At 63.6% G+C, this 56,262-nt stretch carries 59 protein-coding genes; 33 read left to right on the top strand and 26 right to left on the bottom strand.

The window, feature by feature from the left end:
- Positions 1 to 134 precede the first annotated feature (134 nt).
- On the top strand, positions 135 to 1,307 hold the full coding sequence (locus tag RFA01S_RS22470; RefSeq protein ID WP_027494118.1) for an ATP-binding protein: 1,173 nt from the start codon (positions 135 to 137) through the stop codon (positions 1,305 to 1,307).
- 206 nt (positions 1,308 to 1,513) lie between these two features.
- Here the strand turns inward: RFA01S_RS22470 and RFA01S_RS22465 are convergent, their stop codons facing one another.
- The 3 genes from RFA01S_RS22465 to pgfA form a co-directional block, all read right to left on the bottom strand.
- Positions 1,514 to 3,343 carry a hypothetical protein gene (locus tag RFA01S_RS22465; protein WP_139278506.1) on the bottom strand — a complete coding sequence of 610 codons (1,830 nt, stop codon included), beginning with the start codon at positions 3,341 to 3,343 and terminating at the stop codon, positions 1,514 to 1,516.
- Positions 3,344 to 3,866: 523 nt separating this feature from the next.
- A complete protein-coding gene (locus RFA01S_RS22460; protein ID WP_051364802.1) occupies positions 3,867 to 4,946 on the bottom strand; it encodes an acyl-CoA dehydrogenase family protein in 1,080 nt (359 codons plus the stop codon).
- Positions 4,943 to 5,998 carry a cell envelope lipid trafficking protein PgfA gene (gene pgfA, locus RFA01S_RS22455; protein ID WP_051364804.1) on the bottom strand — a complete coding sequence of 352 codons (1,056 nt, stop codon included), beginning with the start codon at positions 5,996 to 5,998 and terminating at the stop codon, positions 4,943 to 4,945. Before pgfA ends, RFA01S_RS22460 begins: the two co-directional genes overlap by 4 nt.
- A 327-nt stretch (positions 5,999 to 6,325) precedes the next feature.
- Here pgfA and RFA01S_RS28255 point away from each other — a divergent pair, with 327 nt between their 5' ends.
- Positions 6,326 to 6,670: a methyltransferase family protein gene (locus RFA01S_RS28255; RefSeq protein ID WP_231893830.1), complete on the top strand. Its 345-nt coding sequence runs from the start codon at positions 6,326 to 6,328 to the stop codon at positions 6,668 to 6,670.
- Here RFA01S_RS28255 and RFA01S_RS22445 read toward each other — a convergent pair.
- The 5 genes from RFA01S_RS22445 to RFA01S_RS22425 form a co-directional block, all read right to left on the bottom strand.
- On the bottom strand, positions 6,660 to 7,508 hold the full coding sequence (locus tag RFA01S_RS22445) for a hypothetical protein (RefSeq protein WP_139278505.1): 849 nt from the start codon (positions 7,506 to 7,508) through the stop codon (positions 6,660 to 6,662). The two genes, RFA01S_RS28255 and RFA01S_RS22445, sit on opposite strands and share 11 nt — an antisense overlap.
- A gap of 92 nt (positions 7,509 to 7,600) precedes the next feature.
- Positions 7,601 to 8,212: a hypothetical protein gene (locus RFA01S_RS22440; protein ID WP_027494121.1), complete on the bottom strand. Its 612-nt coding sequence runs from the start codon at positions 8,210 to 8,212 to the stop codon at positions 7,601 to 7,603.
- Positions 8,212 to 8,559 (bottom strand): hypothetical protein, encoded by a 348-nt coding sequence (locus RFA01S_RS22435; protein WP_139278504.1) that lies wholly within the window; start codon positions 8,557 to 8,559, stop codon positions 8,212 to 8,214. The genes RFA01S_RS22440 and RFA01S_RS22435 overlap by 1 nt, the downstream gene beginning before the upstream one ends.
- A 203-nt stretch (positions 8,560 to 8,762) precedes the next feature.
- Positions 8,763 to 9,440, bottom strand: coding sequence for a helix-turn-helix domain-containing protein (locus RFA01S_RS22430; RefSeq protein WP_032407514.1), 678 nt, complete (start codon positions 9,438 to 9,440; stop codon positions 8,763 to 8,765).
- A 259-nt stretch (positions 9,441 to 9,699) separates the two neighbouring features.
- Positions 9,700 to 10,176, bottom strand: coding sequence for a helix-turn-helix domain-containing protein (locus RFA01S_RS22425; protein WP_027494123.1), 477 nt, complete (start codon positions 10,174 to 10,176; stop codon positions 9,700 to 9,702).
- A 1,156-nt stretch (positions 10,177 to 11,332) separates the two neighbouring features.
- Here RFA01S_RS22425 and RFA01S_RS22415 point away from each other — a divergent pair.
- The 19 genes from RFA01S_RS22415 (at position 11,333) to RFA01S_RS22335 (ending at position 26,899) form a co-directional block, all read left to right on the top strand.
- Positions 11,333 to 12,541, top strand: a complete 1,209-nt coding sequence (locus RFA01S_RS22415) for a hypothetical protein (RefSeq protein ID WP_068050844.1) — start codon at positions 11,333 to 11,335, stop codon at positions 12,539 to 12,541.
- 89 nt (positions 12,542 to 12,630) lie between these two features.
- On the top strand, positions 12,631 to 13,479 hold the full coding sequence (locus tag RFA01S_RS27505) for a DUF8176 domain-containing protein (protein ID WP_051364806.1): 849 nt from the start codon (positions 12,631 to 12,633) through the stop codon (positions 13,477 to 13,479).
- 51 nt (positions 13,480 to 13,530) lie between these two features.
- On the top strand, positions 13,531 to 15,219 hold the full coding sequence (locus RFA01S_RS22405; RefSeq protein ID WP_238325129.1) for a cutinase family protein: 1,689 nt from the start codon (positions 13,531 to 13,533) through the stop codon (positions 15,217 to 15,219).
- 32 nt (positions 15,220 to 15,251) lie between these two features.
- Positions 15,252 to 15,890 carry a DUF6668 family protein gene (locus RFA01S_RS22400; RefSeq protein ID WP_027494127.1) on the top strand — a complete coding sequence of 213 codons (639 nt, stop codon included), beginning with the start codon at positions 15,252 to 15,254 and terminating at the stop codon, positions 15,888 to 15,890.
- Positions 15,891 to 15,926: 36 nt separating this feature from the next.
- Complete coding sequence (locus tag RFA01S_RS22395; protein ID WP_051364808.1) at positions 15,927 to 16,226, top strand: hypothetical protein; 300 nt, start codon at positions 15,927 to 15,929, stop codon at positions 16,224 to 16,226.
- Positions 16,223 to 16,429: a hypothetical protein gene (locus RFA01S_RS22390; protein ID WP_027494129.1), complete on the top strand. Its 207-nt coding sequence runs from the start codon at positions 16,223 to 16,225 to the stop codon at positions 16,427 to 16,429. Before RFA01S_RS22395 ends, RFA01S_RS22390 begins: the two co-directional genes overlap by 4 nt.
- The gene (locus tag RFA01S_RS22385; RefSeq protein ID WP_027494130.1) at positions 16,426 to 16,695 is read left to right on the top strand and encodes a hypothetical protein; all 270 of its coding nucleotides are present in this window, start codon (positions 16,426 to 16,428) and stop codon (positions 16,693 to 16,695) included. The genes RFA01S_RS22390 and RFA01S_RS22385 overlap by 4 nt, the downstream gene beginning before the upstream one ends.
- Positions 16,696 to 16,749: 54 nt before the next feature.
- A complete protein-coding gene (locus RFA01S_RS22380; protein WP_027494131.1) occupies positions 16,750 to 17,388 on the top strand; it encodes a DUF8175 domain-containg protein in 639 nt (212 codons plus the stop codon).
- Positions 17,385 to 18,221, top strand: coding sequence for a DUF8175 domain-containg protein (locus RFA01S_RS22375; protein WP_027494132.1), 837 nt, complete (start codon positions 17,385 to 17,387; stop codon positions 18,219 to 18,221). Before RFA01S_RS22380 ends, RFA01S_RS22375 begins: the two co-directional genes overlap by 4 nt.
- The gene (locus tag RFA01S_RS22370; RefSeq protein WP_068426422.1) at positions 18,218 to 19,780 is read left to right on the top strand and encodes a hypothetical protein; all 1,563 of its coding nucleotides are present in this window, start codon (positions 18,218 to 18,220) and stop codon (positions 19,778 to 19,780) included. Before RFA01S_RS22375 ends, RFA01S_RS22370 begins: the two co-directional genes overlap by 4 nt.
- Positions 19,777 to 21,282, top strand: a complete 1,506-nt coding sequence (locus tag RFA01S_RS22365) for an SCO6880 family protein (RefSeq protein WP_032407510.1) — start codon at positions 19,777 to 19,779, stop codon at positions 21,280 to 21,282. Before RFA01S_RS22370 ends, RFA01S_RS22365 begins: the two co-directional genes overlap by 4 nt.
- A 54-nt stretch (positions 21,283 to 21,336) precedes the next feature.
- Positions 21,337 to 23,181 carry a putative type IV secretion/conjugal transfer ATPase gene (locus RFA01S_RS22360; protein WP_051364810.1) on the top strand — a complete coding sequence of 615 codons (1,845 nt, stop codon included), beginning with the start codon at positions 21,337 to 21,339 and terminating at the stop codon, positions 23,179 to 23,181.
- Complete coding sequence (locus RFA01S_RS22355; protein WP_027494135.1) at positions 23,181 to 23,546, top strand: hypothetical protein; 366 nt, start codon at positions 23,181 to 23,183, stop codon at positions 23,544 to 23,546. The genes RFA01S_RS22360 and RFA01S_RS22355 overlap by 1 nt, the downstream gene beginning before the upstream one ends.
- Positions 23,543 to 25,174, top strand: a complete 1,632-nt coding sequence (locus RFA01S_RS22350) for a M23 family metallopeptidase (protein WP_027494136.1) — start codon at positions 23,543 to 23,545, stop codon at positions 25,172 to 25,174. Before RFA01S_RS22355 ends, RFA01S_RS22350 begins: the two co-directional genes overlap by 4 nt.
- A gap of 38 nt (positions 25,175 to 25,212) precedes the next feature.
- Positions 25,213 to 25,494, top strand: coding sequence for a hypothetical protein (locus tag RFA01S_RS22345; protein ID WP_027494137.1), 282 nt, complete (start codon positions 25,213 to 25,215; stop codon positions 25,492 to 25,494).
- The gene (locus RFA01S_RS28250) at positions 25,484 to 25,612 is read left to right on the top strand and encodes a hypothetical protein (RefSeq protein WP_255283980.1); all 129 of its coding nucleotides are present in this window, start codon (positions 25,484 to 25,486) and stop codon (positions 25,610 to 25,612) included. Before RFA01S_RS22345 ends, RFA01S_RS28250 begins: the two co-directional genes overlap by 11 nt.
- A 75-nt stretch (positions 25,613 to 25,687) precedes the next feature.
- A complete protein-coding gene (locus tag RFA01S_RS27890; protein WP_155290488.1) occupies positions 25,688 to 25,828 on the top strand; it encodes a hypothetical protein in 141 nt (46 codons plus the stop codon).
- Positions 25,825 to 26,373 (top strand): hypothetical protein, encoded by a 549-nt coding sequence (locus tag RFA01S_RS22340; RefSeq protein ID WP_052060746.1) that lies wholly within the window; start codon positions 25,825 to 25,827, stop codon positions 26,371 to 26,373. The genes RFA01S_RS27890 and RFA01S_RS22340 overlap by 4 nt, the downstream gene beginning before the upstream one ends.
- Positions 26,374 to 26,422: 49 nt before the next feature.
- Positions 26,423 to 26,899, top strand: a complete 477-nt coding sequence (locus RFA01S_RS22335) for a hypothetical protein (RefSeq protein WP_139278503.1) — start codon at positions 26,423 to 26,425, stop codon at positions 26,897 to 26,899.
- 78 nt (positions 26,900 to 26,977) lie between these two features.
- Here the strand turns inward: RFA01S_RS22335 and RFA01S_RS22330 are convergent, their stop codons facing one another.
- From RFA01S_RS22330 to ligD, 3 genes are all read right to left on the bottom strand, one after another.
- Entirely contained in the window at positions 26,978 to 27,349 is a 372-nt protein-coding gene (locus RFA01S_RS22330; protein WP_032407509.1) for a hypothetical protein, read from the bottom strand.
- 41 nt (positions 27,350 to 27,390) lie between these two features.
- Positions 27,391 to 27,759, bottom strand: a complete 369-nt coding sequence (locus tag RFA01S_RS22325; RefSeq protein WP_027494139.1) for a histone-like nucleoid-structuring protein Lsr2 — start codon at positions 27,757 to 27,759, stop codon at positions 27,391 to 27,393.
- 90 nt (positions 27,760 to 27,849) lie between these two features.
- The gene (gene ligD, locus RFA01S_RS22320; RefSeq protein ID WP_027494140.1) at positions 27,850 to 28,758 is read right to left on the bottom strand and encodes a non-homologous end-joining DNA ligase; all 909 of its coding nucleotides are present in this window, start codon (positions 28,756 to 28,758) and stop codon (positions 27,850 to 27,852) included.
- Positions 28,759 to 28,876: 118 nt separating this feature from the next.
- Between ligD and RFA01S_RS22315 the strand changes: the two genes are divergently transcribed.
- The 5 genes from RFA01S_RS22315 (at position 28,877) to RFA01S_RS22295 (ending at position 33,907) form a co-directional block, all read left to right on the top strand.
- Positions 28,877 to 30,034 (top strand): tyrosine-type recombinase/integrase, encoded by a 1,158-nt coding sequence (locus RFA01S_RS22315; RefSeq protein WP_202595033.1) that lies wholly within the window; start codon positions 28,877 to 28,879, stop codon positions 30,032 to 30,034.
- Positions 30,035 to 30,037: 3 nt separating this feature from the next.
- Positions 30,038 to 30,370: a helix-turn-helix domain-containing protein gene (locus tag RFA01S_RS22310; RefSeq protein ID WP_027494142.1), complete on the top strand. Its 333-nt coding sequence runs from the start codon at positions 30,038 to 30,040 to the stop codon at positions 30,368 to 30,370.
- Positions 30,370 to 31,302: a site-specific integrase gene (locus RFA01S_RS22305; protein WP_139278502.1), complete on the top strand. Its 933-nt coding sequence runs from the start codon at positions 30,370 to 30,372 to the stop codon at positions 31,300 to 31,302. Before RFA01S_RS22310 ends, RFA01S_RS22305 begins: the two co-directional genes overlap by 1 nt.
- 156 nt (positions 31,303 to 31,458) lie before the next feature.
- Positions 31,459 to 31,689, top strand: coding sequence for a heavy-metal-associated domain-containing protein (locus tag RFA01S_RS22300; protein ID WP_027494143.1), 231 nt, complete (start codon positions 31,459 to 31,461; stop codon positions 31,687 to 31,689).
- A gap of 34 nt (positions 31,690 to 31,723) precedes the next feature.
- Positions 31,724 to 33,907 carry a heavy metal translocating P-type ATPase gene (locus RFA01S_RS22295; RefSeq protein WP_032407508.1) on the top strand — a complete coding sequence of 728 codons (2,184 nt, stop codon included), beginning with the start codon at positions 31,724 to 31,726 and terminating at the stop codon, positions 33,905 to 33,907.
- 104 nt (positions 33,908 to 34,011) lie between these two features.
- On the opposite strand, the gene RFA01S_RS22290 is transcribed toward RFA01S_RS22295, so the two are convergent.
- The 12 genes from RFA01S_RS22290 to RFA01S_RS22230 all read right to left on the bottom strand — a co-directional run bounded on the left by RFA01S_RS22290 (position 34,012) and on the right by RFA01S_RS22230 (position 49,235).
- The gene (locus RFA01S_RS22290) at positions 34,012 to 34,638 is read right to left on the bottom strand and encodes a DUF305 domain-containing protein (protein WP_027494145.1); all 627 of its coding nucleotides are present in this window, start codon (positions 34,636 to 34,638) and stop codon (positions 34,012 to 34,014) included.
- 85 nt (positions 34,639 to 34,723) lie between these two features.
- The gene (locus RFA01S_RS22285) at positions 34,724 to 35,146 is read right to left on the bottom strand and encodes a DUF6153 family protein (protein ID WP_027494146.1); all 423 of its coding nucleotides are present in this window, start codon (positions 35,144 to 35,146) and stop codon (positions 34,724 to 34,726) included.
- 73 nt (positions 35,147 to 35,219) lie between these two features.
- Complete coding sequence (locus tag RFA01S_RS22280; RefSeq protein ID WP_027494147.1) at positions 35,220 to 36,581, bottom strand: MBL fold metallo-hydrolase; 1,362 nt, start codon at positions 36,579 to 36,581, stop codon at positions 35,220 to 35,222.
- Positions 36,582 to 36,638: 57 nt separating this feature from the next.
- Positions 36,639 to 36,908, bottom strand: coding sequence for a metal-sensitive transcriptional regulator (locus RFA01S_RS22275; RefSeq protein ID WP_027494148.1), 270 nt, complete (start codon positions 36,906 to 36,908; stop codon positions 36,639 to 36,641).
- Positions 36,909 to 36,987: 79 nt separating this feature from the next.
- A complete protein-coding gene (locus RFA01S_RS22270; protein WP_027494149.1) occupies positions 36,988 to 37,761 on the bottom strand; it encodes a sulfite exporter TauE/SafE family protein in 774 nt (257 codons plus the stop codon).
- Entirely contained in the window at positions 37,761 to 38,180 is a 420-nt protein-coding gene (locus RFA01S_RS22265; RefSeq protein ID WP_027494150.1) for a DUF302 domain-containing protein, read from the bottom strand. Before RFA01S_RS22265 ends, RFA01S_RS22270 begins: the two co-directional genes overlap by 1 nt.
- 42 nt (positions 38,181 to 38,222) lie before the next feature.
- Entirely contained in the window at positions 38,223 to 38,474 is a 252-nt protein-coding gene (locus tag RFA01S_RS22260) for a YgaP-like transmembrane domain (RefSeq protein WP_027494151.1), read from the bottom strand.
- A gap of 28 nt (positions 38,475 to 38,502) precedes the next feature.
- Complete coding sequence (locus RFA01S_RS22255) at positions 38,503 to 40,569, bottom strand: MMPL family transporter (RefSeq protein ID WP_027494152.1); 2,067 nt, start codon at positions 40,567 to 40,569, stop codon at positions 38,503 to 38,505.
- Positions 40,570 to 40,753: 184 nt separating this feature from the next.
- A complete protein-coding gene (locus tag RFA01S_RS28675) occupies positions 40,754 to 40,927 on the bottom strand; it encodes a DUF8730 family Cys-rich protein (RefSeq protein ID WP_094610405.1) in 174 nt (57 codons plus the stop codon).
- Positions 40,928 to 41,588: 661 nt separating this feature from the next.
- Positions 41,589 to 42,422, bottom strand: a complete 834-nt coding sequence (locus RFA01S_RS22245; RefSeq protein ID WP_072692196.1) for a hypothetical protein — start codon at positions 42,420 to 42,422, stop codon at positions 41,589 to 41,591.
- A gap of 802 nt (positions 42,423 to 43,224) precedes the next feature.
- Positions 43,225 to 45,969 carry a class I SAM-dependent DNA methyltransferase gene (locus RFA01S_RS22235; protein WP_032407504.1) on the bottom strand — a complete coding sequence of 915 codons (2,745 nt, stop codon included), beginning with the start codon at positions 45,967 to 45,969 and terminating at the stop codon, positions 43,225 to 43,227.
- Entirely contained in the window at positions 45,966 to 49,235 is a 3,270-nt protein-coding gene (locus RFA01S_RS22230; RefSeq protein WP_032407665.1) for a helicase-related protein, read from the bottom strand. Before RFA01S_RS22230 ends, RFA01S_RS22235 begins: the two co-directional genes overlap by 4 nt.
- Positions 49,236 to 49,756: 521 nt before the next feature.
- Here RFA01S_RS22230 and RFA01S_RS22225 point away from each other — a divergent pair.
- Positions 49,757 to 50,257 (top strand): toll/interleukin-1 receptor domain-containing protein, encoded by a 501-nt coding sequence (locus tag RFA01S_RS22225; RefSeq protein ID WP_032407503.1) that lies wholly within the window; start codon positions 49,757 to 49,759, stop codon positions 50,255 to 50,257.
- Between the two features lie 196 nt (positions 50,258 to 50,453).
- Here the strand turns inward: RFA01S_RS22225 and RFA01S_RS22220 are convergent, their stop codons facing one another.
- Positions 50,454 to 51,074, bottom strand: coding sequence for an HNH endonuclease (locus tag RFA01S_RS22220; RefSeq protein ID WP_052060771.1), 621 nt, complete (start codon positions 51,072 to 51,074; stop codon positions 50,454 to 50,456).
- A complete protein-coding gene (locus RFA01S_RS22215; protein WP_032407502.1) occupies positions 51,071 to 51,781 on the bottom strand; it encodes a DUF8548 family protein in 711 nt (236 codons plus the stop codon). The genes RFA01S_RS22220 and RFA01S_RS22215 overlap by 4 nt, the downstream gene beginning before the upstream one ends.
- A gap of 190 nt (positions 51,782 to 51,971) precedes the next feature.
- On the opposite strand from RFA01S_RS22215, the gene RFA01S_RS22210 reads away from it, so the two are divergent.
- Both RFA01S_RS22210 and RFA01S_RS22205 read left to right on the top strand, forming a co-directional pair.
- Positions 51,972 to 53,144, top strand: a complete 1,173-nt coding sequence (locus RFA01S_RS22210) for an ATP-binding protein (RefSeq protein WP_032407501.1) — start codon at positions 51,972 to 51,974, stop codon at positions 53,142 to 53,144.
- A gap of 47 nt (positions 53,145 to 53,191) precedes the next feature.
- Entirely contained in the window at positions 53,192 to 53,767 is a 576-nt protein-coding gene (locus tag RFA01S_RS22205; protein ID WP_032407500.1) for a hypothetical protein, read from the top strand.
- Between the two features lie 44 nt (positions 53,768 to 53,811).
- Here RFA01S_RS22205 and RFA01S_RS22200 read toward each other — a convergent pair whose 3' ends face one another.
- Complete coding sequence (locus tag RFA01S_RS22200; RefSeq protein ID WP_139278501.1) at positions 53,812 to 54,546, bottom strand: hypothetical protein; 735 nt, start codon at positions 54,544 to 54,546, stop codon at positions 53,812 to 53,814.
- A gap of 328 nt (positions 54,547 to 54,874) precedes the next feature.
- Here RFA01S_RS22200 and RFA01S_RS22195 point away from each other — a divergent pair, with 328 nt between their 5' ends.
- From RFA01S_RS22195 to RFA01S_RS22180, 4 genes are all read left to right on the top strand, one after another.
- Entirely contained in the window at positions 54,875 to 55,072 is a 198-nt protein-coding gene (locus tag RFA01S_RS22195) for a hypothetical protein (protein WP_232433754.1), read from the top strand.
- A gap of 79 nt (positions 55,073 to 55,151) precedes the next feature.
- Positions 55,152 to 55,334, top strand: coding sequence for a hypothetical protein (locus RFA01S_RS22190; protein WP_032407497.1), 183 nt, complete (start codon positions 55,152 to 55,154; stop codon positions 55,332 to 55,334).
- A gap of 355 nt (positions 55,335 to 55,689) precedes the next feature.
- Positions 55,690 to 56,007, top strand: a complete 318-nt coding sequence (locus RFA01S_RS28570; protein ID WP_081371400.1) for a restriction endonuclease — start codon at positions 55,690 to 55,692, stop codon at positions 56,005 to 56,007.
- A gap of 32 nt (positions 56,008 to 56,039) precedes the next feature.
- Positions 56,040 to 56,262, top strand: a 223-nt coding sequence (locus RFA01S_RS22180; RefSeq protein WP_072692209.1) for a transposase, incomplete at its 3' end; no start/stop codon positions are given.

The raw sequence follows: 56,262 nt of genomic DNA, 5'->3' as shown, positions 1-56,262 counted from the left end.
CTTGCCTTTGCGCCCGGCCCTGCTTGTCGACGTGGCGCGCCCGGATCTGCACCGAGTTACCGATCTATCGGTATGTATCTGACTGTATATGAATAGGACTGATACAACTACATACAATCCGATAGTCTATGTGCATGGAGTACGGACTGAACCCCTTCACACCCGGGTCTGGCACCCGACCCCCCGAGCTCGTCGGACGCACCACCGAGCTCGAACGGTTCGACTTGTTGGTCGCCCGCGCGAAACAGCGGCGCTACGACCGTGGGTTGATGCTGCAGGGCCTCCGGGGGGTAGGGAAGACCACGCTCCTGGCGACCATGGCGGATCAAGCTCGCCGCCACGATTGGGTGGTGGTCGAGGTCGAAGCTCAGACCAGTGTGGAAGGTGCCGAGGCCCTGCGGAGGCGTATCGCCAAAGATATTTCTCGCGCTGTACGCCGTCGTCAGTTCGCCGGCCCGGTGGCGGACAAGATCCGGCAGTTGACCGAAGAGTTCTCGATGTCCGCCACCGCGTTCGGTGTCGGAGTCGAGCTCGCTCGCTCCGCCGGTGCCGAGAAACCAAGCCTGGGGGTCGAATTCGAGGACCTCGTCGAAGATCTTACCGAGGAACTCCGCAAGGACGGCACCGCGCTGGGGCTGTTCATCGACGAGATGCAGGAACTCGAGCCGGCGCTCTTGCAGGTGATCCTGGCTACCCAGCACCGTGCGGCTCAGCGTGAGTGGCCGTTCTTCGTGTGCGGTGCCGGCCTGCCGAACCTTGCGCAAGCCTTGGCCGACGCACGGTCCTACGCCGAGCGCCAGTTCGACTACAGGACCATCGGTCCGCTCGCCGACGATCAGGCCCGCGATGCGATCGTCACACCCATCGCCCGGCTGAACCAGGACATCGACGCCGAGGCAGCAGATTACGTCGTCGCGGCGAGCGATGGATACCCGTACTTCCTTCAGGTGTTCGGTCACGAGCTCTGGCAGGCAGCCCAGCAGTCCCCGTTCACCCTCGCCGATGCCGAGGACGCCGTGGACACCGGCCACGCCTCGCTCGATTCCGGCTTCTACAGCTCACGGTGGCTACGGGCCACCGACGCCGAGAAACGCTATCTGGTGGCGATCGCACGCAGCGGAACCGATACTCCGCGGACGGCAGCCCTCGCCGAGGCCCTCGGGTCGAATCCGCAATCGATGGCACCGCACCGTGACTCCTGTATACGCAAAGGACTCATCTGGTCGCCGGCCCGCGGCCTGGTTGCGTTCACCGTCCCCGGGATGGCGGACTTCATCCGCCGCCAACCCAACGCACCGATTATCTGACCTCGACACCCAAGGACGTCGACTGGGCTGACATCGAGCACGTCGATCGCTCACGCCGCCCTGCATCCACACAGCGCCAGTGCACCAAGAGTCCAGTTCGGTCCGGCGTTGCAGCCTCCAGCCGCGCTGGAGGAGGGCCAGAGCGAGTAAAGCGAACAAGGCCGGTGCTCGGTGTCACCCTGAACTCGTGGCCGATACACGGTGCGTTAGAACGGGTCCGGTGGGCCGGTGTTCATCACGGCCAGGATGTAGTCGTGGTCGGGTGAATCGGCCGGGTGATCGTCGGCGACCGCGAACACCGACCGATCGGGCTCCGGCGGGGTGCGTGCTTCCTCCCGGGCTGCGAGCCATTCTCGCCAGACGATGCGTTCGGCGCGGTGGCGCACGATGCGGGCACGAACGGCCGAGGTGAGGCCGTGACGATGGCCGATGTCGTCGAGTTCGACGGGCCCGATACCGATGTGGGTGTTCTCGATTGTGAGGAGCCCGGCGACGCGTAGATCCAGCAGAGCCTCGTACCCGCTGGTGCGTCCCATCCCGATGGCAGTGAACAACTCATCCGCCGTCAGAGGCTCGGCTGCGGCAACTACTGCGTCGTAGAGGACGCGGTGACGCCACCCGATGACACTCCACGCCGGGTGTACCGACTCCACTTCGGCTGGCCCTGCCACGGTGTCGACTACCGCCGCACGTCCCGCATGTGTGGGCACTAGTGCGTACCGATCGGGGTTCTGGCCGACTCCGCGTTCGATCAGCAACAGCGGTGAGCCTTCCATGTCCCGCAGCCGCTCCAGAACGGACCACACCGTCGATTCGGGGAGCATGCCGGCGGCGATGGACAGTGACCGCCCACCGACACCGACAGTGGGGACGCCTTCCACTAACTGCCCTGACATTGCGGCAGCCCACGCCAGTGCCTGAACGACTGCATGGGTGGTCCAGCGATCCCGGCGATGAAGAAACTCGGAGGCGACCCAGGTTTGGGCGTGGGTAAGCCATAAACGAAGTACCGGATCGTAGGTACCCCCTGTGTGCTTTTGCTTGTGCCCGGTATCCCGGACTGGCTCGGGGAGTGTCGATGCGGCCCAGTCGAGGGCGCGGGCAGTGTCGCGGCGGATGGCGCGTTCGGGCTCGGCGTAGCGGGCGTATGCGGCACGCACACCCGCCCATGCCGGCTCAGAGACGCGGGTGAGGATTTCGGTGGCGCTGGCTCCGGCGAGGACTGCGTGGGTGATGACGGATTGGCGTGCTTCCGAGCGTGAGGGCCAGCGGCGGGTGTCGATGCGGCCGGTGCTGGCGAAGTCGAGGACGCAGCGAGGCGGCGGGGCGGAACGGCAGAAACGTGGGTGCAACCGGGCGTCATCGCTGCTGCCGAGGACGCGTTCAGTGGACGTCTCGGCGCGGATGTGGGTGTCGATCGGGCTGGTGACCGTGCGGCCCGTTCCTCCGAGCAGGGCTTCGAGGCGTTGGAGTGTGCCGGCATCGGACCCGACGGTCAGGATGTCGGCCGCTGTAGCCGGGTCGAGGTCGACGAGGGTGCGGTAGCCACCTTCTTTGCACTGCGAGCCCGGCACGGTGATGCACCCGGATTTGTGGTTGGTCATCGGTGTGATGTCCAACGTCGGAAGTCGCGCTGCAAGAAGACGTAGCAGTGGCCGTACTTCGTCGGCGGTGACTGTTTTTCCCGGTGCCAGCGGTATCAGCACGTGTCGGCCGCCGCTGGCCGATTGGTCGACGACTGCGCGGCCACCGCATTCGGTCAACCAGGCCAGCAGACGCCTCACGTCGGCGACAACGCAGGCGTGACCGTGGTGTTTGGTGTCGAAGTCGAGGGCAACGATGCCGGCGCGCGCGCGTGAGAACAGCGGCACAGCCGCTGGCAGTACCGGCCGTTTGACGGTCAACGGTCCCGCGGACACGTATTTACGGGTCGTCGGGTCGTAGAGACGCATCGATCGACGCGCAGCAATGGCCGGTGCGAAACGACGCCACAGCCGGTCCGCAGTCGCATCCGGATGGACGACACGAGCATTCAATCTTGTACCTACTTCAGGGCACGATGTACCCTGAGACATGTCCTCCAAGACAGTCCCTTCGGGGAAAGCACCACAGAACGAGTTGCGAGCTAGTCACTCGCTTCTCTGACTTCGAGAACCCTCGGCCCGCCCGCCGGGGGTTTTTCGTTATCTGTGCTGCGCTAATTCAGTTGGTCGTATGTGCCGAATGTCAGTTCGGGACAGAACGATCATGCAGTCAGCGGCAACACTCCTTGGTTTCGCGGTCGGTTGAGTTCAAGCGCGAGGTCCTCGCGGTCATTCACGATCGCGATGAGATCGGCCAGGTACTGACCCAGAGATGTCACACCTGCTGAACTCTGTTGTTCTTCGAGCGTTTTTATGAGCTCTAGCGGGATTCGGACAGTCAACGGCTTCCGGTCACCCTTACTGGGCATCGGCATAGCGTGGCCTCCTTCATCTGCATCATCGGTCCCAACCAGTGCCTATCCTGATGCAGAATCATGTTCGACGGGCTCAGACACGCCGAGAGCGTCGAAGGAAATTACATTGATGTGAGTAACCCGTTCGATTGGAACCCTTCTGAGCTTGTTTGGGCAATCGACTGCTGCTGCTCAATGCTGGCCAGTAGATGAGCGCGTATCTCGGCAGTGGCAGTGCAAACCAGCGCGAAATTCGCCTCGCGTGCGGTGCGTTCAGCCAGCCCCCCGCGCCTCACAGCCTTGCTGCCCGCTACAGCTGTGAAGTATGCCGATACGTCGACGGCGAAGCGGCAGACCTGCGCTCGTACCTCGTGAATATCGATCCTCGTGTCGGTTACGGCCTCATTCAACGACTTTCGGAGGTTGATAAACCCGTCTGTGAGTGCTTGGTTGTTCTGACCAAGCTCATCCAAGGCAGTCAGGCATCGACTCGACAACCCGAGTGCCAGCGAGCCGTTGATACGAACGATTGCACGATCAATCGTCGACATTGGCCCTTGCTTGCTCAGGCTCTTTCGTTGCACGTGCATGACATTGCTGTCGGCTACGGCAAGGCCGTCGAATTTAAGCGAGACAGTGCGAGATGCGTTGGCTGCAGCCAAGTGAAGCGGCTCATGGGACAGGCCCCTACCGCCTGCTGCCGAAACGAGGAACGTGACCGTCGAGTCGTTTAACTGGTCGTACGCCGTTACTCCAACGACGTCGATCATGCCCCACCCAGTCACGAATGGCGCACAGCCTTCGATCCGATAGCCATCCGCAGTCCGGTGGGCCCGGACGAGGGGTCGCTGCGGTGAGGCGTAGCCACTGCCTGACACGCCAGCGCGAATCGTGCCCATCCGTAAGCCTGAGAGATGTTCTGCTTTGAGTGACTCGTTCCCCGACGTAGCGAGTCTGAGGAGAGTGCCGTGATGCTGGGCCCATACGAACGCTGTTGCTAAACAACCGCTTACCAGGATCTCCCCTACGGCGGACATGGTCTGGAGCGGATTGTCGCTTCCTAAAGCTACGCCGTAGAGCCCTTGGCTGACCAGTAAGTCGAAGTGCGACTCAGGAATCTCAGCGGTCTCGTCGACCACTGCCGCAGCAGGTTCCAAGACCTCTTTGCGAAGCTCCTGTGCCTTGGCTATCCAATCGATCACGACAGTGTCCTCTCGGTCGCTTGCTGCTGCATGTCATCCCCTCTGTCGCCAGGAGCCGGTCCGTCAGAATTCAGCGAACTCGGCCCTGGGGGCCTCGGACGGCAACACACCCCAACGCCGAGTGCGAATGCAGAGAGACCGGCGAGCCCGAGAAGAACGGGACCGTATGTCTCAGCCCAGTCGATGAGACGCTTGGACTCGACTGCCCGCTGCACCTGCTCGTCGACCGTGGCAGCGTCGAGCTCTGGCGACATTTCCACGATGGTGACCGCCGACGGGTCGTTAGCGGTACGTCCGTAGTACTGGTGAACCGCTTGTTTCCCGAAGACGATTGCACCCGTCGTGGGCTCAACGAGCAGCTCACGGCGTGCCTTGTAGAACCGGTGCATCAGAATCTCTTCGTCCCCGTCGATACCCCAGTACGACGCAGGGAGGCTGAGCTTGCCGCCGGTGTCGAAGGGCGCGATGTCCTGAACGAAACGGTAGACGTCCAGGCCGTTGATGTTGGTCTCGCCGTCGAACTGGACGTCCTGGCTGCGGCGCGTGGTCGTATCGAAGTACGGATAGGACCTCTTTTCGACGTCGAACGGAAACTTGAGCGAGAGCCCGTCGTGCGTGACTTCGTCGGCGGGTTGATCGTCGTACTTCTGGATCGACCCGATCGGATCGTCCATCGGCATCGCAGTTCTGCGGTCGGCGGTGAATCTGTCGACGGTTGCGTTGACCGTTCCTCGTTCACCAGGTCTGTCGTCTCGTTGCAACAAAACAGCGGATTGCATGGTGATCTTGTTGCTGTCGGACGGTTCTTCGACAGTAACCTGCTGTAAGACACGAATGGGAACGTCGCGATCGACTTTCGAGACGCCCTGAACGAGCGCTTCGGTGTCGAGCAAGGTCGCGGTGCCCGTTGCGACCGTTGCGGAGTCGACGTCGAGAGGCGTTTTCACCAGCTGTGGAGCCATGTACAGGGACATTGTTGCGGAGGATGCGGCGAGGAACGCACCGACCCCGACCAGTGCCAGGCCTTTGATCGGTAGTGTCGCCGTCGTCATGCGTTGGTCCTTAAAGTTGGTCGGTACCCTGCTCGTCTCGGAGCGGCTACTGAGTCTGAGAAGCTGTGTCGCATGATCGTCAAGAGGCTGCCCTTGTTCGTGACCAGTCGACCGGCCGCTGTGGTTTTGGCTACCGCTTTCGCGGGATTTGCGTTGTCGGAGTACAGGATGGGCAAGCGGAGGCCGCGAGCGGGCTCTGTGAATCGGGACAACGGGTCCGGTAGAGCAGTTGGCCGTGGCCTTGCACTGGCGTACGGCGGAGGCCTCGTGCTGAGCGTGGCCTCGCCGGCAACCGTCATTAATCGGCACCGGAGAACGATTTTCGTCGTGGGCTTGACCACCGCTGCACTCGGGCAGGCCCTCCGGCTGGCTTCGGCGCGGAAGCTCGGGGAGTCCTTCACGTTCAAGGTCCACACGCATCCAGAGCAACTGGTGGTGCAGACGGGCCCGTACCGGTTGATTCGGCACCCCTCGTACACGGGGGCATTGATCTGCGCGCTGGGATTCTCCATCGCGTACGGGAACTGGCTTGCCCCCGTCATGGTGTCGTTTCTGGCGGGGGGATATGTCCACCGGATCCCGTCGGAAGAGTCCGCGATGCTCGAGGGCATAGGAGAGGGGTACGCCGAATACATGACGCGCTCTAAGCGCTTGATCCCGTTCATCTTCTAGTCGCCCCCGCGGAAGTTGCCTTACCGTCTTCACCGTCGACCATCTCGACCATGAGTCGGGTAGACGCGACGGAGTTTCTGCTGGCACGCCAGGCAGCCCGCTTGGAGCTCGGGATCAGAGTGTCCGCAAGGATGGCGTTGCTTCGAGTCGCCAAGGCCTGCCACTCATCCATGTACGCAACGATGCGTCGGTACCGCTGGACGCGAGGAAGCAGTGTCGTCCAGATGTACACCCACGCAACGTATCCGGCGACGAGCAGGGGCGACATGATGAGGAAGAGCGATATCTGAACGGTGTGGTCGGTGTACCAGTTCTCTGTGCCGCGGGTGAACGCAACTAGGTAGACGATTTTGTGAACTGCGTAGAGCAGGATCATCCCGCACGCCACCGCAGCAGCGGTGAGAACGCGCGCTAGTTCTCCGGTCTTCACGATCAGAGCCATGCGAACCAACAGGTAGAACGGCACTACCACGCACAGCGACAGGCTTCCGAGGAAGATGACCCAGTAGACCAGCATCCAGCCTTCGGCTGGAAAGGTCTGACTTAGGTAATATGTAGGTCTCGACGGCGCGGGGGAAAGGAGAAAAGAGACGACCAGACCGACAACCAACGCCGCGGTGACCGCGTAGCGAGAGCGACGCGAGAAACTACGTTGGGTCGAGTGAGCCACCATCCCGACCCATTGGGTTGCGGCGCAAATCGCCATGGCCTGAGCTATCAGAACAGATATGTTCCACAGGCCCGTTACGTCGTGTATGACAGGGTCAAGCTTGTCGTCTGCCAGCGCATGAATTCTGAACATCTGCGCAACGCTGAGAGTGAGCAGTAGCACCGTCATGGGGCGAGTTTGCGGCCTCCGCCTGTACAACGGTAGGCGTTGAAGACCGAACACCAGCAACACTATTGGCAGTATCGCCTCGAAGAACGTGCTCACATCTGCCACCCAAAAATTGTGGCCACCCGGCGCAGGGTCTCCTTGTCTTTCGAGTCGATGTTCTCCGGGTAGAACGGCTTGCGTAGGGAATCGGCGCGGGCAAGCATGAGTGTGCCGAGCCATTCGGCCTCTGCTTCGATGGGCTGAAGGAAATCCGGGACTCGTGTGAAGCACACCTTCGCCCGTTGTTCCTCGGCAAGTGCGCTGATCATTGTCCTCGGAATGGCAGGAGCCATCCTCATGAACGATTCGACCAGAATGTCCTCGGTGACAACAACATCGGCATCATGACCGAGAAGTATGTGTGCGACTTCGTGGAGGATGCATTGTTCACGGAAGAGCGGATCTACGTCCGCACGGACGTAGATGACATCGACCGGGGCAGTTCGTACCCAAAAGCCCGAGACCTCGCCGCTTTCGCTCAGATCGTCAGGTAGATCGAGGATCACAATGACGCGGCCGATCTTGAACCCAACCTCGGCAACGAATCGGTCGATCGACCAGGGTCTCGTGAACTGCAGTTGCAGTGTGTCGAGGAAGGATCTGGCACGTAGCTCGGGGTCGTCGATAGTTCTCGCTGCAGCGGCAGCGTCTCGGACCGAGCTCATTATGTCGATTCGCCAGCTTCGGCCGGTTCGTGCCGATTCTGCTTCTCGAAACGTCCGTGCGTGTCCCGGACCAGCTCGCTCAGACGCTCAGCGATCGCCGGAGTCAGCTGCGGTACCCGAGTTCGTAGAGCAAATACCGTGGCCTGGGAGTTCCGAACATTGTCGAAGTAATCGAGCTGCGCGTTATAGTCCATCTGCTCGGCAGTGGTGCCGACCAGGTAGGTAACCGGCGACTCGAAGAAGGTCGCTACTGCCTCGAGGACGTCTCGTTCGGCGTCGTCGACCGCCTGGCTGCGGAGCACTTTCACTTCTTCCGCAGTGACGTGGCGACCGACGCTTTTGCTCACATGCGCCGCGACCTGCGGGTCCAGATCATCGAGTGTCCCCAGATGTCGGAAGCCCCCGAATAGCCTGCTGATTCGATCGTGTAGCGGTAGCTGGCTGTCCATTGTGGTCTGTTCCTTCCGAACGTTCTCTCCCCGCGGAGTACTACGAGAGGCTTGGTCCCGAGCAAGCACCCTTGCCCATTTCTTGCGCAACTTCAACTGCTTCACTCGCGCTCCGCCCATCGCTCCTGGAACCTGGCGTCCAGCTCGTCGTCGATGTCGTCGTGCCGCCCAGCCAGCCAGCGACGGTAGAGCTGTTCTTCGCGCTCGACCGGGTCGTAGTCGGCGGCGGGTTTATCGAGGAGGGGGCCGAATGCCATCTCCGCCATCGGAGGGAGGGTTCTCCCAGGGCCCCCACTTCTTTCCAAGACCGCGGTGGCATACCGTCCGGCTACGCGGGAAACAAAGGCGTTGAATCCCCCGACGACCTGGTCGAAGTATTCTAGTGGGGGATCCGCGCCACGACAGCTCTCGTGCGCGGCATTGAGCTGCCGGTGCAGCCCGAACAGATTGTTGATTTCGTCCAGGGGAAGCACAATTGCATCCGGCTCGGCGGCGGCACTGCTCGATCTGGAGTTTCTGTTCGACAGGCTCTCCAGGGGGACAGGATCGCCACCGGCGAGAACAGCAGCTGCGCTCCCTTTGCTCCACCGCAGGCCTTGGTCGAGCTTCCTGATCACGGCCGGACTGGGCGCCCGACCGAGAGTGTCGTTTTCGATGTTGCCAAGTGTGGTGTCCGACGGTCCACCAGCATCACGGACCTCGAACCTAGTCAACGCAAGCCTTGCCCGCCGCGCCGCCACCACCTTGCCAAAACGGGCCAGGTCGTCTGTTTCCTGCATTACTGCATCCTATGTCCGGTAAGCAAAAAAATCGCAATTCCCAAGTAAATGTACCGGATGGACATAGAAGCAGCTCAGGACTACGAGGTTGTCGCTACGAACCCGTCTAATTTGCAAAAATTTTGCTTCTAAGTTGCTCTGTTTTCGATCGCCGGTACATACTGCACTCATGCCGACGCCCGCCGCGCCACCCTTACCGTCGCTGCGGTTCACGACGTCGACTCAACGACGTTGCCGATTCAGGAACTGGCGAGCCTCGTCACGCTTGAACGCCAGCCGGCCGGTCTCGCGCACGCTCGTAACTGCGAACGAGCTCATCGATCCCGATCTCGAGCGCCGCAGCAAGGCGGCGAGCATTCTCATCGGTCAACTTCACCTCGCCGCGCTCGATACGGGCAATCATCGACGTACTGATACCCACCTGCTGGCCCAGCTGCGGCTGCGTAAGCCCGAGAAGGACGCGCCAATCTCCAGGGAAGCGCTGATCCCTGGGTACGTCGACAAGCTCACTGATGGGCAGGCCGAGGGTCTTCGCAACAAGGGCCAGGGTGTCGACCTGAGGACTCCGGGTGCCGGATTCCCATTGCTGGACGGTGGCACCTCCGAGCCCGGACTTTCGTGCGAGATCCGCCCGGCTCATGCCTCTACTTTCACGCAGCGACGTCAGCCGTGCCGGGTCGAACCCCCGCAAGACGCGTCGACTCACTGTCGCATTCCGTTCATTGCTAGACACCATGCCGCACCTCCACTAAGGTCTAATCTGTGCATGACCTTAAACGATGCAAATGTCGTGATAGGTCGAACCGTTTTATTGACCTGGAGGACAGGCAGTTACCCTCCACCGTCGCAAACGTGGAGGTGGCGATGCCCCTGATCGAAAGAGGGGCAGAAGCAAAGTAAGAGAAACCCCGGGTGCGCAAGTGATTGGCGTCCGAACGCCCCGGGGTCCCGTATCTGCGAATGACAACTGCGCCTGAACACACGGCACCCGCAGGCCTACCAGCCTAGGTGCACAGCGCAGTCCACACGACTGGAGCACCTATGACATCGCTGCTGAAACCTCAACCGTTACGATTTCGACCCGCCCCCATGCCCCCTCACGGCTACACAGAGTCGACTCCGTGCGCCTCCCTCACCACGGTCGCCGGCATCGGCCTCGTCGCGTGCTCACTCGACGGTGGGCACGACCGCGATCGGCCTCACCAAGAGATCGACGAATCCACGGGCCAGATCCTGACACAGTGGCCATCTCGATCGAGCCAATTCAAACAGCCGAACTTTTCTGACCTCCAGCACGTCGCCTGACGAGCCTAATGCTTGAAATCGGCACCTGCCCAACAAGTGCCGGTTTCAGGACGTGGTGGCCTGGCCCCACCGCCCGGGGCCAGGCCGCCACGTTTCACCACGAGTGACTGGGAGCTCGATCTGCACATCTACGCCAGCTCAAGCTCCTTGCCACGAAGAAAAATCCTGAGATGGAGCCCGGCATGTTTCCTGTTGAGGCTGCCCCTCACTCTCATCTGGTGACCCGGCACGAGGGTCGTACGGTAACGCTTCACTCATCATGTGCCGAACCGCACGAACCTGCCGGTTGTTGACCCAATCACTCGCTACCAGAAAGGAATACGCAGCTTCCTCGGCTTGTCTCGCAAACTTCGCTTCTAGCTCGGCCTGCTGGGCTGACAGCTCGTGGATGCCAGCGTGCAACGGACGCCCGCTGGCATCCACTCCCAAGGCATCACCCGCCGTCCGCGCTGAGGGATCACCCGAAGGCTGACCCTCGTTTTCGGTCGTTCCCCAGCGCGGACAGTGGTGGTTCCACCATCAACCACTCCTGTCACACATCACCCAATACCGCTGCATCACAGCGGCTTACGAAAGGCACACCACTCATGTCTCCTCAGCAAGGAATCGGTGGGCGTCACCGCCGCCGCAGGGACCGGGCTCTCGTTCTCACTGCCGTTCCCGTGGCCGTCGCCCTCGCGTGGGGCACCGCGACCGCACACGCAGCACCACAGGACTTCGTGACCGCACCCGACACCGCACAGTCCGGAACCACCGACACCACCCCCGTCGCGCCGCCGCCCGCGCCGACCCAGGAACGCCAGTTCCTGCCCGGCTACCAGGCCTCACCCCAGGTGCAGCAGACCGAATGGCGTAGCTACAACGACTACCGGTCCGGCAACCAGCAGTCGTCGTACCAGAACACCTACTATGAGCCTGCGCCCGCCCCCGCGCCGCAGGCCGCACCGACCGACGCACCGCCCGCCCTGCAAGCGGCCCCGCCGACCCCGCCGCCGGTTCCGACCGTGCAGCGCAAGGTCATTGCGCCGATCGACGCACCCGAGGGCTATGTCCTCGTCGGCGGCGAACTCGTGCCGTACGACCCGAACCTGCTCGATCCGAACTTGGTAGAGCAGTTCAACAACACCGGAGCCGCTATTCAGGCCGACGGTGGAAACTGGCTCGTGGACAACGGATTCGCCGACGCGTCCCGCGCGGACCGTATCGCTGCGGGCACCATCACCGGCGTCGTCGCCGGTGGCGCGGCCGGCCTCGCCGCATCCGCCGTCCCGGCCGCAGTCATCACCGGTACCGCCGCTGCGATCGGCGGCGGACTCGGCGTCGCTGCCACCACCGGCACCGGAGCCATCGTCTGGGGCGGACCGGTCGGCTGGGTCTTCATCCCCGGCGCAGCAGCACTCGCCGGAGCAGGCGTCGGCGCAGCCCTGTCGGCACCGATCGTTGTCGGTCTGACCGGTGCAGGCGCTGCGATCGGTGGCGTCCTCGGTGCCACCGTCCTCGGCGGTGAGCAGCAGATCATCGAAGAGCCCGCCCCGCTCCCGGCACGCGAGGCCGTCCCGGCACCCCCGGCCCCGCCGGTCACCGCCGCGCCGCTGGCACTGGATGCCCCCAGCGTTCAGAGCGCCGTCGACGCCCCGGTGTGGACCGAACCGGCCTTCGAGCAGGCCACGCAGTTCACCTCGACAGTGCTCGAGCAGCCCGCTGTGGCTGACACCGTCGCCGCGGTGAGCACTGCCGTCGCACCGGTTCTCGACCAGGCGAACGCTGCCCTGGCAGGCCTGAACCTCGCGATCTGATCTCCGGGTGCAGCCCGACCACCGGTGGGCGGGCTGTATCCGAAGGTTCGATCCCGTTCCTGCACTTCGACACTCGGAAAGGCCCTGTTGTGGCACCTCGAGAGACCCCCGACGACAGCTCCGATGATTGGTTCGCCGACCCTGTCGTCGCCGACACAGAGACTGCCGCTGCAGCGTCCGAGCGCAGACTGACCGTCCTGACCGACCAGCACCACACCGACGTCGATCCCGACGACGACTGGTTCGCTGGCGACTCTGCGGAGGACATGGGCTCCGCCCGGCCAGCGGATGGATACAGCTCCTTCGACGAACGGACCTCTCTACTTCGCGCTGGAGGCCCCTACACCGCGCAAACGCCGCCCCCACGGTCGTGGTGGCGACGCCACCGCGCCGCTGTCGCCGTCACGATTGCCCTCACGGTCCTGGTCGGAGGAGGCTTGGGAGCAGCTCTGGTCCTCACCGGTGTCGGTGACGAACCGCAGGCCCCTGCCGCTCTGCTTCCCGCCGACATCGTCACCACCACAACCCTTCCCACATCGGCGGCCCCCGCTGCCGCCGGTGCCGCCGCCGCCGATGTCACCTGGTGCAAGGGCCAAGCCGACGGTGACCCGGTCACCGAAGACAGTGACGACCCTGGCGCGGTGGCGATCTGGCGGTTCGAGAAGGCCTTTTACTTCGACCGCGACGGTGCCGCAGCCCGCGCAGCAGGTGCACCGGACGCGGTGATGGCGTCCGCGCAGAGACTCCAGCAGGGGATCGACCAGCTCGAACCCGACATCGAGTTCTGTGTCCTGGCCGACCCGATCGACGCCGGGATCTACGACGTCACCGTCGTCGAACGCGGACCCGGCATCGACGGCCGCATGAGCCGCCAACGGATCACCACCACCGAGCAGCAGGACGGCACAACGCTCATCTCCGCCATCGTCCCGCGCTGACCCCTTATGACCAGGCACATCCGCTGGACCCCACCGAAGAAGAGAGAAACCGTGCACACATCCATCGACCAGGTTCGCCGCCTCACTCCGCGCCTGCTCGCCGCCACCGCAGCGATGACGGTCGCGGTCTCCGCCAGCGGCGTCGCGGCCGCGCAGCCCTCCGCCACTCCCACCCCGTCAGGATCGACGACCACCAGCCAATCCAGCACCGACGGCAACTGCCCGGTACTGCATCTCGTCGTCGTCCCCGGCACCACCGAGATCGACGAGAACTCCTCACCCGACACCGATTCGGGCTTCTTCTCCCGCCTGACCGTCCCGGCGATGCGTGATGCGAACTCCGGCGACGGACCCGCTCTCGAACGCAGCTACGTCCCGTACCCGGCGAGTTTCGGCGGCAAGCCCGGCGATCGCTCCGCCGTTCCCTACGCCCAGTCCGTCGACATCGGCGTCGAGAACACCACCAAGATGATCTCCGACATCGCCGCACGCTGCCCCGGCACCAAAGTCTTCCTCTCCGGCTACTCCCAGGGCGGCGAGGTCGCCTCCCAGGTCACCCGTGACATCGGGGCAGGAACCGGCCCCGTCGACGCCGACCACTTCGCCGGCGCAGCACTGTTCTCCGACCCCACCCGCTCCGAAGGTGAAGACGTCATCGCCGGCGGCGGCTCCACCCCCGCCCCGGCACCGGGAACGAGCGGTGCAGCAGTGGACACCGTCCAACTCGCCCCGGCCGTCGCCGCAGCCGCCCCCGCAGGCGGCGGTATCGCACCGACACCGAAAATCGCCGGATTCGGCGCAGTCTCCGACCGGGTCGCCTCGTACTGCACCGCAGGCGATCTCGCGTGCGACACCCCCATCGACGCCCCCGCCGCCAAGCTGGTGGCATCCATCGCCGGACAGTCCTCGATGGACACCCGCGACCCCGTCCGGATCCTCACCGACGTCTCCACCGCCGTCGGACGCACCGCCCTGATGACCGGCGCGTCGGTGATCAACGACAACATCGACTTCGACTCCAAGGCAGGCCGATTCGAGGTCAACTCGTCCTCGGAAACAGTGCTGTCGAAGATGGCGAAGTACTCCGACCCGTCCGCAACCTCGACCGACGAGATGATCGACGAAGCGGTCGGTGCGGTCACCAAGATCGCCGGTATGGCCATCGGGGCGGCGATCACCGTCGCCAAGGACGTCATCACCCCCGAAACGATCGGCCAGCTCGCCACCGTCGGCCTGACCAACCCACCCGCAGCCCTCGGCATACTCGCCACCAAAGTGCTGTCCTCAGCGGTCAAGCTCGTACCCCCGGCGACCATCGACTCGGCCGTCGACGTCGCGTTCAAGGAAGTGTCGAACACCATCGACGAGAACGCCGGTCTCGCGCAGCTCGTCACCGACACCTCGTACTGGAACACCGCCACCAAACACGGCTCCTACGACAGCGTTCCGGTCGGATCCAAAGGTGAGACCCCCGTCGAGCTGACCGTGCGGTGGATCGTCGCACTCGCCGCCGACCTGACCGGCGATCAGAGCCTCGCAGACAAGGTCGGGGCAGTGATCAAACAAGGCGCGGCCTTGTTCGCCACCACCGACACCGTCCGCAGTGCCGGCAGCATCCTCGCCGCCCACGCCACCGTCGGAACCACCGGAACCGCAACGACGACCTCAGCGGCCACCACGACGACCCCCTCTGTTTCTGCCGCTGTGCCGACCACCGTCTCACCAACCACCACTCGGTGACCGAGAACGCCGGAGAAGGAGGTGCGCCCGAGATGGCCGCACAACCAGCTGAGCACCATGACTATTACCGAGACGACGACGTGTCGGTCACCCCGGCCGGGCTGCGGATACCGCCGCCCGAACGCCGAGCACCGATTCACGACGACCCGGTTGCAGTCCACGGTCGCCCGCCCGTGATGTGGCTCCTCGCCGCTCACGGGCGCTCCGGCGCAGGCACACTCGCTCAGATCTGGGCCCCGGCGGGCGATGCTCGCCGGGGCTGGCCCGCAGCCGACCGGCACCGCAACGTCGTGGTCGTGTGCCGTACGGACCGGGCCGGCCTTGACGCTGCCCACGACCTTCTCCTGCAAGCTCAGGCCGGCCTCGTCGGCGACTGCACTCTCCTCGGACTGGTCCTTGTTCCCGACGCCCCCGGCCCACTCCCCAAGACCCTGCGCCGATGGGCGGACGTCGTCGCCTCCGCAGCACCAGCTGTGTGGCGAGTCCCGTACGTCGAGGATCTGCGCACCCACAGACAGAACGAACTCGCGATCTGGACCCCCACCGAACCTGACCCACCCCCACCAGGGCGGATGCGAGCCCCCGCCCCCTCTACGACCAGCCCACACCACGAACTCGCCGCGATCGGGCGGGAGATCTTCACCGCCGCCCGCAATGCGTCAGGCCACTGAACCGCACCCTCTCAACCAACACCCAAGGAGAACACCATGATTGCCAGCCTCACCGCATCGACGACCACATTCCTCGCGCAGAACATCGGCGACGTCAGCCCCCAAGCACCGGACGGCCCCACCGGGGACAAGATCTTGACCCTGCTGTCCTGGCTGATGTGGGGATGCATCATCGCTGCCGTCGCCGGAATCATGATCTGCGGCGCGATGCTCGCGTACGAGAAAATCTCCGGTGGCGGCCAAGGCGGCAACGCGACCGGCAAACTCGTCGGCGGACTGTTCGGGTCCATCGTCATCGGTGGTGCCGCAGGCCTGGTCAACATGCTCGTCCTATGACCATCGTGAACTGGACTCTGTGGGGTCTGATCATCGCCTCGATTGTCGGAGTCATGGTCGGCGGCGGTGAGCTTGCGTACGACCAATTCAGGGGCCGCTGGTGTCAGGCCAACCAGCGGGCCACCGGACTGCTGTATGCGTCGATATTGCTCGGATTCGTTGCTGGAGTGGCGAATACAGTGGTCACGGCGGCGATGACATGAACATCGACGTGCTCGCGCAACCACCGACCTCACCGGTCGAGTGGCCCGACGAGGTGTGGCAGCCGGTCATGACGGGCCTGTCGTGGCTGCTCTGGTTCGCCATCGTCACCTGCATCGCAGCACTGTTCGTGTGCGGGGCGGTGTTCGTCAACCAACGCAAATCCACCGGAACACAGATGGTCGAGGACGCCACCCTGGCCCGAATCCTCATCTGTGCCGCCATCATCGGATCCGCATCCGGGATCGCCCAAGCCGTACTCGCCTGAGAACACCGAAATTCCCTGCGCCCGAACTGCATCGACCTGAAAGGCCCTCCTCTGATGACCGTCTCCCGCACACTCCGGATCGCCGCGACAGCGGCGACCGTCCTCGCACTCGCTGCGTGCGGATCCGGCAACGACGACACACCCGCCGCTGCCCCGGATCCGGCACCGGATCTGCGTTCCGCTCCGGCCGAGCTGACCTGGCGCGAGGTCGCAGGGGTATCGGTGCCCACCTCACGGGTCGACGGGCCCCTCGCTGGAACATCGGTGAACCGCAGCGGATATGCACAGACCCCACAAGGTGCTGTCCTGGCCGCGATCAACGGGCAGACCGCACTCGCCGTCGCCGACGACCGCGCGTGGCCGGAAGTAGTCAACACCGTGACCGCACCCGGGCCCGGTCGCGACGAGTTCGCGGCCGCACGCGCCGCCGTCACCGTCTCCGGATCCGTACCCGCCGACGCTGCACCGAAGTTCGTCGGGTTCGAGGTCACCGACTACTCCAATGATCCGCTCTCGGCGGGGGTGTCGGTGGCACAAACCATCGGGACCGGAACCGAGTTGTTTTCCTATCCTGTCGCGCTGCAATGGATCAGCGGCGATTGGCGGATCGTGCTACCCACTTCCGAGGAAAACATCGACGCCGTCGAGATCGACAACCTCGACGGCTACACCACATTGGAGCGCACCCCATGAACCGTCGGCTACGTACCGTCCTGATAACCGTTGCTGCGATCGTCGTCATCGCCATCGTCGGCGCGATCGTGTTCATCATCCCCAACATGAACGACGACACCCCGCTGACCACCGCTGGCCCACCGCCGACGACAGCAGCACCTGCAACCGGTGACACCGACCTCGACACCGGCGCGGAAGGCTTCGGTGTTCCCGACGCGGACCTGTCCGGACGCACTGTGATGGTCCCGAATAACCCTGCGGGTCAACCACTGCCACAGCGAGAACCGACCGGGCCGCGAGTCGAATGCACCAACGACGGCCGACCGGTGACGTCCCCGGAGTCGATGATGATCCAACGCAACTTCGGTGTCTCGACCCTGTACTCCGAGACGGATGGGCCGTCGTACATCGACGGCCTGGTCCTCGCCGGATACACCCGCACCCCGCAAGGCGCGGCACTGGCCGCCGCAAACTTCCTACCCCGCGGACTCGCGGGCGGACCTGTGGCTGTCGAATCCACGGAGAAGCTCACCCTGATACCCGACGAGAAGATCGGTACCCAGGAGAAGAAAGAAGCAGAACTCGCGAAACCGGTCAACACCGAGACTGTGGCATTGCGGGCACCCATGGCGTTCAAGATTCTCTCCTGCACGGACAGTTTCGCCGTCGTCGAGCTCGCCCAGATCCGCGATGTCGATGACGCCGGTAGACGGATGCAGAACCCGACCTACACAGGACTGCGCCTGAATATGGCGTGGGATGGTGGCACCTGGAAGGTCAGCAAACTCGACGGTGCCACTACTGGCGGCCCGTACAGCTCGCTCGATGGTTTCACCCGGTGGGCACTGTGACCCGCACAGCGGCCTTGGCCGCCCGCGCTGTCGTCATTGCACTGCTCTCACTGATCGCGGTCGTCGGGGCCAGCGGACTCGCACACGCCCAAGATCCGACACCGGCACCCGCACCGAATCTGACCGAGCAGATCAACCCCGACGCCGACGGCAACGACTTCCAGCAACAACGCCGCGAGTGCGTCGCCGAAGGCTCGCCGGTCCTCGGTGACGGTTGGCTCAACGATGCGCTCGAGGGAACCGCGGTCGGTGGCTTCATGGACGAGGCACTGTGCCTGGACAACGCGTTCAGTGATCACCCCGGTGACGCGTTCTCTACCGCTGTCGACTCCGCAGTCTCGACATTCTGGGGTGACCCGGTCGGGGACTTCGCCAAATCGGTGATGGAAGGCAACACCCAAGCATTCCGGTCGGTGATGACGTTCTGGATGTCCTCTGGCATACCCGGATTGGCCGCAGAAAACGCCATGTCGGGTCTGCGGAACCTCATCTCCGGGTTCACCGTCGTCGCCTTGTTCGCCTCCATCATCATTGCGATGATCAAGCTCGCGATCGCCCGCAAACAAGCGGTGATGGAAGGAGCCACCGAGACCGCGACCATGCTGGTCCGCACCGTCGTCACTGTGTCACTGCTGCCGATCCTGGTGTTGATGTTCCACCAAGGCGGAGACATCGCCTCGGCATACGCGCTGGAAAAGTTCGTCGGCGGCGATCTGAACGAGAAGATCACCGCCATCACGGCATTCGACGACAAGACCGGTCTCGGCCCGATCCTGGCGCTCGCGTGCGCTGGGTTCGCGTTCCTCGGGTCGGTCGCCCAATTGATCGCACTGTTGATCCGTGAGGCGGTGCTGTGTGTCGTCGTCGCCGTCATCCCGCTCGCTGCTGCAGCGTCGGCCACCGGAACCGGGCGTAGCTCCTACAAGTCGATGATCGCCTTCACTCTCGGCGCGTTGCTGTTCAAGCCGGTCGCGACGCTGCTGTACCTGTTCGCGTTCTGGGCGTCGTCGGCGTCGAGCTCCGACCAAATCGCGACGGTCATCATCGGCTCCGTCCTCCTGGCGATCATCGGGTTCTCCCTGCCGACCCTGATCAAGATCGTCGCTCCCGCAGCGGACACCATCTCCGCCGGTGGCCGCGAAGTCGGTCAGCTCGGCGCAGCAGGCGGGGCGGTGATGGGTGCCGGTGGGATGGCTGCATCCCGTGCCCTCGGCTCGGTCGCGAACTCCGTCGGCGGATCCTCGGGTGGCGGCAAGGGCGGGTCTTCGGGTGCGGCCGGTACCGGCGCACGTTCGTCTCCCGGTTTCCAGGGCCGCTACAACGGTGGATCGAGTCCCTCGCACGCGGGCGCATCGTCCGGGCCGATGGGCGCAGCCCGCAGAGTCGGAACGGCCGCTGCATCGGCCGGCCGCACCGGTACCTCGGCAACCCTGCGCGGCGCAGCAGGGGCACTCAAAGCCGCGGGCACCGTCGGCCGCACCGCCGGATCGGTCTCGACCACTCTCGGCTCTGCCGCTGAAGGCGCAGTCGGCAACTACCACGGACGGATTCAACGATGAGCGCGCAGCTCGAGGCCCCGTACGAGCCGCCGATCTATTCGGCAGGTAACCGGCCGCAGAGCACGTTCGCGTTCGGCCTACCGACGAAGGTCATCGCGTACGGTGCAGGGTTTTTCGCGGTCTCGTTCGCAGTCCTGATCTTCGTCCACGTCGTCGTCGGACTGGCTCTGATGGGTGTCGGCGCGCTCATCCTCACCCCTCTGGTCATCGCCCCGAACGGCCGAACCCTCTACGAGACAGGACAACTGAGAATGCAATGGATGCGGCGTAAGCACATCGACAAGTCCACCGAATACCACGCAGGACCGCACTCGAGGATCCCCGGTGGCCGCTACAAACTCCCCGGCCTGCTCGCCCGCACCAGGGTCTACATGGGAATCGACCGGCACGGCAACGAATTCGGAATGATCCACAACCCCGACGATCACCGCTACACCGTCGTCTTCGACGCCCTCCCCGGCGGTGACGAAGCAATCGTTCAGCGCGACAAGGATCTCTACACCGCCGACTGGGGTGTCTACCTCGCCGATCTCGGCCTGCCCGGCGACATCGTCGGCGCGGTGGTGGTGGTGGAGAACATTCCCGCCACCGGGCTGCGGCTGGCGCGGCGAGCAGAACACGAACTCGTCGACGCCGCACCGCCGTTGGCGGCGACGTTCGTCCAGCAGTCCGCCGTCCGGATGCCGTCCGGTCGCCACCGCACCCTCGCGCGGTTGTCGATCACCTTCCGCGCCACCACCAAAGAGCGGCAGAAGGACCCCGAGGAGATGGCCACCGAGCTGGCCCGTCGTCTGCCGGATCTGTACGAGTCACTCTCCGGTGCCGGGATCGATGCCCAGCCGATGACCGCCGCCGAGATCACCGCGGCCGTGCACCGCTCCTACAACCCGTCGACCGAGAACGACTTCGAGGAACTCGAGATCTCCGGCGAAGAGCACGGTGTCGACTGGGACGACGCCGGACCGGGACGTGCGAAGACCGAGTGGGGTCACTACCGCCACGACGGTGGCGTCTCGGTCGTCTGGGAGATGGCCGCGCCTCCGGAATCGGTGTTCACAGACACCGTCCTCAAACCGTTGCTGCAGCCGCACGACGACCTCCCGCGCAAGCGCCTCACTCTCGTCTACCGCCCCTACACCGCCGGGGACGCCGCGAAGAAGGTCGACAAGCAGCACCGAGACGCGCTGCACGCGATCAATTCTCGCGGCAACAAGATCACCTCCGCCGGGTCGGAGAAGCGCCACGAGATCGCCGAGCAGGCACGCCGGGAAATGGTCTCCGGAGCCGGATACGAACGCTATTCGGCGCTGCTGACGATCACCGTCGGCTCGGTCGACGAGATCGCCAACGCCGCCGCCGTCACCGAATCACTCGCTGCCCGCTCCCGGCTGCGGCTGCGCCGCGCGTTCGCCTTCCAGGATGCCGCGTTCGTCGCCGGTCTCGGTGTGGGTGTGCTGCTGCCCGATCAGATCTCGACCTCGATCCTGGTGCGCCGCAGCTAGACGCTGTTCGCCCACACCGGCCCATACCCCTGCGTGAGAAAGAGACTCCCGACGATGACCATGACCGCCGACCGACCCGACTCGGGATACAGCGATGGCGACCTGCACTTCGAGACCGACACTGCGCAGCCGTCGGCGTTCGTCCGCTGGATCATCGGCGACACCGACTACGCCGCGCTCGCCGCAGCCGTCGCGACCGGTGACGCCGAAGAGCCCTACAAGCTCTCGCGACGCGGCATCGGCCTGACTCGGTGGCGCAACGAGAACCCGGTCAGCAACCAAGCCTTCATTCAAGAGGCCGCCTCGGACCAGTTGTGGCGGGAGTCGTTGTCCTCGACCACACGCGGGCTCAAGGGTGCCGGTGGTGGCCGAATGGCCACCGTCCCGGCCCCGATCGAGTACGAAGCGACCTCGGTGCAGATGTGCGGGCTCAACCCGTGGGCGATCGGCGCGGCCGCGCCCTCGTCGGGGACCATCGTCGGTCAGCACGCCATCACCGGCAACGCCGTCTCGTGCGATCCGTTCGCGTACTTCCGCGACAAGCTCATCGGAAACCCCTCGATGTTCGTCCTGTCCCTGCCAGGCCTGGGGAAGTCGACGCTGATCCGCAAGATCCTCCTCGGGGCGTGCGGATGGGGACAGACCCCCATCGTCGCCGGCGACATCAAAGGCGAATACGTCAAGCTCACCCGCCTGCTCGGCGGGCAGGTGATCACCCTCGGGCACGGCGGCGGGCACCTCAACCCGCTCGCCGCCGGGGCCCTCGGGCAGGCCGTCGTCCGCGCGATCGCCGCCCGCGACGAAGCCACCGACCCAGCCCGGATCGCCGAGCTCGACGAGCTGATCGACGTCGCCACCATCACCATCTCCACCCGTCAGATCAACGCCGTCTGCGCCTTGGTCGAGCTGATCCGCTACGACACCCACTCGGTGAAGGCCTTCGAGAATTCCTTGATCGGGATCGCGCTGCGCGAGCTGTACGCCGACGGCGGATTCTCCTACACCCACCCGCCGCTGCTCAAAGACCTCTACGCCCGCATCGACGCCGGATCACCGGCCATGCTCCAAGCGGCGTACAAGACCGATCGTGACGGCTACCGCGAGGCCATCACCGAACTGATGCAGGCCCTCGGCGCACTGACCTCAGGGCCACTCGGGGACATCTTCGCCGACCACACCACCGAACCGATCGACCTCGACGCACCGATGATCTGCATCGACGTCTCCTCCCTCGACCGCGGCGACACCACCCTCAAAGCGGCCGTGATGCTCTCCTGCTGGGCCGACGCCTACGGCACCGTGGAAGCGGCGCACCTGCTCGCCGACGCAGGCCTGGACCGTCAACGCCTGTTCCTGATGGCCCTCGACGAGCTGTGGCAGGTCATCGGTGCCGGACCGGGCATGGTCGCCCGCGTCAACGAGATCACCCGCCTCAACCGCACCGACGCGACCGGGCTGCTGATGATCACCCACACCGGCCGCGACCTCGAAACCCTGCCCACCGAAGCCGATATCAAAACCGCGAAGGGCTTCATCGACCGCGCCGGCATGGTCGTGTGCGGCGGCCTGCCGATCGGTGAGGTCGAGCGCCTCTCGGGGGAGCTGAAGTTCACCGACGCCGAAGCGGGCATGGTCACCTCCTGGTCACGAGGGGCAGCGCTACGCGGATCCGAACGCCGCACCGTCCGCAACCCGATCGGCCGCGGGAAGTTCCTGATCAAGGTCGCCAAGGACAACACCCCCGGCATCCCCATCCAGACCATCCTCACCGACGTCGAATACGACACCGGAGTCCACGACACCAACGCCCGCTTCGCGGAGTACTTCGCCGGCCAGCACCACGAACTCGACGGTGCAGATGCCTACGGCAACGACTCCGAACTGGTCGGTGCGCGGTGATGCGCGCCGACGATCCCCGCGATCATCGGCGAGCCGAGTTCCCCGCCGAGACCCGGCAATGGGTATTGACCGAGTACGAGAAGTCTCGCCAGAACTACGCCTCGCGCGCCGAATGTGTTGCAGTCCTTGCTCGAGCGATCGGAGCGCACGAGAACACCGTGACACGGTGGGTCAAGGACAAGTTCGGATCCTCCCGGTCCCCGGCGTCCGATGACGTCGCCGCGAAGCTACGGGCGGCCGAAGCCGAGATCGGGCGGCTCCGCAGCGAGAACCGCACTCTCACCGAACGACTCGCCGCCTGCTCGCCGCGCTCGATCACCACCCAATCCTACGGCTCGCACTCGTTCGGGGCGGCTGCGCTGTGAAGAAGGGCGGCGCGATCGCGCTGAGCGTGGTGCTCGCACTGTCGCTGTTCGTGGTCCTGTTCGTCACCACCGGCGTCCGAGAAGAAGTACCCACCAACTGCATTCCCGGGAAAGGTATCTCCGCGGCTGCTGGTGGTGTTCCGGCCGGGTCCTTCTCCAAGCCGATGAAGACCTCCGAAGCACAGCTGACGAGCCCGTTCGGGTCACGGTGGGGAACGATGCACAAGGGCATCGACCTCGCCGGTCCCGTCGGCACACCGATCTACGCCTACGCCGACGGCACCGTCACGCAAGCCGGACCCGCCGACGGGTTCGGGATGTGGATCGTCCTCGAACACAACATCAACGGCCAGATCGTCTCCACCGTCTACGGGCACATGTTCCCCGACGGTGTCCTGGTCAAGCCTGGCGAGCACGTCACCGCCGGTCAGCACATCGCCGACGAAGGCAACAACGGCGACACCACCGGCGCGCACCTGCACTTCGAGTACCACACCGGCCCCTGGTCACCCGACAACGCGATCGACCCGCAGCCGTTCTACGAAGCCGCCGCCGAACCCGGCAGCGGACAGACCGGTCAGAGTCCACTGCCGACGCCGTCGACGACCGCACCGACCTCGCCCGCCCCGAACGGCGGCACCGCGGAAATGGCAGCGCTGCCCGCCAATGTCGGCTCCGAAGAGCACTTCCAGGTCGACACCGTCCGCGTCGCCCGCGCCATCCACGCCAAGTTCCCGCAGATCACCACCATCGGCGGGTGGCGAGCCGACGGCGGCGGATTCGACGACCACCCCTCCGGCCGCGCAGCCGACATCATGATCGACAACTGGTCCTCCGAGGAAGGAAAAGCACTCGGCGACCAGGTCAAGGACTACCTGTGGGCGAACCGCGACTACCTCCAGATCGAATACATGATCTGGCGACAGGAATACATCCCCTCCCAAGGTGAACCGAACACCATGGAGGACAGGGGATCTCCCACCCAGAACCACTTCGACCACGTCCACGTCACCACCGTCGGCCACGGCGCACCGGCACCCGGCCAGACCTACGGGCCCGTCCCCGGCGGCGGCGGATCCGCACCGAAAGCCACAGGCAACTGCACCACCGCACCCGGTGCCGGTCTCGGTGATCACGCGAACCTCGCCGCCGGCCAGATCCCTCCCGAGTTCGAGCCGTGGCTCGCCCTCTCGGCCGCTCAGTGCCGCGAGCTCTCACCCGCGATCCTCGCCGCTCAGCTCAAACAGGAATCCGGCTTCACACCGGGCCTGACCAGCCCGGCCGGGGCCGAAGGGTATGCGCAATTCCTCCCCGGAACGTGGGCGTCGTTCGGTTTCCCCGTCGACGATCAGGGCGTCGTCACCGGGGCAGCGGGGGAGGGGGATCCCAACGACATCGGCGACGCCGTCATGGCGCAGGGCCGCTACAACTGCTCGGTCGCAGACACCCTACGACCGGGTATCGAATCCGGTGCCATCACCGGCGATCCCGTCGAACTGATGCTCGCCGGATACAACGCCGGCCCCGGAGCGGTCCAACAGTTCGGCGGCATCCCGCCCTACTCGGAGACCCAGAACTACGTCACCACCATCACCGCCACCGCATCCGATTACGACCTGGCTCGATAGCCCTCACCGACCACGCACGACCGAAGGAGACAACGGCCATGGCCACCAGCACACCCCACCGCACGGCATACGAATTGGGACCCCACGACGTGCACCGAGCGCTCGTCGCGCTCGGCGTGACCGCAGTCGTCATCTGGCTGGCCTGGTCCGTTCCCGTAGCGAATTGGGTCCTACCGTCCGCAGACACCATCGAAGAGAACGCCGGCCGCCTCGAAGCAACAGAGGACGCCCTCGGCCAGGGATGGTGGGCGATCATCGTGGTCACCATCCCTGGCTATCGGGAGTGTGTTGGCGGTCGGAATCGACTACATGCGGGGTAGGAACTGGACGGTCACCGCCCTGAAGAAAGCAATCGCTGTGGCATCGACTCTCCTGGCGATGTGGGCGATCTGGACTGTCAGCGTGTTCGCCGCTGCGGGAGTCAACATCCTCGGATAGAGCAACCGCCGACCCGCGCAGATGTGTCGGTACCCGTTGCGACACTGACCATCATCGAATCGAAGGAGCACAGACATGGCACACATCCTCGACCGCACCGACACCCACGGACCCGTCACCGGCTGGCTCGAAGTCATCGCCAAAGCCGCTGCACTGGGACAAATTTCCGACACCGATCCAGCCGATGCACTCGATTCCCAGGAACGCTCGAGATGAACCGCACAGCGACAATCGTTCTCGCGTGCTTCGGCATCGTCGGCGCGGTGACCATAGCCGCCGCAATCGTGTTCTTCTCACGTGGTTCGGACACACCCCCGCGTGCGGGCACCGACGCCGGAATTGCCATCGACCCCTCGGCCACGGACCCGGCCGGAGTAGCAACGTCCGTCATGTCCGGTGTGTACACATGGCAACCAGCAGTACAGGATTCACCGTGGGAAGCCCTGCACGAGCAGCGAGACAACCTCACAGGGCCGATGGCCACCGCGGCCGCAGCACGCCCGATTCCAGCGCCGCGACCGATGTCGGAGTGGTCCGCGTGGTCCCGCAGCAGCGACATCGTCACCGCAATCACCACACTCGACGGCGAGCCCTCCATAGGCACCGGCAAAGCCACTGTCCCAGTTGTGATCTCGCAGACCGTGCAGCACACCAGCGGCGAGATCACCCCGTACACCGCATACACGGCCACCGTCGACCTCGAACGCACGAACCACGGTTGGAAAGTCGCGAACTACCGCCTGGACAACGCCAGCCGGTAGAGGTGCCGGCAGACACCATCAACCGCGAGCGCAGAAGACGAGGGTACCCATGGGCCACGACAGAAACGCCACACCAGAGAAGATCGAACAAGGAGAGACCACAATGTCGGATACCAGGATCCCCGACGACGCCAAAGACCCTGCCCGTGATGAACAACCAGGTCCAACCAACGAGGCGGACCCGCACTACGGCCACGAAGACTGGGCCCCCGGACCCACCGGCCGCTGGTTCACAGCTACCGAGCTGATCGACTGGGGGTACAAGCCTGAGGCGTTAAGACGCCTTTTCGGCCCCCACGTCGAGGGACCAGACGAAATTCAAGGCTGGCTCATCGACCACGTCCAACACATCGAAGAAACCGTCATCTACCGTGCCGTAGAGCTCCTCGAAAGCACCTTTCAGCCTGACCGCCTGCGAAAGATGATTCCCGCCCCGCCCGACGCAGACCAAGATCTATCGGACGCCGAAGTAGCCGCCATGGTCGATGCGCTTCCACCTACGGTGACAGCGACCGCCTCGAATTAGCGCGATGACACAGAAGGTGCGCACGAACTCGCCACACCAGTCCGCGAGAGCAGCAAGAAAGCAATTGAACAGCTGATCTCAGAAGAACGCGAGCTGTGCCTCGTCGACGCGACGACGAGCTGCACGCACTCTGCGTGATCGGGGCACCGAATCGGCGAGGGGCGGCGAAGCAACCGGGGGAGCGGAGCCGACTGTGCCGAGGCCGGCACCTGCTCGTCGTACCAATTCGGCGCGAATCCGAGAGCGTTCGCGTTCACGGGCGCGGCCGGTCTCCGTATTGCGGATGCTCCACTCCGACTCCCACGCAGCCGACCCTGGTGTCGGCGCGGCCAACGCCCGGTCGGTCAACCGATCGAGTAGTTGATCGAGCCTGTCGATCAGAACCTCGGCGAGCTCGTCGAGCACGTTATTGGGCACCGCAGCCGCGTCGACGGACTCGCACTCGCTCACACGCGACACTGTAGGGCCGACCACCGACAGGGTCGCGGTACTCAGTGGGCTGAGTTGTACGCCTCTTCGATCGCAGCGGGGATCCGACCGCGATCGCTGATCTCGTAACCCTCGTCGGCCGCCCACTGCCGGATCGCGCGTGTCTGCGCCGGATCACGCATGGCCGGTGTCCCGGTCTTCGCGGGCGTCGCCGCGCCGGCGGGGGAGGGCTTACGCTTGCGGCCACCGACCCGCGTCGAATGCTCGATGTAGTAGTCGAGCTTCCTGTGAAACTCGTTGGCGTTCTTCGCTTTCAGGTCGATCACATACTCGACACCGTTGACCGCGAATTCGATCGTTTCGCCGGATTCGTCGTCGATGACCGACCCGTCGATATCGTCCACCAATTGGGTTGTCACTCGTTTGGCCACAGCCGAAAAACCTTTCGATCACACACAATGCCTACGGACTCGGATACCCGGCCAGCGTAACCAACGAATGTGGCGATGAGCTGCACCCTTTCAAGTCACGACATCGCGGGGAGCGATATCGGATCGGATTCCTTTGAATGCGGGATGCCGTAAACGCCCCGTTGCCGATTGTTCGCGATATTCCACGGTCACCACCAATTCCGGTGCCACCCACGACACCCCGACCGTGTCGGCGCGCGGAACCGGACCGTGCAGCGCACTGTCCGAACGAGTGCGATCAGCAAGCGCGCTCCGCAGCTCCCGGCGCATCCGATCAGTGAAACCCGTTCCCACACGACCGATGTAGACCAACTCGCCCGCCTCGTCGTACGCTCCGAGGAGCAGCGCCGCCAGTGTCCCGCCAGCGCGGCCGCCCGTCGGAACCCATCCGCAAATCACGCCTTCGCGTGTGTTCCGGATCGGTACCTTGATCCACGACGGCGACCGGATCCCCGATCGGTACACCGACTCAGCCTTCTTCGCCACGACCCCCTCGATACCGTTGTCGGCGGCAATGCCCATCAACGTCTCGCCGTCGATTCCCGTCATAGTCGGCGGCACCTGCACTCGCCGCCCGTCTGCCACGCCGAGACCCTCGAGCAGCGCACGGCGCTGCGTGTAGGGAAGCGTCCGGACCGATTCGCCGTCGACGTCGAGGACATCGAAGACGAAATACGTCACCGGGGTCGACCGCAGCAACGCCGCCGACGGCCGCGCGACATGCATTCGGCGTTGCAGCAACCCGAAATCGGGCCGACCGCCCGAATCCAGGGCCACCAACTCACCGTCAAGGATCATCGATCGCCCCGCCGTCGTATCCGACAACGCCGACGCCACATCCGGGAACGAGGCGGATATGTCGTTTCCGTTGCGCGAGAACAGCTTCACCCGCGATGCGCCGTCGACAACGCTGACCCCACGTTGGCCACTGGAGTCCGCACGGGTTCGATCGGCTGCCAGGAACCGGTGTAAGCCCAGGTTCCCTGGTCAGAGCAACGATTCTTCTTCATTCCGTGGTCGCTCAAATTTCATCAGTTACTCGTAGATTCTGCGAGTTCCTCGCATAAGTTCACTGTTCGTGTCAGATTTCGCTACTCGTCGGCAGCAGCGCATCGCTGCCGACGGCGCATCGAGTGCCGCGCGGGTCGGCAGCGGGGAACTTGCGGACGTCGAATCGCTGCAGCGGCTGGCGTCGGCGTCAGGGGACGACGAACACGACTTCTTCCGTAACACGCTGGTCGAATACGGATGGGCCAGAGATGTGGCGGGTCTGAGCCCCGCGACGCTGCAGAGAATCATGTATCCCGTGATCGAGATATGCGATTACTTCGATTGCGTGCCATGGCGATTGACCCAGCAGCAGTTCGATCAGTACTTCGCCGGTCCCGGCAAACGCAGTCACGCGACCATCCGGAAAAAGACAGTTCAGATCGACAACTACTACCGATTCCTCGAGCACCGCTACGCTGGCGAGCTGCTCCGAGCGTTCGGCGTCGGTGTCGAGTCACCGGTCGACCCGTTCAACCGGCCGAGACACAGGGGTGATTTCGCGCTGCGGATTCCTCCCACTCGACGAGCGATGACAGCGTTCTTCGCCGACTGGAGAGACGCCCTGCCACGCTCTCGCAAGTACCACGTGAGCGCACGCGACTACACCATGGCGAAGATTGCGTACTTGTCCGGTGTGCGGGCGTCGGAGCTGTGTGCGGTGAAGATCGGCGACATCCATTGGGAAGCGGGACAGTGGGGCCGCTTCGTCGTCGTGGGTAAGGGCGCTCGCGGATCAGGTCCACGCGAACGGCAAGCGTTTCTCTTCGAAGAGGGGAGAGAGCTGCTGTGGTGGTATCTCGAACAGATCCGGGGCGAGTTCAGCGACGACCCGACCGACGCGGGCGCACCGTTGTGGCCATCGGAACGCTTGCCGACCGCCGTCGCGGCGCTCAACCTCGCCGTTGCACCCGCGATTCAGCCCTCGACTTTCCGCCGCAATCTCAAAGCTGCGTCGCACCTTCATCTGAACGGCCCGGTGCGCGAGCTCTACCCCCATCTGCTGCGTCACGCCTGCGCCACCCACAACTACCAACAAGGCATGCCCTTGTGGGATGTGCAGAAGATGCTCGGCCACGAATGGGCAAGCACCACTGTGGGCTATCTGGCGTCGGCCGGAGCCGACCCGGAACGGTCCGTCATCGAGTCGACACAACGCGCCGTGCGGCGCTTGAGTACGGAGAATTAGAAGATGAAATGGAACCTGCGCATGGTCGCGGCGCAACGCGACATCTGGCGTCCGACGCAGCTACTCAAAGCATTCGAGCAGGTCGACTTCCACCCGTCACTGAGCAAGACTGCGGCCCTGTGGTCTTCGGCGCCGATCACGATCCGACTCGATGACCTGGACAAGATCTGTGCGGCGTTGAACTGCACTGTCGGTGATCTGATGCTGGCGGAAGCTGTTCACGACGCGGATCTCGACGCAGCTCCAGCACGCGCAATCGGCGATCGGTCGGGCCCGGCCGCACCCGCTACCGGGACCAGGAAGCGCGGAGCCCGCCGCGTCCCACCTCCCAACTGATGTCGGAACGAAACCCTGCCGATGGGGTGGCGGCACGCAATGCCGCCCGGCACACCGAGCGCACCATACGGATGATCGAGCAAACACCCGCGCAGTTCCGCGACGACGTGCAGGCGTGGGTCACTGCGCTGGGCGGCCGCGGTCGACGTAAATCCAGACCGCTGACGGAAGTGACCATTGCCCTCTATCTCAATTTCGCGCAACCGGTCTTGCACGAATGGGCTGAGACACACCAAAGCCTGCGATCTGTCGAAACTGTCGACATCGAGCGCGCTCTCAGCCGTCACTCAGGGCAGTCGAGACACAACGTGCACACGGCCCTGAGGTCGCTCTTCCGCGGACTCAAACGCGAACGTCGCATCTTCGCCGACCCTGCCCGAGAGGTCGCTGGTCGGTACACCCGCAGGATCCTCAGACCGTTACGATCCGATCGCGTACATGGGCTCTTCGATCAGCTGACCAGGCCCGATGACCGGGTGATTCTGGCGCTCGTCGCGGTCCACGCGCTGACGATCGAAGAGGTCATCGGCTTCCGACTCGACCATCTCGACCGTTCGGCAGGACGAGCAACCGTCACCCGGCCACACACCCGCCACACGTTCTGGTTGGACGAGTTCACCGCCGAGGTGCTCCGCGACTGGCTGATCTACCGTCAGCTGCGGTGGCCGACCAGCACGAATCCGTACTTGCTGATCACCCGGATAACTGCGCCTACCGCACTGCCGGGCAGTCGCCACTACATCACCCGCCCATTCCGTGACCTCGGCATCACCGCCCGCGAACTGCGTGTCGATCGCATCCTCGACGAGGCCGCCCACAGTGGCGACCCAGTTGCCCTGATGACCGTGTTCGGTATCGGCACCACCACAGCGGTCCGCTATGTCAGGACCGCGCACCCAGGCCGATTCGACGTAGACCCCACCGCACCATGACTCGATCCGAAGTTCGGCCAACGGACTGGTCTTCGCCGCAGGTTCGTAAGCCACTCGACGCAGCCAACGGCCTTCCGAAACATACGGGGAGGGGGTATGGTCGACATGTCATCGAGATACCCCCAGGGGGTATCTAAGCAGCCAGAGGAGCGCGACATGATCACCACGGTTTACAAAGTCACGGGCATGACCTGCGGTCACTGCGAAGCGGCAGTCCGGGAGGAAGTAAGCACCGTTGCAGGAGTCGACACGGTCGAGGCATCTGCAGCTGCGGGAACTCTGACGGTGACAAGTGCTGACGTGCCCGACCACGCCGGTGTCATCGCAGCTGTCCGCGAGGCTGGATACACAGTCGAACCGCAACCCAAAGATTCGCGCACCGCGTAACCGCTGAACCTGGTGGAGAGAAGGATTTCCCGCGATGAACAACCACACACATGCCGACGCTGGCGGAGCCGAGACAGCGGGCACGCTGCCGGGCCACGATGCATCCGAACACAGCGCAGCCCACTCCGGCCATGGCGAGAAGGAACACGAAGGCCATACCGGTCACGAAGGCCATACCGGTCACGGTGGCCACGCCGGTCATGGGGACCACGTCGGCATGTTCCGTCGTCTGTTCTGGATCATGCTGGTCCTCGCCCTTCCGGTGATCGTTGCCTCGAACATGTTCGCGATGCTCCTCGGATACTCACTGCCCGACTCATCGTGGATCGCCTGGATCTCCCCGGTGCTCGGAACGGTGATGTATGCCTGGGGCGGTTCCCCGTTCCTCTCCGGAGCAGTCAGCGAAATCCGTTCACGTGCACCGGGAATGATGCTGCTCATCGCCCTCGCGATCACCGTCGCATTCGTCGCGTCGATGGGAGCAAGCCTCGGCCTGCTCGATCATCAGCTCGACTTCTGGTGGGAACTGGCCCTGCTGATCGTGATCATGCTGCTCGGGCACTGGATCGAAATGCGATCCCTCGCTCAGACCACCTCCGCCCTGGACTCATTGGCAGCACTGCTCCCGGACACCGCCGAACGCGTCGACGGCGACGACGTGGTGCCGGTGCCCCCGGCCGAGCTGCAGCTCGGTGATCTCGTCGTCGTCCGCCCCGGCGGCCGCGTACCCGCGGACGGCACCATCGTCTCCGGATCGGCGAGCATGGACGAATCGATGATCACCGGCGAATCGAAGACGGTCCGTCGCCGCGAAGGCGACCAAGTCGTCGCCGGCACTGTCGCCACCGACTCCGGTCTCCGCATCCAGGTCACCGCAGTAGGGGAGGACACCGCCCTCGCCGGCATCGGCCGCCTGGTCGCCGACGCCCAGAACTCGACCTCGCGCGCTCAGCGCATCGCCGACACCGCCGCCGGCTGGCTGTTCTGGTTCGCACTCGGATCCGCGATCATCACCGCCGCCGTGTGGACGCTATTCGGGATGCCCGACGACGCCGTCATCCGCACCATCACCGTGCTGGTCATCGCCTGCCCGCACGCACTCGGACTGGCGATTCCGCTGGTGGTCTCCATCGCCACCGAACGCGCCGCCCGCGGCGGTGTTCTGGTCAAGGACCGGCTCGCACTCGAAACCATGCGCACGGTGGACACCGTGCTGTTCGACAAGACCGGGACCCTCACCAAGGGTGAACCCACCGTCACCGCAGTCGAGGTGACCGGCGGGCGCACCGCCGACAACGTTCTCGCGCTGGCCGCTGCCGCAGAAGCAGATTCCGAACATCCACTCGCCCGTGCCATCGTCGAGGCCGCACGCGCGCGGAACCTGACGGTCCCGGCTGCAGCCGGCTTTCAGTCGTCCCCCGCCGTCGGGGTCGCAGCCGACGTCGACGGCGTCCGGATCCAGGTCGGCGGGCCGGCACTGCTCGAGCAGGAACACGGATCCGAACTCGCTGTCGCCGACCGGTGGCGCGGGGACGGGGCGATCATCCTGCACGTCCTCGCCGACGGGGCCGTGATCGGTGCCCTCGCGCTCGCCGATGAGATCCGGTCCGAGTCACGCACTGCGGTAGACGCGCTGCACGCGCGAGGAATCGCGGTCGTGATGATCACCGGTGATGCCGACGCCGTCGCGAAGTCCGTCGCCACCGAGCTCGGTGTGGACCGCTACTTCGCCGGGGTGAAACCGGAAGACAAGTCGCACAACGTCGCTGAACTCCAGAGCGAAGGCCGTACGGTGGCGATGGTCGGCGACGGAGTCAACGACGCCCCGGCTCTGGCGCAGGCCGATGTCGGTATCGCGATCGGGGCCGGCACCGACGTCGCAATCGCATCGGCCGGAGTGATCCTCGCCAGCGACGACCCGAGGTCGGTGTTGTCGGTGATCGAACTCTCGCGCGCCTCGTACCGAAAGATGAAGCAAAACCTCTGGTGGGCAGCGGGATACAACCTCATCTCGGTTCCGCTCGCGGCAGGAGTGCTCGCGCCGGTCGGGTTCGTGCTGCCGATGTCGATCGGCGCGATCCTGATGTCGCTGTCGACGATCATCGTCGCTGCGAACGCACAATTACTGCGTCGACTCGACCTCACACCCGACACCATCACCGGAGCGGTGAACGAGGGGAGTTCCAACCCTCCGTCGCAGCGCACACCGTCACTGTGAGAGCTGATCTCGTACCGGGAACGCAGCCCTGACGACTGCGAAACGCTGATGGCCGCACCCTCTCCGCCGGAGAGGATGCGGCCATCGTTGTGTGGCGGGCCGGGTCAGCCGAGCAGCCGCTGCATGGTCTCGATTTCCTGCTGCTGAGTGGCGACGATGGCGCGTGCCATCTCCAGGGCGTCAGGATTGGAACCGTCCGCGATTTCGGTGTTGGCCATCTCGATGGCACCGGTGTGGTGGGCGATCATCATCGTCAACCACTGGCGGTCGAATTCCGGTCCCGACGCTGCCATCAACGCGTCCATGTCCTGAGCGGTCATCATGCCGCTGCCAGAGCTGTGGTCCATCCCGCCCATGTCACTCATGTCCATGTCGGGCATGGGCTGGCCCCACTCGGTCAGCCATGCCGTCATCTGGTCCATCTCGGGCTGCTGTGCGCCGGCGATCGCCGATGCCAGCGACAGCACCTCCGGGTTGTCGGTGCGGCCGTTCGCCATGTCGGCCATCTCGACTGCTTGGGCGTGATGCGGATACATCATCTGCGCGAACATCACGTCGGCATCGTTGAACTCTGCGGACGCGCTTGCTTGGGCCGAGGACATCGGTGCCGAGGACATCGATCCCATCGCATGGCCGTCCATCGACGAATCGGCCGCGTTGTCGCTACAGCCGACGACGAGGAACGCGCTCGCGGCGGCAGCAGCGATCGAGGCAATGACTTTGGTACGCATGAGGAAACTCCTTGCAAGAGTGGGTAGTGCAGAGAATTGGATGTCGTTCGATCCGCCGACAGACACGCGTCTGCCGGGCTCCCTGTCACACTCGCAAGGTCACCGATCTGTCCAACTCCCACAACGTCCACGGCGGCGCACGCTCAAGCGTGGAGTCGGCCCGTCCAATGATCCGGTTCACCGATGTCGGCGCCAGGTCGAGGGCTGCGCTCATCGCCGGGACCGTCAGCGCGGGCCACGACACCGTCGTGCCGACGCAGGGATGCATCATCTGGTGCCCCGACGGGCAGTCATGTTCCCCGGTCATCACCGGAACCGTGGCGTCCGTGTGGGACGGTGCTGCGAACGAGGCATGGCCGCCGCTCATCGATGTGGACATCGAGCCGGTCACGGGCATCGACATCGGTGTCACCGAATGCATCAACAGGACACCGAACACCGTCAGTGCAATCAGTAAAGCTGCCGTCGGAGCTGTGCCCCGTCGACCGTGCCGATTCACTGAGTGCATGCGGCCGATGATACCAACATATACCCCCTGGGGGTACGCCTGTCTCGTCGCGTTCGGTCGTCGAAGCATTTCGTCATGTCTTCGAGGTGTCGAGTCCGAGATCTGTTGCGCGGTTGTAGTCGTCGTCGATGAGCACCACGCTGCGATGTTCCCGGTCGAGTAGTGAGGCCGCGATCGAGGCGCGATAGCCGGAGGCGCAGTGCACCCACACTTTGCCGTCGGGAACTTCTGCGAGTCGGTGTGGCAGTTCGTGGAGGGGAATGTTGATCGCACCGGGGATGTGGCCGTCCGCGTATTCGGACTGTTGACGGGTGTCGAGCACTGCAATGTCCGAGTCCTCTGCGGCGAGTCCGGCGAAGTCGGACACTTCGTAGGACCGTACGCGCCCGTCGGTGGCGAGCGAATGAATCTCTCCGACAGCGGAGCCGGAGGGGTGGTCGATGCCGATACGTGCCAACTCCCTTGTGGCCTCGTCGATTTGATCGGATGTGTCGCCGATCAAGGTCAGCGGCGCACCCCACTGGTAGAGCCAGCCGAGGTAGGTGACGAATGTCGTCGACAGCTCGAAGCCGAGGGAACCGTCGAGATGTCCGGCAGCGAAGGCGGTGCGTGCGCGGAGGTCGACGACCCATTGTCCGTCGTCGATGCGGCGGCGTAGTTCGTCGGGGTCGACGGGTTCTGGGGTGGACAGGTCGATCGGTGCGGGGCCTTCGGTGTTGATGACGCCCATGTGGGCGTAGTACGCGGGGTAGGCCGACAGTCCTGCGATCAACTCGTCGACGTAGGTTTGTTCGTCCTGGGTCAGCGCGGGATTGGACTGTTGCTGTTCACCGATGGTCGACGAGTCGCCGCTGGTGGGGGTCGCGGAGCAGAAGCTACCGAATCCGTGGGTGGGGTAGACCTCGACGTCGGCGGGGAGTTCGGCGGCGATTCGACGGACCGAGTGGAACTGGGCATGGGTGAGCTCGTCGGTGTGTTCGGAGCCGAGTAGGTCGGTGCGGCCGGTGGATCCGTAGAGCATCGAGCCGCCGGTGAAGATCGCGATCGGTTCGTCTCCGAGTTGCAGTACGTAGCTGACGTGATGATGTGTATGGCCCGGGGTGTGCATGACCTGAAACGTCGCCGATCCCGCGTCGACGACATCGCCGTCCCCCACTGCCCGTCGCTCGAATTCGACCGGGTCACCCTCGGGCACAACGTATTCGGCTCCGGTGGCGCGTGCGAGTTCGAGTCCGCCGGTGACGTAGTCGTTGTGGATGTGGGTTTCGAGTACGTGGGTGATCGCGGCGTTCTTCTCCGTAGCCAGTGCCAGGACGCGGTCGATGTCACGTTGGGGATCGATCACGACGGCGATGCCGTCGTGGCTGATCAGGTAGCTGCGGTCGCCGAGGCTCGACGTTTCGATGATGGCGATGTCTGGATCGGTGGTGCTCACGGGGTACTCCTACGGTGTAATCGGGTCGGCCTCGTTTCTGACGTGAAACGTCCTCGTTCAGGCCAGTGCGAGGAAGAGCTTTTCCAGTTCTGCTTCGGTCATGGGCTCTTTGTTGTCTGCGGTGTCGCCGGTCATGCATTCACGAAGGCCGGTGGCCACGATCTTGAATCCGGCTTTGTCGAGGGCGCGGGAGACGGCGGCGAGTTGAGTGACGACGTCTTTGCAGTCGCGTCCGTTCTCGATCATGCCGATCACACCGGCGAGTTGGCCGTGTGCGCGGCGCAGACGGTTGAGTACCAATGCGATGCTGTCTTCGTCGCCGATCATTGCGGTCTCCTGAGGGTGTGTGATGGTGGTAGTCCTTCCAGATTACCCCCGGGGGCATCGGTTCGGTGTGTGCAGTCGGTCATGAAAGAACGAGGGTGTCGACAAGTACATAGCCCGCGACGGCGAACACCAGGTAGGCGAACCACGTGCGCAGCTTGTCGGTGTCGATGCGTGTGCTCAGTTTTCCGGCGACCAGCGAGCCTGCGATCGCCGCACCGGCGAACGCGGCTGTCAGTGGCCAGTTCCCGCCGAGCCCGTCGGCCTGAGCGATCAGTCCGGCGGCGGAGTTGGCGACGATGACCACCAGCGACGTTCCGACAGCGACACTCATCTCGATTCCCAGCAACAGCACCAGAGCGGGGATGATCAGAAATCCTCCGCCGACGCCGAACAGTCCGGTGAGGACACCGACCCCGAACCCGGTCGGTATGGACCGTGGTGCGCATCGCCGCCAATCGATCCCGGAACTTCCTGTCTTGCAAGCGGTTCCGACATCGTCGGTGCTGCGCAGCATCCGCGCCCCGGCGATGATCATGACGATCGCGAAGCCGATCATCACTGCGGCCTCGGGCAGATGCCTGCCCAGGACGCTGCCGACCAGCGTGCCGACGATACCGGTGGCCGCGAAGATCGCCGCCAGTCGCCATTCGACGAGCTTCGCCCGCACCTTGGGGATGGCCCCGGTCGCCGAGGCGACACCGATCACCAGCAACGATGTCGGTATCGCCTCCGACAGGTCCATTCCCAGGGCGTAGACGAGAACCGGGACGGCGAGGATCGACCCGCCGCCTCCGAGGAGACCGAGCAGGATGCCGACGGCGACGCCGAGGACCAGTGCCAGCGTCAGGGTCATCAGCTGTGGGCTGCGTCCTGGCCACCGAGTGCGTCGATGGCGGCCTGGAGCTTGGTGGTGGCCTCGGCCGCGACGTCGGACAGTGCTGGCTCGCCGGTCGCTTGGACCATGATGTCGGGGTTCATCGCTTCGACAATGACCGATCCGGAAGCGGAGGTGTCGGCGCGGACGACGACATTGCACGGCAACAGCAAGCCGATCTGGCGCATGACCCCGACGGCGCGGTGCGCGAGGGACGGATTGCAGGCACCGAGGATCAGATACTGCTCCATGTCCTCGCCGAGCTTGGCCTTCAACGTGGCCTGCATGTCGATTTCGGTGAGAACACCGAAGCCCTGATCTGCGAGGGAGGCTTTGACGGCGTCGACTGCGGTGTCGAAGTCGGTGTCGGTCAGAGTGGTCGAGAGTGCGATGTTCATAAGGGAAGTTCCTTTCGGTCGTCGAACTGCGGTGATCTGGGCCTACCCGATTCGGGGCTGGCGAATACTCGGCACGCCCACCCTGGTGAGAAGCGCGCTGGCCGGGCACCAGCCGACCGCTGCGTAAAGGGCGAGGTTCGCGGCAGCGAACGCGCTGAGCAGTCGCCACTGCGGTGCGTGGAGTTCGCCGAGGGCCAGGCCGGTGGCGGTGACGCCGGCGGCGAGGGCGGGGACGATACGTTCGATCGGCCAGCCCGCGAACGCGGACGAGCGAGTGGTGTTCGGATCGATCATGATTGCTCCGTTCGGGTTGTAAGGGTGGTCAGTGCGAGAAGCTGATCGAGGGCAACACCTTGCGCAGCCAGGCCGGTGACCACCATGCGGCGTGTCCGCTCAAACGCAGCAGGACCGGCAGCAGGATCAGCCTGATCAAGAAGGCGTCGAGCAGTACCGCGACGCCGAGGATGATGCCCATCTCCTTCGGTGGGAGCGGATCGGAGAGTGCGAAGGTGAAGAACACTGCGACCATGACCGCGGCGGCGGCGAAGATGACCCGGCCGGAGTGGGCGAGGCCGTCGACCTGAGCGGCTTTCGGGTCCCCGGTCTTCTCGTAGTGCTCTTTCGCGGTGGCGAGCAGGAACACTGTGTAGTCCATGGCGATGGCGAAGATCATCGCGAAGAAGAACACCGGACCCCAGCCGTCGAGGAAGCCTTGCGGGGTGAATCCGAGCAGTGATGCGCCGTGCCCGTCCTGGAAGATCAGCTTCGCGACCCCGAACGCTGCGGCGGTCGAGAGCAGACTGACTGCGGTGCCGAGGATCGCGATCAGCGGTGCTTGGAGGGCGACGAGCAGCAGGATGAAACCGAGCGCCAGAATGATACCGATCACCAGCGGTAGGTAGTCGTTCAGTGCTTGCTGCAGATCGAGGTTCTCCGCTGGGGCACCGCCGACCAACGCCGACTCCGGGAGTTCGGCGCGCAGGTCACCGAGGATGGTGCCCATTCTCTCGTCCGAGGGGTCAACGGTGGGAAGTGCTTGTAGCAGTGAGTAGTTTGAGCCGTCCGCGGCAGGCTGGGGCGGAGTGACCATCGAGATCCCGTCGACGGTACTGGCTGCCGTGGCGGTCGCGGCGGCATCCGCGGACGGGACGACGATCTGCAGTGCGCCGGGTGCGCCGGCACCGAACTGGGCCTGGACGAGCTCGTAACCCTGGCGAACCGGTGCGTCTTCGGGGACGACGGCGATCGAGGGCATCGCCACTTTCAGTCCGAGGACCGGAAGGGCCAGCGCAATGAGGATGCCGACGGAGACCAGAGCGAACGGCCAGGGGTGCTTGTGGAGCAGTTCACCCCAGGCTGCGAATTTCGGGGAGCGGTGCTGCTGGCGCTTGGCGTAGGGCAGGGAGGCGGCGTTGACCTTGGAACCGAGTGCACCCAGGGTTGCGGGGAGCAGGGTCATGGTGGCGATCAGCACGAAGGTCACGGCGAGCATGATGCCGACGGCCATGGTGCGCACCGCCGGTGCGGGAACGAGCAGGACGGCCGAGAGGCTCACCAAGACCGTCAGACCGGACAGGACCACGGCTTTGCCTGCGGTGTCCATGGTTTCGGCGACCGCGGCACGTGGATCGGCGTTGCGCAGTGCGTCGCGGAACCTGGCGACGATGAACAGGGCGTAGTCGATTCCGAGGGCGAGGGCGAACATCATCGCGAAGTTCATCGCCCACACCGAGATCGGCGTGACGCCGTTGAGCAGAACGAGTCCGCCTGCGGATGCGACCAGGCCGGCAACGGTGAGTAGCAGCGGCAATCCCGCGGCGACGAGGGAGCCGAACGCGAGCACCATGATCGCCAAAGTGACCGGCCAGGAGAACAATTCGGCCTGAATCATGGCGTCGTGGTTGGCCTTGTTGAAGTCCGACCACAGTGCGGAGGATCCGGTCGGGTAGACCTCGATGCCGTCGCCGGAGAGTTCGGTCAGCTCGCCCTTCACCTCGTCGACGGCCTTGACCATGTCGTCGGTACTCGCGTTTGCGCCGGCGATCAAGATGCCGGTGTGACCGTCGGGACTGATCGTCATGCCCGGCTGGGGGGCGATGACCTCACCGAAGCGAGTGTCACCGTCGAATACGGCCGCGACGTCGGTGAGTGTCTGCTGCATCGCTGCGTCTTCGATCGTGGCGGTGTCGGAGTGAACGACCACCTGCACTGCTGCAGAGGAATTGCCGCCGAAATGCTGCTGGGCGAGCTCGCGGACCTGGACGGATTCGGAACCGTTGGCCTGCCAGCCGGCCCCGGCCAAGGATGAGAACACCGATGGTGCAGCCGATCCCAGTGCAACGAGGGCGATCAGCCAGATGCCGAACACCCACCGGCGGCGGGCGACCATCGTGCTTCCCAGGCGGCCTAGTGCGCCGGGTGCCGGTGGCCGATGGCGGTCGTGGCGGCCGGTGGCCGCCGCGGTAGCGGGCTTGGTCACAATTGCTTCTCCTAATACGGGTGGGGGTATTCAGAAGTGTTGAAGACGCCCAGAGATTCCTGCGAAATGCAGTGGAGTGCTGTTGGGGTGGGGGTCAGCGACGAAACAGGGAACGAAAGAAGTTGTCGCGTGTAGCTGGGGCGGGTGTCTCCATGGAGCAGGAGCACTGCTGCGACCGCGGAACGTTCTTCATGACGCTGTCGACATGTCGACCGCAGCCAGCCCAGGTGGTCTTACCGCATGCCGGGCACGGGACGGGGTAGCACATGGCGGTCCTTTCTGGCGGGTACATCACTACTGTGACACATACCTAGGGGGGTATGCAAGTACCCGTGGGGGTATGAGGGAAGGGGTGGGCCGGAGCCGATCGGTAGACGGCAGTGGTTTTGCCGGATCCAACGCGAGGCTGTGCTGGCGGCCGCACGAGGCGTTTGATGGTCGCCAGTCTGCGAATGCGGTTGTCCCTCAGGGGTTGATGCTCCACCCACGCGCGAGTTGCGCCGCTATCGTCCGCGAGTTTCTGTGAACCCGCGCAGTTGCATCCCACTTCCATTCCCACACCCAGGCCGGTCCGGACGGGAGCGGCCCAGGAGTGGCAAGCATCGGAGACAACGGATTCGGGGGCATCGGCGACGAATGCCCGCGCCGCTGGCATCCGAACCATCTCGAGCAACAGCACCGCGGCTTGCAACACGAAACGGAACTGCTTCACAACGGCGGATCCGCGGTACTTCTAGATCATGTCCGGCAGGCGGTCGCGCCAGCAGGTAGGATTGACATACGTTGCATGACAATGGCTTTCGACTGCAACCTGACATAATCTATATTATCGGCAATGATTGTCAATAACACTTTGGGGGGTGTTGAAAGTCGGGATACGCGCGTGGCCGTTCGCTCGAAGGAGCAAAAACAACGCGACAACGCCGCCCTCAGAATATGAAAGTTTCTTCTGCTTCTTCACCGGGGCTGTCGTCGACCCACGTATGCCCGCAGGCCAGGCACTCGCAGTTCGCTTGATCGCTCGGATCGTCTGTCACGACACACCCCATCGCAATGACCCCAGGTAGCGGCCCAGGTGGCATTCCGAACATCAAATGCGCGACGGTATGGGAGTCGCACTGGGGACAGGGCGGACGGTGGGCCATGACCAGCTCGGCGATGCTCTCGGTATAGGCGTCGTGCGCCATTGCATGACAGTTGGCGCACAGCATCATGAATCCGCGCAAAGTCTCGTTAGTGGCGTGCGGCTGGAGCACAGCCCGCGCCTGCGCCATGGGTAAGTGCTTGAAAAGCGCTCTGCAGCATTCGCAGCGCCATTCGTGTTGCGCCGAGCTCGACTTGTCGCCTACCGCGTCCCAGCATCTCGCCTGGTCGAGAACGTACCACGGTGTGGGCGAATCGCATTCAGCCGTATAAGCATCAAGGAAGCGACGTCCGAGATCCGGACTGAGCGTGGCCGGCGGCTGCGGCAGCTCGTGCCCCAGCCGCCGTTCGATACCCGCTACCGCCACACCACGCAGATTCCAGCCCGCGCTGTCTTCGACATCGAACTCGCCCTCACTGTGCGTTGCAAACACTTCGAGGTTGAGGACGGCGGGGACGGGGCCAGGAACTATCCATGCCACAAGGTCGCCGCCGTCGTGTTCGGGAATAGCGAACGTCAGCTCGTCCAGATTCGGATTGTCCAGACGGTAGAGAGCCAGAAACTGATCGCGCGGCCGCGCGGTTCCCAGGTGAACCGTCGCCTGCTCGTCTATCGCCACTCTCTGGCACTCCTCACACGCTGGTTACTGTCCTGAGCCCACTGTATCGACGATAGGAAGTGGTCCAAGGAACGCTTTAAAGCAGACTGAAGTACTTCACCCTCCCACCCCGTTGTGATGACTCCGGCGGAGCAAACCACATCCGCTGACTCTAGGCCCGACGCGTTTCGCTCGCGAGGTCCTGCAAAATACTCTTTCAGTAAGGGGACTTCTTCGCAGTCGTGGCATTCTTTGCCCTCCGACGAAAGGACAAACCATCCCGGGTCGCGGCGGCGCGCTGAGCGACAAGCCGCGCATTCTCAGCCCGCCTGTCCCTGATCTGCTGCTCCGCATCCTTCTTCCGTTCGATCGCGTTGCGAGCTTTCGCACCAGTAGTCCCCACGCAATTGCCAATCGTCAGATCCGCCGCATGGATGGCGGTTCTGTTCACACGGCAGGGCAGACACAACCAGGACGACCGCAGCTTCTGTAGGTCCCCATACCCCTCGCAGGCCTGGCACTTAGACCCGTATCGTGCAGAACCGCCTCCGCTGGTCAGCGTCACCCGTGGCATAGCTCGATAGTAGCCAGACACCAGGCCAGGGGGCGTGTACTGCCCTGGGTGCGGACCTGTGCACCTCTAGCGGAGTGGTGCTCCGAACTGCGGAGACTGACCTTGCGGAGGAAACAATCCAGCAAACGACGGAGCACCACTCCAGTGAACGAGCCTACGCCGCAATACCCCACCCCGTCCGGTGATGTCAACAGAACAGCCGTCATCTTGCATATCGGACGGGCCGCGTCCCTTCTACTTGACACTGCCCTAATGAACGAGCGCGGCGTAGTGCTCGAACAAAACCTTCTGCCGCCTCGACTCTGCTCCCGCGTCCTTTCGGTCGAAAACTTGGCCGAAAACTTGGTCAACTACTTCGTCGAGCGCTTTGTGCGCTTCGACCAGGTCGGCTGGCATAGCCGTTGGATCGTACAGTTGTGCCAGCGTTCTGCCGGGGTGAGCCTCTCTCGCTGAGATGATCCCCGCGCTACTTTCAACAATGTCGCGACGCTCCCTGCCTGTGACTTTCGGCATCGGAAAGGTGTTGTAAGTGAACGTATTCGAGAATCGGAGATCAGATTTTATACGTCCACCGATTGCGCGCATCCATGCAATGAACATCGATGATGACAAGATCCCCAACAAAAACCCATCCACGTCAGGTGCCAAGAAGTTTGCGTCACCGCAGATGACGTCGCTCGAAAAACGCCGGGCGGTGAAAAACAGCCGCTGCTCACCCACATGGCGCGGAATTGCAAGATAAGCACTACCCGGTTGCCTATTGTATTGAAAGAGTTCGGGCCGCAACGCGGCTTTATTTGTGGCTCGATCCGTACTAGCGGATCTCATAGACTCAACAGCAGCCACCCTGTCCCGCAATATTTTACTGCCGGCAATGTGATCTTGGGGCACGTCGACCATCCACAGGCACCAACGCATCCTGTCATGGACCAACTCTTTCGCGCCTACGTACCTTCGTAGGTAGACCGCTGCTATTGGGTCATTGGCAACCGATTCGTAGTCTGCGGGTGAGACAATTAGATTTCCCCCATCAGTTGGCTTGCTACCATAAACCACTGAAATCATTACCGGGCTCAGTGGTGACGTTCGATTACGCACAAGTGTATTTGGTGCATCTATTAGATAGGCATTGATATTTTCTACTTGCCGGGGAACGCCCTTCCCTTTCCCTCCTTCGGCATATTCCCATAGGATGGGTTTCGGGCTAGTCAGTTTGTCGAAGCCAATGATGGAGACATGTACGGCTGCCCCACCGACGGCTTCGGTCAACCAGTGGATTGAACGGTGCGCGAATCGGCATCGCCACCCTGCTTCGAAGATTGGGCCCCAGAGGTATTCGACTGCTTCGCCCTGACAGATCGAGTTGGTGGAGACGAACGCCCATCGCCCGGAGCGCTCCCCGTAGTAGTCAAGCGCTTTGGCGTACCAGCAAGTGACATAGTCGAGGTAGCCATTGTAGCGTGACCCCCAAATTGCCTTCGTATCAGCGGTCTGCTGAGCAGTTTTGGTGTACTGACCGATGAATGGGGGGTTACCGACGATGATCACGTCGTCAGTAGGGGGCACAAGGGAGGCCCAATCTGTATGAAGTGCATTTGCGAGTCGAATTAACGGGGCAATGACGATCGGTAGCCGGTCGGGGGCCATACCGAATTCGACTGCCATCTGCTGATTTGCCAGATGGTCGACCAACAGCAGTGCGGTTTCCGCTATACGAGCAGGCCATTCTTCGATTTCGATACCATAGAAGTGGTCAAGGGTAACCTTGATCTCGTCGGTGACGTCGAGGGTGAGCTGTGCCCGCTCGATTTTCTTGGTCGCCGCCTCGATCATGTCTAGGTCGCGGCGACGTTTGAGGAGATCGAGTTCTAAGGCGCGTAGTTCGCGGTACGCCACTATCAGAAAATTTCCGCATCCACAGGCCGGGTCGAACACACGGAGACGGCCGAGTTCGTTGTGAAGCCTCGTCAACTGTCCCTTGTCATTCCACGATCGGTCGAGTTTGGAGCGATAATCGTCGAGGAACAGTGGTCGAATGGTCTTGAGGATATTCTCCTCGGTGGTGTAATGCTCGCCGCCGTGACGACGGGCCTCCTTGTTCTTGACTGTCTGGAACATCGACCCGAATACCGCAGGCGAGATGATGGACCAGTCGAACTCGGAAGCCTTGATGAGAGAGCCCCGTAGAGCTGCAGTCAATCTGGGCAGCCTGAGTTCGTCACGAAACAGCCCGCCATTTATGTAGCGGAACCGTGCATAGATGCTCCCGGCAGGAAGCTCGCGCCTGCGCTCTTCTGTGTCCAGAATGTTGAAAAGCGTCTGCAGGTCGTTGTGCAGGGTGTCTGCGGTGGTGTGTTCCCGAAGGTATTGGTCGAAAAGCCCGGCGGGCCTCCACATGTCGGCGTCGTCACCGAACAGCAGAAACAGCAGACGTGCCAGCAGGAGGGTAGCGTCATGCTCCCCCACACCGGAGGCTTCGAGCTCGGAGTACAGAGTGCCCATCAGCCGGGCTGCGGCAACAGAGGCAGTCTCGGCTTCGTGATCGAAGGCACCGCGCATCTTCTCTAGTAATGCGACGAGCGGGATGTCTTCGTCGAAGTCGAGTTCGATTGCTTGTAACCGCTGCTTGAGATGAGTGGTCCTGTCACCGACGAGGTGCTCGTGAACCAACAGCTTTGCATTGGCGCTACCGAGCTGTGCGCGCCTGGGCCATCGCCACTGCTGCCTGCTCTCGTCGCTGAAAATCACGAGTCGCTCATGGTTGTCCTGGCCGATCAGCACGTCGATTTGACGCTGCGCTTTTCGCGAAGGAAGCTCTGAGCAGTGCCAAATCCGGAGCCCCTTGTATCCCGCGACCTGGTTCAATACGAAGTTTTGGCCTTCGACTTCGATCGTCCGGACGGGCTTATCGGGGTTCTGCCAGCCGAGTTCGTCGATGAACAGGGTTCGGAAATCTCGAGAGTCGACGAGGTCGAGGAGACGGTTGTCGGTCATGAAGTAACTCCCATACTGCTGACGACCCTGATCGGGTCTCGCCCTGTTTTTGAGGCAACGACAAGGCGTTCGTCGCGGTGGAGTGCGCCGATCAAAGTGGTGAGGTCGTCATCGCTGAATCCGTTCCGGACTGCACGTCGGAGCCGATTCTCGGCGTCTCGCTGCAGCGGATGCTGAAATAGCTCGTCGAGAGCCTGAGCAGTCTCGCGGTCATGTGCGTTCAGTGTCTCGCCGAGTCTGCGCCACAGGGTTCGGCGGACGCCGCGTAGTCGGCCCGCGGTGGCGGTAGGTGTGGCCAGTGGTCCGCGTACAAGGGTTTCGATCAGCTGGTCGTGATCGTCGCGGTGTTCGAGTCCGAGCTCTTCGGGTGTCGACTCGAACGCTCGAAGCACTTCGTGGCCGGTCAGAAGGCGAGTGGTTCCGTCGGCGGCTGCGATACCGAAGCCGTCCATGCCGGATTCGGTCCGTACGAAGCAGATCACGCCTTCGTCGCTGTCGCTCAGTCGTTTTGCTCGCGTGGCGTCGATCATGTCCGGCAGGGCAGCGATTCGCGCGGCCAGCTCGGGGTCCTTCTCTTTCGCGCGATGCCAGATTTGGTACGCAAGACTTGATGCGTCGACGTCGTCGCCGGAGTCCTGTTCGTCGAGGGTGCCGTTGTAGAGGTCGGTGATGGCCTTGACTTCGCCGTCGCTACCGAAAAATTGCTCGTCGGAGCCGAAAGCTTCGGCGTTGGCGGTGAGTCGGTCGCTGATGCGCTGACGAAGGGAGATGACGTTGTCGACGGACTCGTGGAAGAACGAGTACAGCAGGATCTCCTCGGATTGCTGCCCGACTCGATCGACACGCCCCGCTCGTTGGATCAGACGAATGATGGCCCAGGGCAGGTCGTAGTTGACGACGATGTGCGCGTCTTGAAGGTTCTGGCCTTCGCTGAGTACGTCGGTGGCGATGAGGACGCGTAGCTCGTTCGATATTGCGACACTGTCCTGGCCGGGTAGTGCGTTCGATCGTGGCGAGAAGCGATGTGCCAGTGCGGTGGGATCGTCACTGTCACCGGTTGCGAGTCCGACGTCGGTCAATCCTGCGTCGTGGAGAGCGGCAGCGATGTAGTTGGCGGTGTCCTTGTATTCAGTGAATACCAGCACCTTGTCGGTCGGATGATCGACCGACAGCAGGGTGATCAGGGCGGCGAGTTTCGAGTCGGTGTCGGTCTCCCATCCTCCGTAGCTGTCCAGCAGTGCGCGCAATGCTTCTGTGTCCCGGTCGAGGTCTTGGCGAAGGTCTGCGGTGAACAGTTCCGGCCGGATCCATGTGACCGCTTTGGGATTGGCGGCAACCAGGGTTTCGTAGCGGCGACTGGGGTCGTCCGCGAGGCTTTCCGCCGCATCGAGCTCAGAGGCGGTGGGATCATCGTCGTCATCGGTCAGACTCGTGTCGACGATCGTGCCTGTGGGGATTCGCAGATTGTTGTCGATGGCGTATCCGAACAGTTCGTTGCGGGCGATATGACGCTGCAGCGAGAGGGTGAAGGAGTGACCGCAGGAGGACAGCCGTTTGTAGAACGTGGTGCGGACGAACCCTGCGACGTTGCCGCGGCCCCGGTTGAGGTTGTCGACGAAGTCTTTCTCGATGTCGGTCAGGACCGCGGTCTTCTTCAGGTAGTTGCCGAGCTCGTACCTGGGTAGGACCAGCGCGGTGAGGGTGTCGAGGGTGGTGTCGCTGGCCATGATGGCGGCGGGGTCGTCGTCTCCGAAGGAGTGGTCGACGGGCTTGGGGATGCGCTGCGGGAACTCGAATCGTGCGCCGTTGGAGAACTCCAGATACTGCCGGCCGTTCTCGTCGGTCTCGGAGAAGTTGTTCTTGATGAACGTTCTCGTTCGGCGCACCAGGTGCTCGCTCATCAACCGTTTCCAGTCGTCGGGATCCTCCGATCGCCGGAAAGCGGCCATGGTGGTGATCTTGTCGTCGACTTTGTCTCGGAGTCGCGGGTCGGCCGCCATTGCGTTGGTCGGTGCCAGGCCCAGGTCGTCGTCGTCGTCGATGTAGAGCGAGAGCTGGTTTGCCACGTCTCGGAAGCGGATGTTGTAGGGCGTGGCCGTGAGCAGCAGTGTCTTGCTGTCGAAGGCGTGGATGTATTCCTGGACTGCTTTGTAGTCCCGGCGTTCGTCGTTTCGAAGGGTGTGGGATTCGTCGACGATGACGAATGCGTAGCGCCGCAGGCCCGGTAGGTCTCGGTGCGCAGTGCTGTACGGAACCACGTGTCCGTACAGGTTGTAGGCCTCGAAGTGCTCTTTCCACATCTTGACCAGGTTCTTCGGGCACACGACGAGCGGCATGTACCCGTGTTCGTCGCGCAGCATCAAAGCGACGGCGATGGCAGTGAGAGTTTTACCGAGCCCGACGACGTCGCCGAGCATGGTTCCCTGCTTGGTCATGATCCGTCGTGCCAGAGTACGAACCGCGGTCGATTGATACTCGAGGAGCTGCGAGCTGATTTCGGCAGGCACCGAGTACTCGGCGAGCCCTTCGCGCACGTCGCGCGAGAGGTCGTAGCAGACCTTGAGATACACCTCGTACGGGCGGCGGGGCTCTTTCCTCGCCCACGATTCGTCCAACAGCGCCAACAAGTCTGCTGTCACTTCCCGGCTGAACCGGTCGGCCCAGCGGGCCTCGAACCAATCAGACAGCGTCTGTGCCCCGGTGGTGTCGAGGACGTCGACGTTGAGCTCGAGGTTGTGCGTCAACCCGGGCGCGGTGAGGTTCGACGATCCGACGAATCCTGTGATCGGGTTGTTGAGGTCCTCCCGGTGAAAGATGTAGGCCTTCCCGTGCAGGGGCCGTCGTGTGAAGACTTTGATCTGAACGGCTTTTGCCTCCAGAAGGTCTCGGAGTGATTGCAGTGATGCCCGATCTGCAGCGGTGGGAAGCCCGCGCATCAGCTGAGTGCGGAGTTGCTCGACCAACGCGGCTTTGCGTGCTCGCCCGGCGTTCGCGTCGGCGTCGAGGATCTCGGATCCGTCGACAGCCGCCTGGAGCTCTTCGAGGGCTTCTTCTTGGGGCCCTGTCATCACCATGCCGATCAAGATGCGCACGACCGGCTCGGAGCTTTCTGCTTCGGAGATCTTCTGTCGGACCAGCGAATCGAACACTGACCAGCCGCGAAGGTTGAAGTAGCCGACCGCGACATCCATACGGTTCGATGCCTGGAGCGTTTGCTGCAGGTGTGCACCCAAGTGCGAGTTGATGTTGTCGAAGATCCGCGTCACGAGCTGTGTCCGCTCCGTCCCGTAGCTCTCGGTGAGCCCGAGATTCCTGCCCGGGTCGTCCAACCCGTTGTGGTTAGTGTTTCAAACGTCCATGGGGGCTTTGGGATGAACACGACCAATTTGAAGGGAGAGCTGCCATCTGGGCCGAGAGGGACGCGTGAGCGTGGTCTCGTTCGCCGAGACTTGACGTACGGGGCCCGGTTGGTCACCGGGTGCGCGATACCAGCACGTGGCGGAAGTCGCGCCCTGGCGGGTAGCCATCCAATGCGCGCACTGAGTTCCATCTTTGTGTCGGTGGGTTCTCTTACACTTCCGATATGTCTGGTTGCACTGCACCTGTCCAGGGTCACCGATCATCGGCGGCCGCTGCGAATTGCCCTGCCTGCCGAGGCCAATCTCGGCGGTCCTACTCGTCGTACGTCCCGTACTCCCCGACTCCGCGTTACTCGGGCGGTGCCAGCTCGACTGGCGGCGGATCGTCCTCAAGTGGTCACTCACGCCGGCTGAGAGGGGGCGGGTCCGTGTCGTACAGCTCGACCGAGTGGCGGACCATGGAACCGCTCGCGCAGAAGGCAGAGCTGGTGGCGCAAAGTCACCCGGAAAGACGCGACCTGTTTCTCTGTCACGCATGGGCGGACCGTGAGAGCGCTGCCAAGGATCTATGCGATCTGCTCATCTCCCACGGCGCGACGGTGTGGTTCAGCGAGTACGACGTCGGTCTCGGGAAGTCACTGCTTCAGGAAATCGACAGGGGCCTGGCCAATTCACGAATCGGCATCGTTCTGGTCACACCGGCCCTGCTCGAAGGCCTGAAGTCGACGAGTGGCATAGCCGGGAAAGAACTGTCGGCGCTGCTCGCGACCGACCGGGTGATCCCAGTTGCTCATGACACCACCTTCGACGCACTCCGAGATATCAGTCCCCTTCTCGCTGCACGGTCCGGTCTGACCACTGGGGATACATCGATGTCGGATGTAGCCAAGAAAGTGGCCGGGGCAGCCGCTGCCGAGGGCAGCGTCTGAGAGTCGGACATGCATGGCGGACAGCGCGTCGCATGGCGCTGAGGACCCGGCTGTCAGACCGGATCGGCGATGGCGGCGCAGTTCAGGTGGCAGACGGGCGGGCGGCTTGACATAAGGGCTGCTTATCGGTCGCGGCCACGCTGTCAGCGGGCACTGGGACTCCCCTAGTGTCTGCCGTCTCGCCGTGCCCCGTGATTCAGGCGCGTTCGGCCTGGACAGCGCGGGTGGCGCGCAGCCACCGACCTAGATAGGCCGAGGAGGCGGCGAGGTCGGGACGGTCGGTGAGGTAGTCGGTGAACCAGCCCGCCAGGCCGTCCCAGTACTGCGCATCGCCGGGTGGGTGCAGCGTCCAGCCGAGCTCGGGCAGGGTCCAGTGCGCTTTCGCGGAGTTGCGCAGCATCGAGGTGGTCACCCAGTTCGAGGCCTCGTCTGCTCCGCCGCGGGCGACCGGGTCGAGGTGATCGATGGTCGGGAACAGCTCCCAGAACGCGAAATGGGTCTCGGTCATCTTCCAATTCGGATGTGCGGGAAATTCGTTCGGCAGCACGACCGACAGCAACCTCAATGCTCCCGGGTGGATCAGTCGGTCGCCGGAGTATCGGTCGAGGAAGCCGTCGCGGTAGAACGTGCGCAGCATCTCGGGGAGCGTGTATCGGCGTTGCGCAACTGTGCCGACAACGTGTGGGTAGTCGGTCTCGATTATGGCTTTGGCCGCGTTGTCGTCTCCGTTGCCGAGCGCGGCGCTGGCCCGCGCGAGGACGTCCGCTTTCTTCGGCGGCTGGCCCGATCCGGTGGCCACGACGTCGCCGGACGTCATGCGGGCAGTGCGCGGCCGGCCTGCCACAGGACGTGGTCGACTTCCCACGCGGTGGTGCGACGTTCGCCTGGGATGTCGTTGATGCGGGCGACGATTTCGTGGACGATCGCGGTAGCGGTGACCGGTGATGCGGTCACGCCCTGGCTGCGGAGCCATCGCAGCACCATGCGGTCGGGCTTGATGCGGTCGTCGTCGCCGATCAGCATCCACAGGTATCCGCGGCGCACCCCGTGTCCTCCTTCCCCGGGTACGGCCTGCAGCGCGGTGTCGAGGCGCTCGAATGCCGGTCCGTCGCTCATGATTGCGCGGGCCTGATCGAGGGTGTCGATGCCGGCGGCGCGGAAGATGTCGACGTGGTCGAGCACGGCGTGGGCTTTGCTGGTGCCGCCGCGGGTGGAGGTCCGCTGGCGATTGGTGCGTGCGGTGAGCGAGTCGACATCGAATCGGGCGCGAAAAGCTGCCAGCGGAACGGGGTCCGGTGTCGGCGGCGACGAGTTCGGCACCGAGGCTTGCGTGACGCCGAAGTCGGCTGCCACGCGGTTGACCAGTGGCACGACGGTGGTGGCGTAGGTCGCGCCGATGCTCCAGACTGCGTCGACGATCGCGAAACTCAGGCTGACCCAGCGCCGCTCGCGCGGGCGCGGGTTCAACGCCAGGACTGCAGCGGTGAGCCGGTCCAGACCGGCACTGTCGAGGACGGTCGCCATCGCCCGATCATCCACCCGGCCGCCTTGCGAAGACAGGACCTGCGAGTGAGCGTGTCGCAGACGGCGTGGAGTGTGTTGCCGGCTCGATCAGCGGGCGCTGTCCGTGGCGCGTCCGTGTTGCCGTAACCTGCGTATGGAGGTTTATTGACATTTATGGTGCTGATGTCCATAAACGGCTATAGTTTGCCATATGGATCCCGCCCTGAACCCGTTCAAGCCTGGATCGGGCCTGCGCCCTCCCGCGCTCGAAGGTCGCACCCGCCAACGCGAAGAATTCGACCTCCTGGTGGCCCGGAGCAAGAACCGCAACTACGACCGCGGCATGATCCTGTCGGGCCTGCGCGGCGTCGGCAAAACCACACTGCTCAACAACCTGTCCGAACACGCCGAACGTCAAGGTTGGTTGACGATCGGCCTCGAGGCGCGACCCAACGAGTCCGGCGTCAGCGCCGTGCGCGCCAAGCTCGGGTCCGAACTCGCCGCCGGCCTGCGCCGGTTCAGCCGCAAACATCAGATGCAGAAGGCGCTCGATGACCTGATCTCCCTCGCCCGCGGGTTCACCCTCGGCGTCGGGGTCGGACCGGCAAAAGTCGAATTGTCACTCGATCACGGTGCCGCCAGCGGAGACATCGACCTCGATCTCGAAGAACTCGTCGAGGCGATCAGTGCCGCGATGAAGAAGAAGGGCACCGCGTTCGGGCTGTTCATCGACGAGATGCAGGACCTCGATTCCGATCTCCTCGGCGCGTTGCTGTCGGTGCAGCATCGGGCCAGCCAGCGGGAGTGGCCGTTCTTCGTCATCGGCGCGGGCCTGCCCAACCTTCCGTCGGTGCTCGCCGACAACCGGTCCTACGCGGAGCGGCAGTTTGCGTACAGCGCCATCGGTCCCCTAGCACCGGCCGATGCTGCCGAAGCTCTGGAGATCCCAGTCAACCAGCACGGCGGGTCCTTCACCCCCGATGCCCTGGCCCTTCTCGTCGAGGCCAGCGGCGGGTACCCGTACTTCCTGCAGGAATACGGCAAAGCCGTCTGGAACGTCGCCGCCACAGCAGTATTCGACGAAGACGACGCCCACCTCGCGGTCGAGGAAGGCCGGCGAGCTCTGGACGAAGGCTTCTTCCCCTCACGATGGAACCGCCCCTCCGACAGGGAGCGGCGCTACATGCGCGCCATTGCCCTCGCTGCCGACGACGCACCGCGTTCGGGAGTCGTCGCCGCGGCGATGGGACAAACGACGACCGGTGTCAGCGACGTCCGCGACTCCCTGATCCGCAAAGGCCTGATCTGGTCCCCCGAACACGGCCGGATCGCGTTCACCGTGCCGGGGATGTCGGACTTTATCCGGCGTCAGCCCACCGACTGAAGAGCCCTGCGATTGCTCAGCACACTGCTGTGCACGATCCTGTAGCAATGGCACCGAACAGCAAACGCGTCGTGCTCTCCAACGGACGCGACTGGGTCAGCATCTTTTTAGACGGACGCGTCAAAGTTGCGTCCAGGAAACATCTCTGGGAGATAGCCGACACCGGCAGACACACTGCGTTGGGCCAGTACGTCACCCTTTGCGTCGGCCGAGAGCTCGACGTGGACCCGCCCAGCGGCGCAAGCAAGGTTCCCGACTTTGCCGTCGACCTCGACCCGCAGGCCGGGCGGGCCACGGCGGCCACGGTCGCCGCGGACAACGGCACCTTTGTCGAACTCCATCACGACGGCAGCATCACCGTGGGTAACGACGGCCGCGACATCGCCGAAACGTTCAACACCGGACGAGAATCACTCGACGGTGGGCCATCCGGTCGCGGCGGCGCGGTGATGATCACGTTCGTCGGCACCTACAGGCCATCACGGTTACGCGAGAACAATTTTCTGGTGGAGATACCCGCTCGCGAGCGCCCCGCTGCCAACCGCCTCTACCCGGGCGAGTACATCATCGACGACGGCAAGATCGGGCCACCGACGAACGCTCCCGAAACGTGGTTCAGATAACGGAAGGTCCAGGCCTCGAATTTTTATGCGCCTCGGGTTTACGATCACCATCTGACCTTGATTCTACTGGTAGCCATGGCGTTTCGGATTGGGGGCGTCATCGTTGGCCCTGCGGCCGCGGCGACGGTGGGAGCCGGCATGCAGCCGATCTCGATAGTCGCGAAGTGAAATCCCTCCGATATTTCAACTCCGTCGACCATACGCATTTTCGGCAGCGCGACGGATCCGCGGTGCGTGTGGTTGCGCCAGCTTGGATGCAGCACGGCTAACGTGACGACCCAACCGACGGGAATTTGATCCATCACTGTCTGCCGGTCGGGGGGATCAACCGTAGGTTCGGGTTTCTCCGAATTCGGCTCAGCCATATGGGCAACCACAGCGGTTTTGACCAGCCATCGGCGCACAACATCGACCTCCGCGCCCGTAAGAGTGGTCTCCCCGGCAATAAGCCGGCGGAGAACCGGATTCGCAGAAACTTCGAGCTCGCTCATCCATCCCGAGTTGCACTCACCGCAGACCCGACGTGAAGTGACGTCGAACATTGCCACCCGGCGAACGGACTCCCCGCCTTTCAGCCGACCGGACTTATCGGTCGCGATTGCGTAGGTGTGATCCTCAGCGTGCCTGACCGTGTCGCGAAGCGATCGGGCGAACACGTGTTCTTTGCTGAGCGACACCTCAGGCGCAGACCGTCCGCAGAAGTCGCAGGTTCGCGGAGTGTTCATTTTCCGCATCCTCTTCCAGTTCTGCGGATGCACACCCGCCTCGAGAAAAGACAAGGTCAGCATAGTTACGTGAGGCCAGCGGGCGAGCTGGGCCTTGGGCGACCGCTGCCACTAGATGTTGGGTCTCAAGAATGCGCCTGAGGCTACATGTGGGGTCCACCCGGGCGTGTCGTGCGCGATCTGTCGGACTCAACGCCTAGACTGACGCCTGCAGAAATGCCTGAAGCCTCGGGCATAGACGCCGAGGCTCCAAGTGTTGGTCGATCGTGGTTGACTTCCGACTCTAGGACTCAAGGTGTCCCGCAACAAATCGACGCGCTGTAGTTCCAGTGAAGTCTCGGTCTGCAGGAGACCTGGATGCGCGAGATCTGGAGGAGCCACCTTGGCTACTTCGAAGCCCATGAAGTCAGGAACCAAAGCCCCGAGTTCGGGTCAGGTTGAAATCGTTGGACCTCGCGGCGGTCGCACCGGCGACGAGCGGACCACCACCAAAGGCAATCCACTGCCTCCGACCCCCAAGGCCGGCCAGGGCTACATCATGGTCGATCGCACCAAGAACGGCGCAGGCCGCAGCAAGTAGATCCACCGCTTCAGGCGAACAACCCGCATCTCGGAAGGGGTGTGGGTTGTTCGCATTTACTAAATTGCGTTGGCTTGCCATGACATTGACCTACGACGGAAGCGACGGCCCCCTCGATCGCAAGCTGGCGATAGCAGGCGGTCCGCGCGGTCTGAGCGTCGGTGTCGTCGGCTCCGACAGGGATTTGGTGCGCGATCACACATGCTTCGTGCCCATCGGCGAGGAAGTCGAGCATGTCGCGGGTCTGGTCGATTCCAGATGAAGTTCGCAGCGCCCTTCGTGGTGTGCCGGTAGGTTCCGCCGGCGATGTCCTCGGTGCCCACCCGTAGCTCATCCATCGCGTCTAGTTCGACGATTACAGCGGTGAACACATAGAAGGTGTCCCGGTGTGCAGTGACACCATCTGAGGCCTGATACGACTCATCAAGGAAGGCCACTGGGCCAGTGGTGCGTTGGTAGGCGTCGAACACGATCTGTGCAGCGGGATCGGGGCGGCCCGAAGGCATCACGACATCCTAAGGCGGGCTCAGACAGGCCAGCTATTGCCGCTTCCATCGACTGACCCTGATTGTCGGCGTTCCCGCTTATGATCTTCTGATCTGACAGACGGAGGATCGATGGAGCCCAGGCATCAGCGTGCCGAGCGTGAGATGGCCCGCGTGATGAGGAGCATGGGGTTTCACGACGCACGGGAGATGTCGGGACGTCACGACAGTGGCATCGACATAATGTCCACAGCCGCGATTGCGCAGGTAAAGATGCACTTCAAAGCCGTAGGTCGCCCTGCGCTACAGAATCTGGCTGGTGCACGTGGGGTCGACCACTCGAAGCAGCTCATCTTCTTCTCGTACGAGGGATACGCGCGAACCGCTCTTCAGTATGCAGATGAAGTAGGGATGGGACTGCCCCAGCTTTGGTTGACATCTGATCTGTGAGGATCGCTCCTCACGGTGGAAGGATGTTCACCATGCCGAAAGCATTTCCCGAGGAGTTCCGCCGCGACGTCATCGCCGTCGCACGCAAGGGCGAGGCCCCGTTGCGTCAGATCGCGAAGGACTTCGGAATCTCCGAAGGTTGCCTACACCGCTGGCTCAAGATTGCCGATCGTGAAGACGGCGTCGTCCGTGACGGCCGGCAGGACCCTGGTGACGAGTCCTCTGAGCTGCGGGAGCTAAAGAAGCGCAACCGGC

Origin of the sequence: Rhodococcoides fascians NBRC 12155 = LMG 3623, from assembly GCF_001894785.1 — a bacterium.
Taxonomy (GTDB): Bacteria; Actinomycetota; Actinomycetes; order Mycobacteriales; family Mycobacteriaceae; genus Rhodococcoides; species Rhodococcoides fascians.
The sequence above is the reverse complement of the archived record's forward strand: the minus strand, read 5'-3'. Positions and strand labels throughout refer to the sequence as shown.

What these genes read in the sequence shown, in the direction of transcription:
- RFA01S_RS22470 (WP_027494118.1), top strand. Translation starts at nt 135, where the DNA reads ATGGAGTACGGACTGAACCCCTTCACACCCGGGTCTGGCACCCGACCC.
- pgfA (WP_051364804.1), bottom strand. Translation starts at nt 5,998, where the DNA reads ATGACGACGGCGACACTACCGATCAAAGGCCTGGCACTGGTCGGGGTC.
- RFA01S_RS22445 (WP_139278505.1), bottom strand. Translation starts at nt 7,508, where the DNA reads ATGACGGTGCTACTGCTCACTCTCAGCGTTGCGCAGATGTTCAGAATT.
- RFA01S_RS22440 (WP_027494121.1), bottom strand. Translation starts at nt 8,212, where the DNA reads ATGAGCTCGGTCCGAGACGCTGCCGCTGCAGCGAGAACTATCGACGAC.
- RFA01S_RS22430 (WP_032407514.1), bottom strand. Translation starts at nt 9,440, where the DNA reads ATGCAGGAAACAGACGACCTGGCCCGTTTTGGCAAGGTGGTGGCGGCG.
- RFA01S_RS22425 (WP_027494123.1), bottom strand. Translation starts at nt 10,176, where the DNA reads ATGGTGTCTAGCAATGAACGGAATGCGACAGTGAGTCGACGCGTCTTG.
- RFA01S_RS22415 (WP_068050844.1), top strand. Translation starts at nt 11,333, where the DNA reads ATGTCTCCTCAGCAAGGAATCGGTGGGCGTCACCGCCGCCGCAGGGAC.
- RFA01S_RS22400 (WP_027494127.1), top strand. Translation starts at nt 15,252, where the DNA reads ATGGCCGCACAACCAGCTGAGCACCATGACTATTACCGAGACGACGAC.
- RFA01S_RS22395 (WP_051364808.1), top strand. Translation starts at nt 15,927, where the DNA reads ATGATTGCCAGCCTCACCGCATCGACGACCACATTCCTCGCGCAGAAC.
- RFA01S_RS22390 (WP_027494129.1), top strand. Translation starts at nt 16,223, where the DNA reads ATGACCATCGTGAACTGGACTCTGTGGGGTCTGATCATCGCCTCGATT.
- RFA01S_RS22385 (WP_027494130.1), top strand. Translation starts at nt 16,426, where the DNA reads ATGAACATCGACGTGCTCGCGCAACCACCGACCTCACCGGTCGAGTGG.
- RFA01S_RS22380 (WP_027494131.1), top strand. Translation starts at nt 16,750, where the DNA reads ATGACCGTCTCCCGCACACTCCGGATCGCCGCGACAGCGGCGACCGTC.
- RFA01S_RS22375 (WP_027494132.1), top strand. Translation starts at nt 17,385, where the DNA reads ATGAACCGTCGGCTACGTACCGTCCTGATAACCGTTGCTGCGATCGTC.
- RFA01S_RS22365 (WP_032407510.1), top strand. Translation starts at nt 19,777, where the DNA reads ATGAGCGCGCAGCTCGAGGCCCCGTACGAGCCGCCGATCTATTCGGCA.
- RFA01S_RS22360 (WP_051364810.1), top strand. Translation starts at nt 21,337, where the DNA reads ATGACCATGACCGCCGACCGACCCGACTCGGGATACAGCGATGGCGAC.
- RFA01S_RS22355 (WP_027494135.1), top strand. Translation starts at nt 23,181, where the DNA reads ATGCGCGCCGACGATCCCCGCGATCATCGGCGAGCCGAGTTCCCCGCC.
- RFA01S_RS22345 (WP_027494137.1), top strand. Translation starts at nt 25,213, where the DNA reads ATGGCCACCAGCACACCCCACCGCACGGCATACGAATTGGGACCCCAC.
- RFA01S_RS28250 (WP_255283980.1), top strand. Translation starts at nt 25,484, where the DNA reads ATGCGGGGTAGGAACTGGACGGTCACCGCCCTGAAGAAAGCAATCGCT.
- RFA01S_RS27890 (WP_155290488.1), top strand. Translation starts at nt 25,688, where the DNA reads ATGGCACACATCCTCGACCGCACCGACACCCACGGACCCGTCACCGGC.
- RFA01S_RS22340 (WP_052060746.1), top strand. Translation starts at nt 25,825, where the DNA reads ATGAACCGCACAGCGACAATCGTTCTCGCGTGCTTCGGCATCGTCGGC.
- RFA01S_RS22335 (WP_139278503.1), top strand. Translation starts at nt 26,423, where the DNA reads ATGGGCCACGACAGAAACGCCACACCAGAGAAGATCGAACAAGGAGAG.
- RFA01S_RS22310 (WP_027494142.1), top strand. Translation starts at nt 30,038, where the DNA reads ATGAAATGGAACCTGCGCATGGTCGCGGCGCAACGCGACATCTGGCGT.
- RFA01S_RS22305 (WP_139278502.1), top strand. Translation starts at nt 30,370, where the DNA reads ATGTCGGAACGAAACCCTGCCGATGGGGTGGCGGCACGCAATGCCGCC.
- RFA01S_RS22300 (WP_027494143.1), top strand. Translation starts at nt 31,459, where the DNA reads ATGATCACCACGGTTTACAAAGTCACGGGCATGACCTGCGGTCACTGC.
- RFA01S_RS22295 (WP_032407508.1), top strand. Translation starts at nt 31,724, where the DNA reads ATGAACAACCACACACATGCCGACGCTGGCGGAGCCGAGACAGCGGGC.
- RFA01S_RS22290 (WP_027494145.1), bottom strand. Translation starts at nt 34,638, where the DNA reads ATGCGTACCAAAGTCATTGCCTCGATCGCTGCTGCCGCCGCGAGCGCG.
- RFA01S_RS22285 (WP_027494146.1), bottom strand. Translation starts at nt 35,146, where the DNA reads ATGCACTCAGTGAATCGGCACGGTCGACGGGGCACAGCTCCGACGGCA.
- RFA01S_RS22275 (WP_027494148.1), bottom strand. Translation starts at nt 36,908, where the DNA reads ATGATCGGCGACGAAGACAGCATCGCATTGGTACTCAACCGTCTGCGC.
- RFA01S_RS22270 (WP_027494149.1), bottom strand. Translation starts at nt 37,761, where the DNA reads ATGACCCTGACGCTGGCACTGGTCCTCGGCGTCGCCGTCGGCATCCTG.
- RFA01S_RS22265 (WP_027494150.1), bottom strand. Translation starts at nt 38,180, where the DNA reads ATGAACATCGCACTCTCGACCACTCTGACCGACACCGACTTCGACACC.
- RFA01S_RS22260 (WP_027494151.1), bottom strand. Translation starts at nt 38,474, where the DNA reads ATGATCGATCCGAACACCACTCGCTCGTCCGCGTTCGCGGGCTGGCCG.
- RFA01S_RS22255 (WP_027494152.1), bottom strand. Translation starts at nt 40,569, where the DNA reads ATGGTCGCCCGCCGCCGGTGGGTGTTCGGCATCTGGCTGATCGCCCTC.
- RFA01S_RS28675 (WP_094610405.1), bottom strand. Translation starts at nt 40,927, where the DNA reads ATGTGCTACCCCGTCCCGTGCCCGGCATGCGGTAAGACCACCTGGGCT.
- RFA01S_RS22235 (WP_032407504.1), bottom strand. Translation starts at nt 45,969, where the DNA reads ATGACCGACAACCGTCTCCTCGACCTCGTCGACTCTCGAGATTTCCGA.
- RFA01S_RS22220 (WP_052060771.1), bottom strand. Translation starts at nt 51,074, where the DNA reads ATGACGTCCGGCGACGTCGTGGCCACCGGATCGGGCCAGCCGCCGAAG.
- RFA01S_RS22215 (WP_032407502.1), bottom strand. Translation starts at nt 51,781, where the DNA reads ATGGCGACCGTCCTCGACAGTGCCGGTCTGGACCGGCTCACCGCTGCA.
- RFA01S_RS22210 (WP_032407501.1), top strand. Translation starts at nt 51,972, where the DNA reads ATGGATCCCGCCCTGAACCCGTTCAAGCCTGGATCGGGCCTGCGCCCT.
- RFA01S_RS22205 (WP_032407500.1), top strand. Translation starts at nt 53,192, where the DNA reads ATGGCACCGAACAGCAAACGCGTCGTGCTCTCCAACGGACGCGACTGG.
- RFA01S_RS22190 (WP_032407497.1), top strand. Translation starts at nt 55,152, where the DNA reads ATGACATTGACCTACGACGGAAGCGACGGCCCCCTCGATCGCAAGCTG.
- RFA01S_RS28570 (WP_081371400.1), top strand. Translation starts at nt 55,690, where the DNA reads ATGGAGCCCAGGCATCAGCGTGCCGAGCGTGAGATGGCCCGCGTGATG.